44 protein-coding genes are annotated in these 44,504 nt (G+C 49.0%); 7 read left to right on the top strand and 37 right to left on the bottom strand.

Annotation, left to right across the window (positions count from 1 at the left end; all coding sequences use genetic code 11):
* Positions 1-103: 103 nt before the first annotated feature.
* Positions 104-748 carry a TonB-dependent receptor domain-containing protein gene (locus tag Q7Q81_RS07620; RefSeq protein WP_304275014.1) on the bottom strand — a complete coding sequence of 215 codons (645 nt, stop codon included), beginning with the start codon at positions 746-748 and terminating at the stop codon, positions 104-106.
* Positions 749-1,034: 286 nt separating this feature from the next.
* Here Q7Q81_RS07620 and Q7Q81_RS07615 point away from each other — a divergent pair, with 286 nt between their 5' ends.
* On the top strand, positions 1,035-1,874 hold the full coding sequence (locus Q7Q81_RS07615; RefSeq protein ID WP_304275011.1) for a MerR family transcriptional regulator: 840 nt from the start codon (positions 1,035-1,037) through the stop codon (positions 1,872-1,874).
* Positions 1,875-1,936: 62 nt separating this feature from the next.
* On the opposite strand, the gene Q7Q81_RS07610 is transcribed toward Q7Q81_RS07615, so the two are convergent.
* Positions 1,937-2,914 carry an ABC transporter substrate-binding protein gene (locus tag Q7Q81_RS07610; RefSeq protein ID WP_304275008.1) on the bottom strand — a complete coding sequence of 326 codons (978 nt, stop codon included), beginning with the start codon at positions 2,912-2,914 and terminating at the stop codon, positions 1,937-1,939.
* A 331-nt stretch (positions 2,915-3,245) separates the two neighbouring features.
* On the opposite strand from Q7Q81_RS07610, the gene Q7Q81_RS07605 reads away from it, so the two are divergent.
* A complete protein-coding gene (locus tag Q7Q81_RS07605) occupies positions 3,246-4,079 on the top strand; it encodes a PD-(D/E)XK nuclease family transposase (protein ID WP_304275004.1) in 834 nt (277 codons plus the stop codon).
* 125 nt (positions 4,080-4,204) lie between these two features.
* Here the strand turns inward: Q7Q81_RS07605 and Q7Q81_RS07600 are convergent, their stop codons facing one another.
* The 9 genes from Q7Q81_RS07600 to Q7Q81_RS07560 all read right to left on the bottom strand — a co-directional run bounded on the left by Q7Q81_RS07600 (position 4,205) and on the right by Q7Q81_RS07560 (position 17,464).
* Positions 4,205-6,145: a TonB-dependent receptor plug domain-containing protein gene (locus Q7Q81_RS07600; protein WP_304275002.1), complete on the bottom strand. Its 1,941-nt coding sequence runs from the start codon at positions 6,143-6,145 to the stop codon at positions 4,205-4,207.
* A 169-nt stretch (positions 6,146-6,314) separates the two neighbouring features.
* Positions 6,315-7,085: a carbon-nitrogen hydrolase family protein gene (locus Q7Q81_RS07595; protein ID WP_304274999.1), complete on the bottom strand. Its 771-nt coding sequence runs from the start codon at positions 7,083-7,085 to the stop codon at positions 6,315-6,317.
* Between the two features lie 222 nt (positions 7,086-7,307).
* Complete coding sequence (locus tag Q7Q81_RS07590) at positions 7,308-8,333, bottom strand: radical SAM/SPASM domain-containing protein (RefSeq protein WP_304274997.1); 1,026 nt, start codon at positions 8,331-8,333, stop codon at positions 7,308-7,310.
* Positions 8,323-12,042 (bottom strand): cobaltochelatase subunit CobN, encoded by a 3,720-nt coding sequence (gene cobN, locus Q7Q81_RS07585; RefSeq protein ID WP_304274995.1) that lies wholly within the window; start codon positions 12,040-12,042, stop codon positions 8,323-8,325. The genes Q7Q81_RS07590 and cobN overlap by 11 nt, the downstream gene beginning before the upstream one ends.
* 15 nt (positions 12,043-12,057) lie before the next feature.
* On the bottom strand, positions 12,058-13,095 hold the full coding sequence (locus Q7Q81_RS07580; protein ID WP_293809030.1) for a FecCD family ABC transporter permease: 1,038 nt from the start codon (positions 13,093-13,095) through the stop codon (positions 12,058-12,060).
* A 16-nt stretch (positions 13,096-13,111) separates the two neighbouring features.
* A complete protein-coding gene (locus tag Q7Q81_RS07575; RefSeq protein WP_304274992.1) occupies positions 13,112-14,083 on the bottom strand; it encodes an ABC transporter substrate-binding protein in 972 nt (323 codons plus the stop codon).
* 7 nt (positions 14,084-14,090) lie between these two features.
* A complete protein-coding gene (locus Q7Q81_RS07570; RefSeq protein ID WP_304274989.1) occupies positions 14,091-15,386 on the bottom strand; it encodes a nitrogenase component 1 in 1,296 nt (431 codons plus the stop codon).
* A complete protein-coding gene (locus Q7Q81_RS07565; RefSeq protein WP_304274985.1) occupies positions 15,379-16,668 on the bottom strand; it encodes a nitrogenase component 1 in 1,290 nt (429 codons plus the stop codon). Before Q7Q81_RS07565 ends, Q7Q81_RS07570 begins: the two co-directional genes overlap by 8 nt.
* Positions 16,658-17,464: an AAA family ATPase gene (locus tag Q7Q81_RS07560; RefSeq protein ID WP_009145970.1), complete on the bottom strand. Its 807-nt coding sequence runs from the start codon at positions 17,462-17,464 to the stop codon at positions 16,658-16,660. Before Q7Q81_RS07560 ends, Q7Q81_RS07565 begins: the two co-directional genes overlap by 11 nt.
* 148 nt (positions 17,465-17,612) lie before the next feature.
* On the opposite strand from Q7Q81_RS07560, the gene Q7Q81_RS07555 reads away from it, so the two are divergent.
* On the top strand, positions 17,613-18,473 hold the full coding sequence (locus Q7Q81_RS07555; protein WP_304274982.1) for a MerR family transcriptional regulator: 861 nt from the start codon (positions 17,613-17,615) through the stop codon (positions 18,471-18,473).
* Positions 18,474-18,645: 172 nt separating this feature from the next.
* Here the strand turns inward: Q7Q81_RS07555 and recO are convergent, their stop codons facing one another.
* The 25 genes from recO to mraZ all read right to left on the bottom strand — a co-directional run bounded on the left by recO (position 18,646) and on the right by mraZ (position 40,213).
* Positions 18,646-19,407 (bottom strand): DNA repair protein RecO, encoded by a 762-nt coding sequence (gene recO, locus Q7Q81_RS07550; protein WP_304274980.1) that lies wholly within the window; start codon positions 19,405-19,407, stop codon positions 18,646-18,648.
* Positions 19,400-20,164, bottom strand: a complete 765-nt coding sequence (locus Q7Q81_RS07545) for a hemolysin family protein (protein ID WP_304077475.1) — start codon at positions 20,162-20,164, stop codon at positions 19,400-19,402. Before Q7Q81_RS07545 ends, recO begins: the two co-directional genes overlap by 8 nt.
* A gap of 129 nt (positions 20,165-20,293) precedes the next feature.
* The gene (gene era, locus Q7Q81_RS07540; RefSeq protein WP_293690747.1) at positions 20,294-21,163 is read right to left on the bottom strand and encodes a GTPase Era; all 870 of its coding nucleotides are present in this window, start codon (positions 21,161-21,163) and stop codon (positions 20,294-20,296) included.
* 63 nt (positions 21,164-21,226) lie between these two features.
* On the bottom strand, positions 21,227-21,634 hold the full coding sequence (locus Q7Q81_RS07535) for a cytidine deaminase (protein WP_304255573.1): 408 nt from the start codon (positions 21,632-21,634) through the stop codon (positions 21,227-21,229).
* A 56-nt stretch (positions 21,635-21,690) separates the two neighbouring features.
* Positions 21,691-22,197, bottom strand: a complete 507-nt coding sequence (ybeY, locus tag Q7Q81_RS07530; protein ID WP_009145976.1) for an rRNA maturation RNase YbeY — start codon at positions 22,195-22,197, stop codon at positions 21,691-21,693.
* Positions 22,194-23,195 carry a PhoH family protein gene (locus tag Q7Q81_RS07525; RefSeq protein WP_304274976.1) on the bottom strand — a complete coding sequence of 334 codons (1,002 nt, stop codon included), beginning with the start codon at positions 23,193-23,195 and terminating at the stop codon, positions 22,194-22,196. Before Q7Q81_RS07525 ends, ybeY begins: the two co-directional genes overlap by 4 nt.
* 32 nt (positions 23,196-23,227) lie before the next feature.
* Positions 23,228-23,788, bottom strand: a complete 561-nt coding sequence (locus Q7Q81_RS07520) for a peptidylprolyl isomerase (RefSeq protein WP_021719795.1) — start codon at positions 23,786-23,788, stop codon at positions 23,228-23,230.
* Positions 23,789-23,838: 50 nt separating this feature from the next.
* Positions 23,839-24,585 carry an alpha/beta hydrolase gene (locus Q7Q81_RS07515; RefSeq protein ID WP_304274973.1) on the bottom strand — a complete coding sequence of 249 codons (747 nt, stop codon included), beginning with the start codon at positions 24,583-24,585 and terminating at the stop codon, positions 23,839-23,841.
* A gap of 136 nt (positions 24,586-24,721) precedes the next feature.
* On the bottom strand, positions 24,722-25,549 hold the full coding sequence (gene pgeF, locus Q7Q81_RS07510) for a peptidoglycan editing factor PgeF (RefSeq protein ID WP_304274970.1): 828 nt from the start codon (positions 25,547-25,549) through the stop codon (positions 24,722-24,724).
* Positions 25,550-25,634: 85 nt separating this feature from the next.
* A complete protein-coding gene (locus tag Q7Q81_RS07505) occupies positions 25,635-25,886 on the bottom strand; it encodes a hypothetical protein (RefSeq protein ID WP_009145981.1) in 252 nt (83 codons plus the stop codon).
* 11 nt (positions 25,887-25,897) lie between these two features.
* Complete coding sequence (nrdR, locus tag Q7Q81_RS07500) at positions 25,898-26,365, bottom strand: transcriptional regulator NrdR (RefSeq protein WP_210684309.1); 468 nt, start codon at positions 26,363-26,365, stop codon at positions 25,898-25,900.
* 19 nt (positions 26,366-26,384) lie between these two features.
* Positions 26,385-27,455, bottom strand: coding sequence for a cell division protein FtsZ (gene ftsZ / locus Q7Q81_RS07495; protein WP_303712254.1), 1,071 nt, complete (start codon positions 27,453-27,455; stop codon positions 26,385-26,387).
* A gap of 124 nt (positions 27,456-27,579) precedes the next feature.
* On the bottom strand, positions 27,580-27,912 hold the full coding sequence (locus Q7Q81_RS07490) for a small basic family protein (protein WP_210684307.1): 333 nt from the start codon (positions 27,910-27,912) through the stop codon (positions 27,580-27,582).
* Positions 27,909-28,607, bottom strand: coding sequence for a DUF881 domain-containing protein (locus Q7Q81_RS07485; protein ID WP_293809063.1), 699 nt, complete (start codon positions 28,605-28,607; stop codon positions 27,909-27,911). Before Q7Q81_RS07485 ends, Q7Q81_RS07490 begins: the two co-directional genes overlap by 4 nt.
* 63 nt (positions 28,608-28,670) lie before the next feature.
* Positions 28,671-29,447 (bottom strand): cell division protein FtsQ/DivIB, encoded by a 777-nt coding sequence (locus Q7Q81_RS07480; RefSeq protein ID WP_304274967.1) that lies wholly within the window; start codon positions 29,445-29,447, stop codon positions 28,671-28,673.
* Between the two features lie 33 nt (positions 29,448-29,480).
* The gene (locus Q7Q81_RS07475) at positions 29,481-30,428 is read right to left on the bottom strand and encodes a D-alanine--D-alanine ligase family protein (RefSeq protein WP_009145987.1); all 948 of its coding nucleotides are present in this window, start codon (positions 30,426-30,428) and stop codon (positions 29,481-29,483) included.
* Positions 30,418-31,812 (bottom strand): UDP-N-acetylmuramate--L-alanine ligase, encoded by a 1,395-nt coding sequence (gene murC / locus Q7Q81_RS07470; RefSeq protein ID WP_276633935.1) that lies wholly within the window; start codon positions 31,810-31,812, stop codon positions 30,418-30,420. The genes Q7Q81_RS07475 and murC overlap by 11 nt, the downstream gene beginning before the upstream one ends.
* Positions 31,813-31,825: 13 nt before the next feature.
* On the bottom strand, positions 31,826-32,929 hold the full coding sequence (murG, locus tag Q7Q81_RS07465; RefSeq protein ID WP_293809071.1) for an undecaprenyldiphospho-muramoylpentapeptide beta-N-acetylglucosaminyltransferase: 1,104 nt from the start codon (positions 32,927-32,929) through the stop codon (positions 31,826-31,828).
* Positions 32,926-34,299 carry a UDP-N-acetylmuramoyl-L-alanine--D-glutamate ligase gene (gene murD, locus Q7Q81_RS07460; RefSeq protein WP_304274963.1) on the bottom strand — a complete coding sequence of 458 codons (1,374 nt, stop codon included), beginning with the start codon at positions 34,297-34,299 and terminating at the stop codon, positions 32,926-32,928. Before murD ends, murG begins: the two co-directional genes overlap by 4 nt.
* A gap of 88 nt (positions 34,300-34,387) precedes the next feature.
* On the bottom strand, positions 34,388-35,350 hold the full coding sequence (gene mraY / locus Q7Q81_RS07455; RefSeq protein WP_304274960.1) for a phospho-N-acetylmuramoyl-pentapeptide-transferase: 963 nt from the start codon (positions 35,348-35,350) through the stop codon (positions 34,388-34,390).
* Between the two features lie 25 nt (positions 35,351-35,375).
* Positions 35,376-36,740, bottom strand: a complete 1,365-nt coding sequence (locus Q7Q81_RS07450) for a UDP-N-acetylmuramoyl-tripeptide--D-alanyl-D-alanine ligase (RefSeq protein ID WP_304274956.1) — start codon at positions 36,738-36,740, stop codon at positions 35,376-35,378.
* Complete coding sequence (locus Q7Q81_RS07445; protein WP_304274952.1) at positions 36,734-38,221, bottom strand: UDP-N-acetylmuramoyl-L-alanyl-D-glutamate--2,6-diaminopimelate ligase; 1,488 nt, start codon at positions 38,219-38,221, stop codon at positions 36,734-36,736. The genes Q7Q81_RS07450 and Q7Q81_RS07445 overlap by 7 nt, the downstream gene beginning before the upstream one ends.
* Before the next feature lie 160 nt (positions 38,222-38,381).
* Positions 38,382-38,783 (bottom strand): hypothetical protein, encoded by a 402-nt coding sequence (locus Q7Q81_RS07440; RefSeq protein ID WP_304274949.1) that lies wholly within the window; start codon positions 38,781-38,783, stop codon positions 38,382-38,384.
* 51 nt (positions 38,784-38,834) lie between these two features.
* Positions 38,835-39,767 (bottom strand): 16S rRNA (cytosine(1402)-N(4))-methyltransferase RsmH, encoded by a 933-nt coding sequence (rsmH, locus tag Q7Q81_RS07435; RefSeq protein ID WP_304274947.1) that lies wholly within the window; start codon positions 39,765-39,767, stop codon positions 38,835-38,837.
* 14 nt (positions 39,768-39,781) lie between these two features.
* Positions 39,782-40,213 (bottom strand): division/cell wall cluster transcriptional repressor MraZ, encoded by a 432-nt coding sequence (gene mraZ / locus Q7Q81_RS07430; RefSeq protein ID WP_304274945.1) that lies wholly within the window; start codon positions 40,211-40,213, stop codon positions 39,782-39,784.
* A 234-nt stretch (positions 40,214-40,447) separates the two neighbouring features.
* Here mraZ and Q7Q81_RS07425 point away from each other — a divergent pair, with 234 nt between their 5' ends.
* Together Q7Q81_RS07425 and Q7Q81_RS07420 are read left to right on the top strand one after the other, a co-directional pair.
* Positions 40,448-40,657, top strand: coding sequence for a DUF1858 domain-containing protein (locus tag Q7Q81_RS07425; RefSeq protein ID WP_040564637.1), 210 nt, complete (start codon positions 40,448-40,450; stop codon positions 40,655-40,657).
* 115 nt (positions 40,658-40,772) lie between these two features.
* The gene (locus tag Q7Q81_RS07420) at positions 40,773-41,729 is read left to right on the top strand and encodes an L-lactate dehydrogenase (protein WP_304274943.1); all 957 of its coding nucleotides are present in this window, start codon (positions 40,773-40,775) and stop codon (positions 41,727-41,729) included.
* Between the two features lie 310 nt (positions 41,730-42,039).
* Here the strand turns inward: Q7Q81_RS07420 and Q7Q81_RS07415 are convergent, their stop codons facing one another.
* Positions 42,040-43,521 (bottom strand): capsule assembly Wzi family protein, encoded by a 1,482-nt coding sequence (locus tag Q7Q81_RS07415; protein ID WP_304274940.1) that lies wholly within the window; start codon positions 43,519-43,521, stop codon positions 42,040-42,042.
* 396 nt (positions 43,522-43,917) lie between these two features.
* Here Q7Q81_RS07415 and Q7Q81_RS07410 point away from each other — a divergent pair, with 396 nt between their 5' ends.
* Positions 43,918-44,172 (top strand): DUF4160 domain-containing protein, encoded by a 255-nt coding sequence (locus tag Q7Q81_RS07410; protein ID WP_293391753.1) that lies wholly within the window; start codon positions 43,918-43,920, stop codon positions 44,170-44,172.
* A gap of 14 nt (positions 44,173-44,186) precedes the next feature.
* Positions 44,187-44,429: a DUF2442 domain-containing protein gene (locus Q7Q81_RS07405; protein ID WP_293723320.1), complete on the top strand. Its 243-nt coding sequence runs from the start codon at positions 44,187-44,189 to the stop codon at positions 44,427-44,429.
* The last annotated feature ends 75 nt before the right edge of the window (positions 44,430-44,504 follow it).

Below are 44,504 nucleotides of genomic sequence, written 5' to 3'. Positions count from 1 at the left end.
ACTAGGTCCACCCACACTCATGTAACAGCCCAACCCCAAAATTTGGACCAATGCCTTTATGTGCCTATGCCACCACTGGTGTATGAGAAAAAAGATTAAGCTCTTAGAATGTGTATTCTACACCTGCAACAAAGTTACGGCCCGGTTGTGAATACCAGCCAACTCCGCCAGGATTACGCATATCATATGTCATATCAGTATACATGCGGTCAAAGAGATTGTTTAACTTAAAGAACACATTCATACCCTTAACAGGCTTGTAGTTCAAAGCAAGATTTGCAGTCCAGATACTCTTATAGGTATCTAAAACCTGCGCCTCATTAGATTTACTGCCGGGACGGTCTACGATACCTTTAATATTCAGGCTGCCGTTAAATTTAGTATCGTCATAGTTAAATGTCAAATCATATTGACCTTTAGGAATGTAGCCATTGCGGTTAGGATTAACAGTTGCAGAGGCTGCCGGAATATATGTATGTGTATATGTAGCAGTAGCGCTGAAGTGATTATCAAAAGCTTTAGTCAGCTGAACATCCCAGCCCTTAATCGTTTCTGCGCCTGCATTGTAATACTTCCAGGTAACATTATTGAAGCCGATAAGATTATCGGAATCTGTACGGAAATAATGAGCAGAGAAGGTAGTCTTGTCATCAATACGTGTGTTAAGACCAATTTCTTTAGTTTCGCCTTCTTCAGGATTCAGCTTCTCACTGCCATAGAACGGATTGTACAGCATCTTCAAATCCAACGGAGCAGCTCTTGGCAAAAGCTATAATAAGCATTTTAATTATATATAAAACCTAAAGCCTAATTGCTCCGTTTATCATTAAGGAGAATTCTAAGGTATATACCTATAGTATAGTCAAGCGATTTTCCAAGAATAGGTGAAGTTATGAATAAATTAGCAGAAAAATATTTCTCCATAGGAAAGTTTGCCTCTCTTTTCTCCCCAACTTCACTATCTGACTAATAAATGTTATAATAAACATAACTATTACGCAACGTATTGTGTTAAAGAACCAAGGTGATACTTTATGAGCAAAAATTCTAAGCTTTACTATACAGCAGGCGAGCTGGCAGGCCTTTTTGAGCTACCTAAGCAGACCTTGCTCTACTACGATAAAATGGGAATTCTGTCGCCGGAATTCATTTCTGAAAACAACTACCGCCATTACTCTCTCAAACAGTATTTGATTTTAGAGGTCATTTTGAACATGCGCAAGCTGGGAATACCTATATCTAAAATCAAGGAATATCTGGAAGAACGCAGCATTGACAGCCTGCAGGCTCTCTTACAAGCTAAAGACCGTGAATGTGAAGAAATTATTGCACATAACGAAAAAATACGCAAAAATATTCACGTTGTTTTTCAGCAGTTGGATAAAATCCGCGAAAGCCGGCTTGATCAGATAACCGTCACCTTCCGCCGTAGCAAGCGATTCCTGCTAAGTCCTGTGCCGCCGGAATGCAGCGGCGACGAAAGTATTAAAATTCTTGCCAGACATAACTTGAATGTTTTTTCCAAAGAGCATTTCAAGGAAAAGGCTGTCGGCTGGCTGGCAGACAAAGATTGCTTTCTGGCAGGTGAATACAGCCGACCGCTGGCCTACTTTTCCAGTGTTAACCCCGATTACCATGGCAAAATGGAGTGCTACACCCGCCCTGCCGGACTCTATATGACACAACGCTTTCAGGGTACCTTCCGTGAGCATGTACAGGAGTTGGCGGAGTTTTTTAAAGCTTATATGCAGCGTAATAAGCTGCACGCCGTAGACAATCTTTATATTATGCCCCTTAAAAATCATTGGATGACACCGAAGCCAGAAGAATATATCTACCAGATTTCCCTACGGGTTGAGCCTGATGAAAATTAAAAGCTGCACTAGCCAGCATCTTATTTGATGCTGATTGGTGCAGTTTTTTAATCTTACACTATTTACTTCACCCTTAAATGCTGTGCCCCCTGCATAGCAAAGGCTTCGCCGTAGGCAGCATGGGCGATTTCCTGTACGCCGAAGACAACATCCTGCGAGCAGTTGTAAATATAACCCTCGTTGGGATAAAACAGCTGCTTGTTTTTGATTGCGCGCATGGTCTGCAGCGATGGATCCTCTAAAAATTCCTGATTATATTTTTTGATATCAAAATTGCCATGGTCGTTATACACCGGCATTATCAGTAAATCCGGATCAATCTTCACCAGCATTTCCTTAGTAATCTGCTGGCCGTTTTTGATTCCTGCAGCTGAAACGCCGTTGATAACACCTGCTTCCTTGCACATGTCGTCAAAAATGCAGCCTTTGCCGCCGTAGGAGCTCATCAGCGAAACAAGAACGATTTTCTTCGGCTGCTGCAGCTTGAGCGCCGCTACCTGCTGCTTAACCTGCGCCAGTCTGCTGTCCATCAGCTTCACCAGCTCTTCTCCCTTACTGTCGGCGTGCATGGCTTTGGCGATAGTGCGCACGTTTTGCCTGATATCCTCAATAGTTGCTGGTCCCTTCAAAACAATGACGTTCATGCCCAGATTGCGCAAATTTTCGACACGGTTCATGTCGCTCCAATCGTAGGCAAAGACTACGTCCGGCTTCAGCGCCAGCACCTCTTCTGCCGAAGGGTTTTTGATTTTGTGCTGAATTTTTTTAGCCTGCTCTACGATGTTGGAGCTTACCGGATCATCGGCCAGATAATTGACGGCAACCAATTTATCTTCCATGCCCAAGCCCATGACTATGCCATCACTGCTGAGCGCCAGCGTCAGTACCTTTTGCGGTGCCTGCTTAAACGTAGTCACTGTTCCATGCTCATCAGTTACAGTGTAGCTGCCGCCTGCGGCAGCGTCTTTTCCGCCGCTGCCTTGTCCGCAGCCTGTGACTAAAAGCAGCAGCAACAGCAGTAAACAAAAAATTTTCTTCATGCTTTATGCCTCTATTCTCATCATTTTACCTTTGCAGTATTGACATATATGCGACAATACAACAATTTATATTATAAAGTATATAGCACTATGATAGTCAAGAACAAAGAAAAGGAAACGCTTGTTTTTATTTTAACTGTATGTTATAATTATTTCAGTTGCATGGGTAGCCGTTTTCCAACGGAGGTCATGCCTGGTTGTGAGAACCAGTGGCGTTTGTCGAGCTTTCGGCAAACGCCTTTTTTTATATCTCTTCCTATTGCAAATTAAGCCAGTCCTACCATCTTATATATTTTTCATTACTTGTGTGTTATAATTAAAGGAGGAAAGTATGAGTTCCAAACAATACCCAGAAAGCCTCATCCGCAATCGCGAAAGGCTTATTGAAAAGGCCAAACAACTGAACCTATTCAGTGATGCAATGGCTAAAATGGTCTTTACTGATTCAGGTGCCTGCGAACATGTTTTACGTATCCTTTCCGGCATCGATTCACTGGTCATTAAGGAAAATCGTACTCAAATGGTCATTAACAAATTTGCATCCAAGGATATTATTATGGATGTTCTTGTAGAAGATGCAAACAATAAGCTCTACGAAATGGAAATTCAAAAAAGCGATGGTAAAATTGACCATGCTAGACGCATGCTGTACTATTCTTCGAGCATCATTGGTAGCTATTTGCCAAAGGGCAAGGACAAAAAATATAAAAGCGTTCCCGATTTATATATGTTTTACATAACCGAGCCTGATATTTGGCATTTAGGTTGTACCTGTTACAATGTAACCAAGCGCCTTAATAACTTACCAATGACATACGATGATGGTCTGCATATGTATTACGTTAACGCAGAAGTTAATGATGGCTCTTCGATTGCCAAACTAATGCAGTATTTTAAGACTGCGGAAGCAGATGACTTAAGTCAGGGAAAATTATCCAAACATGTCAATTATCTAAAGTCTACAAAGGAGGGAAAAGCCGCCATGTGTGAATTTACTGAAAAAATTTATAGTGAAGGTAAAGCTGAAGGCGAAGCTATTGCCAACTACGCTGCAGCAAAACGTATGCTTTTAAAAGGAAATAATTCGCTTCAAGATATTGCGGAATTTACTAACCTGCCTATGAGCAAGATTTTGGAACTGCAAGCAGAGCTTAATAATGCTTAAACATTAAATATACATTTACCTTCACTGCCGTGCGCTAAAGCGCACGGTTTTTTCTTTTGCATTCCCCTCCCACACGTCAAAAAGGCGGCGCCAAGCGCCGCCTTAAGGGTTAAACTGTTATGCTATTAGAATGTGTATTCTGCGCCGATGATGAAGGAACGTCCTGCCATCGGATATCTTGCTTCACCGTTTGTATACAAGCCGCCAAATTCAGCATAGCGTGCATTGGTAAGATTGTAGCCATTAATAAACAGCTTGGCATTATCATTAATCTTATACTGTGCACCAAGATCTAAGGTGAAATAACTGCTGTCTACAAAATTCTTTTCAGATTGTCCGGTAACAGCATTAGCATTCAGGGTAAACAGCCAATCAGCATTCTTATACTTCAAGCCTGCACGATAAATATTCGGCTTAGTAGTCAAATCTTTGGTAAATCCTTTACCTTTATCCTGCTTAACCTGAACATAGGTATAAGAAGCATACGCAGATAAGTTATCATCAAAATCATGATTCAGGCTTAATTCCAAACCACGACGTTTTTCTTTGTTAACGTTAACTGCTAAAGTATAATTTTGTACCGATGTATAATCCCAAGCTATAGCATCTGTTATCTTACTATAAAATACGTTAGCAGATAAACTTGTTTTTTCATTCAACTTGGTATTACCACCAAACGTCCAAACATAACCTTTTTCAGGTTTAAGATTAGGATCACCGTAAGTATAAAAAGTTCCCCACTCACTAGAATCTACCTGATGCCAGAACAGTTCATCTGTAGTAGGTGCATTAAACACACGTCCCCAAGATAAGTAAACATTGCTGTTCTCATCAAACTTTTTGTTTAAAGCAACCTTAGGAGTAACCTCACTGCCATACTTACTGTGATGATCATAACGCAGACCTGTATTTAATTGCCAGCTTGGAGCAAACTCCCATCTGTTTTCCGCAAAGATTGCTTTATTATTAATATCACGCTCACCAGTATATAATGCGTTATTATCAACCGTAGTCTTGTAATATTCCAAACCTGCAGTCATTTCATCAGTATCACTAAATTTAAAGTTCTGCTGCGCCTCTATACCGATTGTAGAATCGGTAAAATTAGATTGCCTACTTGCGACAGGAGATCTGAAATGAGCATGCTGGTAGTTTTTATATACCTGAACATAGCCTTTTTCATCACTGCTTTCGTTCCAGTCATAACGCAAGGCAACGTTATTGCTGATGCGTTTATGGCTGTCGGTTGTTCCAAAGCCGGAAGAATTGAACGGAGAACCGCCTTCGGCATTGATATGCTCAAAGTTAACGCCAATGCGGTTATCCTCGCCAACCTTCTGGTCCAGCTTAACAATAACACCGGTATCATCATAGCCGGAGTTCTTCAGCAGCTGAGATTTGCCGTTAGCATTTTTAAATTTATATTCGCCTCTGCGTTCTTTGGTCGCAGAAACAATAAGACCTAAGCCGCTGTTGTTACTGCCGCTGGCAGAAATTGCATACTGTTCGGCATTCCAGCTGCCGCCTGCAGCCTTAACAGTAACATGATTACCGATGTCACTGCCTTTTTTCATGATAACGTTGATAACACCGCCAACTGCATCGGTACCATACAGAGCAGAACCGCCGCCCTTAAGTACTTCGATACGTTCGATTGCATTAACAGGAGGCAGCCAATCGGCACTGCTGTTACCGCTGCTTCCCAGGTTCATTCTGCGTCCGTCAACCAATACCAAAACTCTTTCATCGCCATTGAGCAGAATCTTGTCCTGACCCATGGAGGAGCCTTTGGCACCGCTGCCTAACACGTTAACACCGGGAATTGCTCTTAAAGCATCAGAAGCACTGGCATAATTCTGATCAGCAATTTCTTCCTTGGTTATTACGCTGATATCAGCAGGTGTATCAACCTTCTGTGTCGGTACACGGCTTGCAGTTACCACCATATCCTCAAGCGCGAACTCCTGCAAATCCTCTGCTGCAAACACTGTGCCCCCCCATACTACAGTTGTACCTGCAAGTAAGGACACTATTACAGCATTACGTAAGCTTTGAACCTTTTTCATACTCTAAACCCACCTTTGAAATAATTTATAGCATACCATCCGCCTCTATACTTTCAAGACAGGCGTACAGCAAAACTAGCTTTCTCTCTCAGCTATCAGTTTATCTTCTTATCACTTACTCGTCAACGGCAAAAATAGGGGTATTATTTCGCCGCAAGCATTTATTTACTTACTTTATATAATGAACATCATAGACAAGCGACTGCACACACTTGGCATCTGCATCATAATCAAAAAGCAGTACCGCAGGCTCACCGCTGTACGCCAGCTTCAGCTCGCCACGGTCAATAACCACGCTCTGCCCCACATTCATATCCATCCACTGCTGGGAACCGGTCTGATTGCAGACAATCACTGTCACATCCGTTACCTTAGATGCATGCAGCCAAGCAGGCAGCGGATTGCCGCACACCTGCGTCGGCGGCCAGGCAGCAACGTCGACAATAATTTCGGCACCCTGCGCCTTCGTCCCCTCGTAATATTCCGGGAACCACAGGTCAGCGCACACCAACACTCCTGTCTGCAAACCGCTGCAGGGAAGCACGGTAAAACTGTCACCCTTGCGCGCCCAGGCCTCTGCTCCCAAGCACTCGCCAAACAACTTGCGGTGACGGCCGATGATTTCACCATCAGGCCCAAAAACAAAACAGCTGTTGAAGTTTTTATCACAGGCAGCATCATATTCACCGCAACCTAAAAAGATGGTAATGCCGTATTCACGGCATAAATTACGCAATGGCTCCAATTCAGGTGATGGTTGTGGCACTACCACAGCATTTTCATCTACGCGATAAAAATAATATCCTTGTACCGCTACCTCAGGTGTCAATACCCAGTCAGCGCCCTGCTCTGCAGCAATGCTCACTGCCTGCTCTAAGAGTTGCAGATTGCGCTCCTGCGGACCGCAGCTGAGCTCTAAATGACATAAAGCAATTTTCATTATATTGCCTCCGAATATTCTAAACAATCATTATTTTTATTTTATTCCATATACTAGGAATATAGTCAAGCTAAAGATGCTCTAAACAAGCTTTAATATATAAAAAAAGCATGTAGAAAAGCATAATTCCATGTCAAAACTAACATGAAGCATGTTAGTTTTAAGAAAAAGAAACGTCAGCAAATCGGATTTGATTGTTACGTACCCGATGCTGACGTTTTTTTACTTTTGTATTCGTTTTATCGCTTCACGCTTCATGCTGCATTCCGCGCCATAGTCAGACTTATCCTCGAAGCCATACCAACGCGCGAAGCAACCGCCGCCGCACAATTTAAAATCATCGCATTGGCGGCAAAAGTCCATAGACTCAGCAATCACCTGCTTAGTTTTTTCTACCAAAGCAGGCTCTAAGCCGTTATATACATTACCAAGGTAAAAATCCGCATTGCCTACCAGCGAAGAGCAGGCGTAAATATCACCCTTGGCATCTACAAAGGCTGCTTCGCCGTTCATAGCATAGCAATGGCCGAAGGTCAGACTGCAATCCTTACACAAAAGTTGCGCTCTCTCCTGCTGCGCAATCGCTATGCGCATTCCTGTGAGCTTCGCCAGCTCATCGCAGCGCGCAAAAACGCGCTGCATAGCCTGCTGCATCGCTGCAGGCGCAGGCGGCTGCAGATTGCGTCCACGTCCCTGCCCGCGCAGAATGTCAAAGCCGATTTTACGGATGTTGCCCAAAAAGTAGGCAAAATCCACAATGCCTTCCAGCGTATCTACGTTTTCCGACGTCACTACACAGGTTACGCCACAGGCAATGTTATTGCGGCGCAAAACCTCAATACCCTTGAGGATTTCGCCGGTCGCACCGTAGCCGTTCTTTTTCAGTCTCAGCTTGTCATTAACCGCCGGTCTGCCGTCAAGACTTACGCCGATGGCTACCTTATTTTTATAGAGGTACTTTGCAATCTTATCAGTAAGCAGAGAACCGTTAGTCTGCAGCTGTAGTACGGCAGGCAGCTTTTCCTTATGCACATAATCTACCACTGCCTTCAGGCAATCAAAGTTCAGCAGCGGCTCGCCGCCGCTGAACTGAATCACAAAGCGTTCACCGCCGTCCGCCGCCAGCTTAACTGCTGCCAACGCTGTTTCCGGTGACATCATACTGCGGTCATGCTCGGCAGCATAGCAGTAACGGCAGGCAAAGTTGCACTGGCCGGTCAGGCTCAGCACTAACATTTTAATGCTCATCTGCTCTGTCCTCCAACTCGCCTTCCATATCCAGATAAAGCTTTTGCAGCTCCTCCTTAGTTTCCGGCTTAGCCTGCCACAGTCCGCGCTGCTCTGCCTCCAGCAGAATTTCCGTCATTCGCTGCAAGGCCCAGGGGTTAACATCACGCAGCCATTCCTGTACTGCCGGGTCAAAGGTGTATTTTTCAGCATATTTTTCGTACATCCAGTCCTCCATAACGGCGCTCGTCGCATCCCATTGGAAGCTGTGCGCAATCATGTTGGCCATATCGGCAGCGCCCTTGTAACCATGCTGCATCATGCCCTTGATAAACTTGGGATTGATAGCTTCGCTACGGAACAGGCGCTTTGCCTCCTCCTGCACGCTGTGCATCGTAACACGCGTCCTGTCAGTGCTATCGCCGCAGTAGGAGCGCGGCGCGCTGCCCTTAATCGAACGCACTGCAGCAATCATGCCGCCATGGTAGGCGTTGTAGTCATCGCTGCTGAGCATATTGGTTTCGTGGTTATCCTCGTTTTTAATCGTAATATCCAAGCTGCCCATACGCTTGCGGAACTGCTGCGGCAGGAATTTGCCCTTGGTTTTGCCGCTGTAGGCATGACCGCCCCAACGTACATAAACATCGGCAATATCGTCAATGGTTTCCCAGTTCTTGCTTTCCAACAGCGCCGCAACGCCTGCGCCATATGTTCCTTGTGCATCGCCGAAGACGCGGAAGGCCGCCTGACGCCATGCAGCAGCGTGCTCCATGCCCTCCTGCTGCTCCAGCTCCCTGGTATCCTCCTGAATATGCTTGCGTACAAAGTTTAAATCATCAGGCTCATCCTGCTCCGCTGCCAACAGCACCGCCTTATCCATCACCTGCATTACTGCAGGCATAGTGTCACGGAAGAGGCCGCTGATACGCGCCGTAACATCAATACGCGGACGTTTGAGCTCCATCAGAGGAATGACCTCTAGGCCGTTGATACGCAGGCTGCCGCTTTGGTACTTGGGACGGATGCCCATGAGATAGAGGAATTCAGCAATGCACTGGCCATGACTGCGCATGTTTGCACCGGACCAGAAGACCATGCCGATATTTTCGGGATAATGGCCTTCCTCCGCAATGAAGCGCTCTACCACCTGGTCGCCCAGCGTCTGGCCAATCTCCCAAGCCGCCGGAGTTGGCAGACAGCGCGGGTCCACACCATAGAAGTTGCGTCCTGTCGGCAGCAAATCGGCACCGCCGCTGGAGGGAGCACCGCTCGGACCAGGCTCGATATATTCGCCTTCAAAGCCACGCAGCATATTGGTGATTTCCTGCTTTGTCAAAAGCAAGTTGGGATATAGCTTATCTACCACATAATTGCAGACAAGCTCCAGCTTTTCTCTGCTTTCCGCCGGTGCCTGCTGCACCCAGGGCAGCTGCAGAGCATCAGCAACCGCTTCCTTGACAAAGTCACGCTGCTGCAGGCAGCGAATCAGCTCGCGGCACTGATTGGCGATACGGTCGATTAGCATACCATAGGTGATATTCAGCGGTTCGTATATCAGGCTGCTGTTTTCCAGCAGATAGTAATAATCAAAGCCATACAGCGCTGCTATTGCTTGCGTCAGGCTGGGGATATTGCCGTTATCAAGACGCAGCAGCAGCCACAGATAATCCTCCAGCTGCTGGTCCTCCGGCGGCTGTCCCATAATATGCAGGCCTGTGTGCACCTCCATATTCTTCAAATCCGTAATGTAATTATGCAGATTCATCACGTATTCGTCGAAGGGCTTTTCTTCATCGTAAGTAACCTCGTCCTGTAGGTTGGCCTCGGCAACCTTCGCCAGCACCAGCTCCTGCAAGCGCGGCAGATTATCCGGCTGCGTGCTGCTGAAGTGTACGTATTCGTCCATGAGCTTTTCCAGCTCCTCCAGCTCGTCGTACACTCCCGCTTGTGTCTGCGGCGCCGGCAAATGCTCAATAAGGCAAGCAGCGCCGCGGCGCTTCGCCTGAATGCCCTCGCCGGTAATAGTAATGTTATAAGGATAAATGTTCGGCAAATCTCCCAGCGCCAAATCCGGGTAGCAGCTGCAATCAAGGCCGGCGTTCTTGCCCGGCAGCCATTCCAGGCTGCCATGCGTACCGATATGCGCAACAGCGTCTGCCTGCCACACATCGCGTACCCAACGGTAGAAGGCCAGATATTGATGCGTCGGTGCAACGTAAGGATCGTGGTAAATTTTCTCTGGGTCCTCGCCAAAGCCACGCGGCGGCTGCACGGTTACGAAAACATTGCCGTTCATCGTTCCAGGCACCAGGATATCGCCGTCATATTCCATGACAGAACCCGGCGCTTCGCCCCAGTCCTTCACCAGCTGCTCCTGCACCTTTTTGTCCATCAATGCAAAGAATTCTTTATATTCTGCTCCCTTCAGCTTATTGGCAGCATCAACCTGCTTTTCCGTCAGCATACTGCGGTCGTTGGTGGCATTGGCTGTCAGCTGTTTGATAAATTCCTTCGTATCCTCAGGAATCCAATCTACCTTATAGCCACGCTCACGCATAGCAGCAAGCACGCGACGGATGCTTTCGATTGTATCTAAGCCGATAGCACTGCCGATATTGGAATTACGCGGCGGATAGTTATGGAAGATAATAGCGATTTTTTTCTCGCTGTTGGCCTTGTGGCGCAGCATCGCCCACTTCTTCGCCTTGGAGGCCATGCGCTTTACACGCTCCATATTAGGCAGATAGCGTACATCGCCGTTTTCCAGAATCTTTTTATGCGCTATAGGCACGCCGTGGATAATGCCATCAAATTCCGGCAAGGAAACGCTGATGGAAACCTCCATGGCATTCATACCTTCAAAGCTGTCCTTCCATTCCTCAAAGGGCGCAATTGTCGTATAGGCAGCCAAAACAGGTACGTTAAGCTTTTTCAGATAATCAAGATTAATCGAACCGCCGGTAGTCATGGAAAATTTCATCACGTTCAGCAGCACGTCAATTGCCGGTACACCGTCCGCAGTGCAGAAAAAGCTGTTGAAAACCTGCGTCAGACTGGGCATGCCCATTTCCTCAAGCGGCATGCCGTTGCTGAAAACGCAGACAGCGTTGACGCCCTGTGCTTCCAGCTCTTCAACCATCGCAGTCTGGTAGGTCAAATCGCCCCACACCCATTCGTCGCGGTAAAAAAGAATGCCCGCTGTCGGACGGCCGCTGACGCAAAAATCACGCTGGTATTCCGCTAAATCGGTATATACCTTTTTCGCCCGCGGGTGATAAATACCGCACCAGTGAATCGGGTTAGGCTCATCGACTGTAATAGTCTCACCTTGCAACAGCTGCTGCAGATATAACCACAGATTGCTATAGTTGATTTCGCCGCCGAACATGCAATATTTTTTGATAACAGCAAGCTGCTCAGGTGTCAGTCCCTGCGCCAGCTCGCCCTCCTTGCTGCCGGCAGCATCAATATAAAAGGGCAGGCGCAGCTGCTTCAGCAGGCTGACGCAGCGCTGCAGAAACGGTGTATCCAGACCTGTACCCATCCATTTCATAATCACCAGCTTAGAGCTGGCAAGCTCCTTGTGCCATTTATCATCCCAAATCGTCGCATCGGTAATCCAACGGCAGGCGCAGGCATTATCCAGCTTGCCTTCCTGCTGCAGCTTTTCCATAGTCTGCTGCATCATACCCATGCGGCGGATAACATTCGTCAAGAAAATAACCTTCATAATTTCTACCTCATCTTAAAAGAACTGCTTCTGCATTCTGCGCAGCAGATACAGGAAATACGGCGTACCTAAGAACGCTGTCATAATACCTACACGCACCTCTGCCGGCGGCATAATAATGCGTCCCAGCGAATCGCAGAATACCAAAAAGGCTGCGCCGCCAAGTGCGCTGGCAGGCAAGAGTACACGATGGTCAGGACCAATCAGCATACGCATCATATGCGGAATAACCAGGCCGACAAACCCGATATTACCGCTGACGCAAACGGAGGTAGCAGTAGTCATAGCTGCTACGAAAAGCAGACCCATGCGGAATGCGGTAACAGGCATACCAACAGCTTTAGCTTCCGTTTCGCCCAGCACCAGAATGTTCAGGTGACGCGCCAGCATGCACATAATTACAATGCCGCACAGCACAGGTCCGACTGCCAGATATACGTGCTCCCAGCGACGGTAATCAAGACCGCCGACCATCCAGAAAAGATATTGCTGCAGCTTCTGCTCGTTCATAAATGTAAGCAGGCCGGAGGTAATAGCACCCAAAAGCATACCCACGGCAACGCCTGCCAAAAGCAGCGTCATAACAGGAATTTTTCCGTTACGCATCGCCAAAAACACTGTTAGGCACACAGCGCAGATACTGCCGCAAAAAGCGAAGGCCGGCATAGCGAACATACTGCCGGAGGCTGCACCCAAAGCAATAGAAAGCACCGCACCGGTAGCAGCACCGGAGGAGATACCGATAAGACCGGGATCTGCCAGCGGGTTGCTGAAGATGCCCTGCATTACAGCGCCGGAAATCCCCAGCGCCGCACCTACAAGCACACCTACCAGCATACGCGGCAGGCGGATATACCAGATAACGGCAAGCTGCTCCCTGCTGTAATCAGCCTCGGTAAAGCCTGGCAGATTCAGCTGAGCGCCAATAACTGCCAGCGCCTTGCCTACAGGCACATCTATCTGGCCGAAGGTCAGAGATACACAGGCAATAACAACTAAGAGAACTGCTAAAAGAATAATAGCCAATGGACTCCGTTCACGTTTAATAATCATCTATAAACACACTTCCTCAAAAAATTTCCGGATATACAGCATGCGCAATGTTTTCAATAGCATCGACAATATGCTGGCTGGCAACATAGCGATATTTGTCCGAAACAAACTTAATCTGCTTGTTGCGTACAGCCTTAACATCGCGATAAGCGGGGTCATTCATTACGGCATAAGCATAACCCTGTACATTCTGTTTATTGTTATAATTCCAAGTCGGCAGCATAAAAATATCAGGATTTATGCGTACCACCTGTTCCTTGCTGATAGCAGGCATACCATGCTCACTCTTGTTTTCATTGGCAACAATAGCCGCGCCGTTGATAACATGCGCCATCGTCAGCATGCTGTCGAGCAAATCGCCCTTCCGCCCCATGGCAGAGGTAAAATTAAAGGCTACAGCAACGCGCCTTTCGCTTGACGGAATCTGACGCAAGCGTTTTTGCAGCTGCTGCAGGTGCGTGTCCATCTTCTGCACCATCAGCTCCCCCTGCTGCTTTTCGCCTACCGCTGCAGCTATACCGCGGATTTTGTCGCACATCTCCTTGTAATTATGCGGACTGCGCGCAATATATACAGGCACGCCCAACCCCTCCAGACTGCGTACCAAGTCGCTGGATGTGGCCGTTGAGGCAACAACAAGATCAGGCTGCAATGCGTAAACAGCTTCCGTATTTTCCGGCACCTTGCGTCCCACAGTATAGGCCTGCTCCTTGGTGATAAAGCTTATTTCGCTATCACCCGCCCAACGGCTGTAGGCCATAATACGTTTTATGTCAACTAAATCGGTAAGGATTTCATCCGTACCATATGTAAGCGAAACAATCCGCTGCGGCTTATGCTCAAAGTGCAGCGTCCTTCCGGCATCGTCCGTAACGCTGTAGGCCACATCCGCCGCCGGCGAAGCAGGAACATCGGCAGCCTGCTGCTTACTGCATCCAGCAGTAAATACCAAAAGCAACAGGCTTATAATCATCAATAGCTTTTTCATAGACCACCTACTCTACTTTATTCTTTTTCCTGCGGATAAAGCAATTCCACAGTCGCTCCAGCATGTAAGCACTGCCCTGCAGGCCTACCATCGGCTGCTTGGTAATAAACACCTCATCATTCGTAGGATAGCAGATATTGCAGGCATCAAAGCTGCACTGCTTTCTGCGATAAAGAACCGAGCTTTCGCTGCTGCTCGTCAGCAGCAGTACATTGTCACAGGTTTTAAAATATTCGCTGATGGCAGCATCGTCCACGCCAACAGTGTAAATAGCCTCTGCCGTGTCGCAGGCAGGCGCATCCTTAAGCTGCTGCTGGCAGATAACAGTCAGCCTGCCGATGTCAGTCCATTCGGTGCGCAGCGTCTGTGCAAGGCACAGCGCCTGCGTCGCAGGCGCGCTGACGAGCACGTTATCAAACCACATGCTGCCCCAAAGCGCAATGGCTTCATTATTACGGCTCAGCAGATAATTATCCTGCGCCTGAGCTTCCGCCGTCACCTTGTCCAACGCAGGAGCAGGCAACTGCGCATTTATCTGCTGCAGCCAGCGCAGCGTTCCCTGTACACCATAAGGCAGGCCGGCAAAAATATACGGCGTGCCGTATTGCTTTTGCAGATATTCCGCCAGCGGCAAACCCAGCTCCGCATTCGTAACAATGTTCAGCGAAGCCTCCGGAAGCTTCTGCAGCTCCTCCAGCGTGCATTCGCAGCCGGGAGTGCACAGCACCTCATAGCCTGCCAGCTGCAGTAAGCGTTTTAATTCCTGCGTATCGGCAGCACCCTGCAGATAAAATTCCGATTGTCCTAAAATATTGACAGCCAAAGGCTTTGCTGTCACAGTCTGCGGCAACAGCTGCGCAAACAGCTTCTTGGCAGCCTTGGCATAGCCTTCAGCAAAACCGCCGACCATACCGCCGCTGTCCAATGTAACCACTGGGAACGGCAGCTCCAGCTTGCGTGCCATGCCTGCCAAATCATCACCGATTAAGCTCAGCGAGCAGCTGCTTTCCAAAAGCAATACCGAAGGCTTATGACCATCCTCCAGCATGCGCCGCAGCTCCTGCGTCACATATTCCTCGGAGCCGTAAATAACAGCGTTATTATCAGGCTGTGAGCCGTAAAAGCGCGTATACATATCGGGACGTGCCTTTTCCAGATGACGCAAAGCATAAAAATAACACCACAGCGGTCCGTTAATCAAAACCTCACTCTGTGCAATAGCAGCAAAAAAGGCACCTGCACCTGTCAGCGCACAGGTATCCACTCGCTCGCAGATATTGCCCCAGCCTTGCTTTTCAGACATAGCGCACGCCTCCCTTCAGCCTGCTGCACAGGCTCTGATAGATTCCCTGCATCATCTTGACCTCACCGGCAACGGCAACCTGCGGCAGCATCGGCAGGAAAATCTGGCGCGCCTCCTTATTCTGCAGTTCGTGCGTTGTCAGCACAATGTCTGCATCTGCTACCAGCTTTTCACCCTCCGCCGTAGTATAAACAGGCACATCGCTGTTTTCCTGCACAACCTTCAGCATCGCTTCGCGCTCATCACCATCATAGGAATCCAGTAAAATAATGCCGGTAAGATTCAAGCGCAAAAGCCTGATGGTCTGCAGGATATTCCCCGGATGAAAATATCTTAGGATACGGCCGATGCACAGCACTGTTTTCTTGCCTTCTGTTACCGGCAGAAAATGCTGCAGCTGTTCACTTAAGCGTTGCTGCTCCAGCTTCAGCACCTGCTGTGCCAACTGCTCACGCCCCAGCATACGGCCGATGCTGATAATCCAGTCCTGCGTTTCCTGCCAGCCGACAGGATAAATATCGGCCAGATAATGTGTGCCGTATTTTTCCTGCAGCTGCTCTGCAACCTTACGCAAGCCGATATGCGTCTGCCCGCGGCCGCCAAGCACAACCGCATATTCGGCGGCTGCCACCTTTTCCAGCTCATCCATAGCCATATAGCCGGGGAACTGACCGATGACCTCTACGCCGAATTCCTGCAGAATACGGGTAACCTCTTTCGCATAATGGCCCCACGGGCCGCCGTTATCACCTAAAAGCAATACACTGTCCTTTTGCTTGGCGCAAGGCTTCACAAAGCGTTCCAACAGCTTCTGCGTAATTTCAAAATAGCCGTCATAATATTCCGCACCCAAAAAGCCGCAGCATTCCACAGTAAGGATAGGAACATCGTATTCCTCCTCTACCTCGCGTGCCACCGATTCCACATCGTCACCGATAACACCGGCCACGCAGGAATTGGCAATCATCAGGCACTTGGGTTTATATGTTTCAATAGCAAAGCGCAGGCATTTTTCCAAACGTGTCACTCCGCCGAAAATTGCGTCCTTTTCCTGCAGCTGGCTGCTGAGCAGCGGCACGGAGCCCCACTGCTCGCGCTCATTTTCGGACAAAGTACGGTATTGCGAGTTAATATCCATCGTGCGTGCTACATGAGCGCAGGCACGCGGGCTGTGAAAAACTACCACAGCTCCGTTCATATAGGCAACGGCGCGCCACACGCCAGGCATGCTGCAGCTGCAGCTTTTGCGTGCACTGTAAAAGCGTCTTGTTTTAATTGCCATATTCGGCCACCAGCTTTTCAAGCTCCTCAAAGCTCATCGGCGTAGGAATAGCCATGTTTTCATTATGCCAGATATCATGCGCCAGCTTGCGGTAAACACCGGCCTGAGCGCTTTCCGGTGCATATTGCAGCACTGTCTGGCGATTGTTTTCCGCCTTATTGACAATAACGTCACGCGGAATAAAGGCAATCAGCTGAGTGTGCAGGCGTTTGGCGAATTCCTGCAGCAGCTGCTGCTCGTTAGGTGTATTACGACCGTTGCCGATGATACCGCCCAAACGCACACCGCCGCGCATAGCAAAGCGTTTAACGCCCTTGGCGATATTGTTGGCAGCATACAGGCTCATCAGCTCGCCGGAAGAAACAATATATATATCGGTTGCATAGCCCTCGCGGATAGGCACGGCGAAACCGCCGCAGACAACGTCACCTAAAACGTCATACATAATCAAATCCTCGTCCGTCAGCACCTCCAGTGAACGCAGCTTTTCCAAAGCTACGATAATGCCGCGGCCCGCACAGCCTACGCCCGGCTCAGGACCGCCAGCTTCCACACATTTGATGCCGTTATAGCCTGTATGAACAATATCCTCTGCCGCAACCTCATCATTATCGCGCACCATATCAAGCACAGTCTGACTGCAGATACGTCCCAGCAAAAGTCTGGTAGAATCATTTTTCGGATCGCAGCCTATCTGGCAAACCTTAAGACCATCCTCACTGAATGCAGCCGACAGATTTGATGTTGTTGTAGATTTGCCGATACCGCCCTTACCATAAATCGCAATTTTTTTCATTAGATATTGACCTCCATCCTATACTAAAAAACTCCTATTCAAATAGCAAGAAAATATGATATAATTTACTAGATAAAAAGGAGTGATATTACTCCTTTTAATATTAAACTATATACTAGTATTATAGTCAAGCTTATGAGGAATAATTATGATTAATAAAGACAAGCGAAAGTACTTTACTGCCGGCGAATTGGCTGCAATTTTTAATATATCTAAGCAATCATTGCTCTACTATGACAAGGTTAACCTGCTTTCACCGGACTTTGTCAGTGAAAATGGCTACCGCAATTATTCTATCCAGCAATTTCTGGATTTGGAGATAATCGTCAACCTGCGTGCGCTGGATATCAGCATCGCCAATATCAAAAAATATCTGGAGGACCGCAGCAAGGAGCATTTTCTGCAGCTGCTGCAGGAAAAAACAGCGGAATGTCAGGCAATCATCCACAACAATCAGGAAATCTGCGACACCATCGAGCGCATTAAGGAGGATATGCACGTCAAGGAGCTTAATCCTTGCCGTCATCTGACGCTCAGCTGGCAAAATGACCGTCTGCTGCGCCTTACACCGCTTGCGGAAAGTGATGACGGCAAAAGCCGTATTACCAAATTTGCCCGCCATGGGCAAAGGCGCGCGCATCACAAGGGAGCTCTGCCTAATCATGCCGGTTGGGTTTTGGATCAGGAGAGCTTTTTTAAAACGCATGATTTTCTGCATTCGCAGGCATATTTTTCCTGCGTCACCAGCGCCACCAAGCATCGGCAGTCCATCAAAATGACGCTTCCGGCAGGTCTGTATCTGGAAATCATTTTTTCCGGTACCTTCTGCGAAAACGCTGCCAAGCTGTCCAAACGTATAGAACACTTTCTGCAGATCAATGATTTGGAGCCTGTCGGCAATATTTATATCCTTCCTTTGGAAAATCATTGGTTCTCCTGTGACTGTGAGCAGTATGTCAACAAAATCTTTTTGAAGGTTGTGGACAAGGATACTTCCTCTCTGACGTAAAAATTCTCCCGCGTTTTGCTTCAAGCGAAGCATTCGCGTAAATATCCAAGATAGCCTTTACTCCGTCCGCTCCATGTGAGCGGACTTTTTGCATGCAAAAAACGCTAAAGACTTTCGCATGCCTTTAGCGTTTTTTGTTTACGTTCTTCAATTAAGCGTCTCCGCCGCAGCCTCACATCTGCAGCTGACTCAAAAAGTTTAAGCTGTTCAACGGCTTATCTGTCTGAAAGAAGATAAACTTGAAGAGAATTTTTTCCAGCTCCATGAGCGCGCCGCCTCGCACCCTAAAGGGCGCCGGCTGCTCGTAATCGAGCTGCGCCAGCCACTGCCACAGCTCGCGTGTTTCCGCACTGCACGGCTCCAGCCCGTCACCGTTATAGCTGCTTTTGCAGCTGCTGCAGATAAGCCCGCCCTGCAGCGGACTGAACCACGCATCCTCCTGCGCCGTCACAGCCTCACCGCAATGCACGCAATGCGCAAGCTGCGGCGCAAAGCCCGTAGCCGCCAGCAATTTTATAGCGTAGGACAAAACAACAAGACGCGGATTGCGCTGCATCAGCGCCGCCAGGGCAGCGCCCAGCATTTCATAAAGCTCCGGCTGCGGCACTCTGTCCTCCGTCAGCACGGCAGTCAGCTCCGACGCCACCGCAGCATAAGCCATCTGCTGCATATCCATAGACTTGGGCAGCTGCAAAAGCTCACAGCTGCGCAGCTTGTCTATCTTCTGCCCCTGCTGCACCTCAATATGCAGATTGGCAAAGGGCTGCAGCAATCTGCCATGTATATTTTTTTCATAGCGGGCACCATAGGCGATAAAGCGCAGCTTGCCATGCTCCTTCGTAAAGCAGACCGCATATTTATCAGCCGTCTGCCAGTTTTTTACATGTAAAACAAGCGCATCATCTGCCAAAAGCTCCCTTTGCAACTCACTCATCCTGCTGTTCTTCCTTCTGCTTTTGCTCCTGCGGCAGCTTCGTAGCCAGCACGCGCACTACACGGAAGCCCTCTGTGCGCAGTACCTTGAAGCTGTAGCCGGAAATTTCCACAGCATCACCAATCTCAGGCTTGCGCCCAAGCAAACCGAATACATAACCGCCGATGGTATCCTCCTCAGGATCATCAAATACAATCGGCAGCTGCTCTGCCACATCGTCCAGCAGCACCATGCCGTCAAATTCAATCCTGCCATCGGGAAGCTGCAACACGTCCGGCGGCTCCTGCGCTTCATGCTCGTCCTGAATATCACCGACGATTTCCTCCACGAGGTCCTCCATCGTAATCAGGCCTGCAGTACCACCGTACTCATCTGCCACAAGCACCATCTGCACATGACGTTGCTGCATCAGGTGCAAGGCCTTCGGCACCGGCATAGCCTCAGGAATAACAACAATCGGACGCATCAGACGGCGCAGGTCAAAGGTAGTCTGCCCCGGCTTAATCTTCAGCAGGTCGCGCACATGCAGCGTACCCACCACCTGATCCTTGTCCTCCATGCAGAGCGGATAGCGCGTATGATGACTGCTGCGCACAACAGCCATATTTTCTGCCAGCGTATCATCCAAAAACAGGCATACCATATCCTGTCTTGGCACCATGACCTCGCGCGCCACACGGTCGGCAAAGTCAAAAACATTGCCGATCATGCTGCCCTCGACATGGTCAATCTGGCCGTGGCGTTCGCTGGCACTCACCAGCTGGCGCAGCTCGTCCTCACTGCTGGCGCTGCCCTCCTTGTGCCAGGTACCGGTTTTCAGGTAATACCAGGCAATCGGCAGCCTATGCCAGAAATCAATCAGTTTCCGAAAAAAGTTGATAAGTCCTCACTCCTTGTAGCCAAGCTGCTTCAAGGCTTTATCCTTGTTACGCCAGTCAGCCTTAACCTTAACCCATAAATCCAAAAAGACCTTGCAGTACAGCAGATTTTCGATATCAGCACGCGCCTGTTGGCCGATTTTCTTCAGCAGGCTGCCCTTAGCGCCGATAACAATGCCCTTTTGCGATTCACGCTCTACAAAAATTGTTGCTCTGATATAAACGTTTTCTTCGTCGCGCTCCTTGAATTCATCCACCTCAACCGCTACGGAATGGGGAATTTCATCACGCGTCAGGCGCAATACCTTCTCACGGATCATTTCAGCGGCAATCACGCGCTCCGGCTGGTCGGTAATCATATCCTCCGGGAAGTACGCCGGTCCCTCCGGCAGATGCTTAGTGATTTCCTGCACCAGTCCGGGGAATTCACTGTCATTCAATGCGGAAACAGGTACAATCGCCGCAAATTTATACAGCTTGCTATAGCCTTCCATAATTTGGAACAGCTTTTGCTTATCTGCCAGCTTGTCAATTTTATTTACTACCAAAATTACCGGTGTTTTTACCTTCTGCAGCAGGTTCAGGATATAATCCTCGCCTGCGCCGCGTTTTTCGGTTGCATCTACTACGAAGAGGACAACGTCAACCTCCTGCAGGGTGCTTTCAGCCGTGCGTACCATGTATTCGCCCAGCTTGTGCTGCGGCTTATGAATGCCCGGTGTATCAAGAAACATAATCTGCGCATTATCAGTATTCATAATGCACATAATCTTATTGCGTGTAGTCTGCGGTCTGTCGGACATGATAGCGATTTTCTCACCGATCAGACTGTTTGTCAGAGTGGATTTGCCTACGTTCGGGCGGCCCACCATAGCCACAAAGCCGGCATAATGTTTAGCTTCTTCGTTGTTTACCTTCTTTATCTTAATCAGCTCCTGTTATTATAATTCAAAACCATACGGCAGCAGTTCTTCTACCATGGTAATTTTAAAGTCACCCTTCATATTCGCTAAAATCACGGTCTGGATACCAAACTCGCGCATTACCTGTCTGCAGGCACCGCAGGGAGAAACGGGGCCGGAGGTATCTGCAACTACGCACAGCTCTACCATTTCGCGCTCACCGGCGCAGGCAGCGTGGAAAATAGCGTTACGCTCACCGCAGACACAAAGTCCGTAGGAAGCGTTTTCCACGTTACAGCCACCGTAGATTTTTCCGTTGGCACAGCGTACTGCCGCACCTACAGCAAAGTTGGAATAAGGAATGTAAGCATTCTTACGGGCAGCAACCGCTGCATCGTACAATTCGCGCCAAGCCGGGGATAATTCATTCAGTTTTACGTCTTTCATGGAAAGCACCTCCTATGTTTTTTACAGGTTAGTTATAAATAATTGTGCATTAAGCATCAATGAATGCCTGTGGGATGGTCAAAATATTCTTCGGAAAGGTTAATCGCACGCAAAGCTTCCTCCTCTTTCGCACGCATTTCAGCCTTATCCTCCTCCGTCATATGGTCATAGCCCAACAGATGGAACATACCATGCACTGCCAAATACGTCATTTCGCGCTCCAGGCCGTGCCCGTATTCCTCTGCCTGACGCAGTGCTGTTTCCGCCGAAATGATGATATCACCGAAAAGATGCTCCTCCGGTCCGCCAATCAGCTCCGGCTCGTCTTCATCCTCGCAGTCCTCATCCAGCGCAAAGCTCAAAACGTCGGTAGGCTTATCCATACCGCGATACTCACGGTTCAGCGCATGGATTTCCTCATCGTCGACAATAGTTACATCAACTTCGGACTCCTCCGGCAGCTCATTCAAGCGTGCTACTGCCTGCAAGCCCTCCTGGAGGCGCTCCAGCACCTGCGCGGAAAGCTCTAGCTTCTGCTGGTCATTTTCCAAATTAATTATCATGCTTGTTTTTCTCCGTTATATTTTTCTTTTTGTTTTTCAAAGCGTTCATAAGCCTTGATGATGGAACCGACGATTTCGTGGCGCACAACATCCTGCTCGCTGAACTTTATCACGCCGATTCCCGGAACATTTCCCAGAATACGCGCAGCGTCCTTCAGGCCGCTGTTCTTGCCGCCCGGCAAATCTATTTGCGTGATATCGCCGGTAATAACCATCTTACTGCCAAAGCCAAAGCGCGTCAGGAACATTTTCATTTGCTCCGGTGTAGTGTTCTGCGCTTCATCCAAAATAATGAAGGCGTCATTCAGCGTGCGTCCGCGCATGTATGCCAGCGGTGCAACCTCAATCGTACCCTTGGTAAGATACTTTTGGAAGGTTTCCGTGCCCAGCATATCATACAGGCCGTCATAAAGAGGACGCAGATACGGGTCTACCTTATCCTGCATATCACCCGGCAAAAAGCCCAGCTTTTCGCCTGCTTCTACCGCAGGACGCGTCAAGATAATACGCTCTACCTCTTTTTTTTTCAGCGCCGCTACTGCCAGCGCCACTGCCAGGTAGGTTTTGCCTGTGCCTGCAGGTCCGATGCCCAAGGTTATATAGTTATGGCGGATGGTTTCCACATACTGCCACTGTCCCAAGGTTTTAGCCTTTACCTGACGACCGCGGTTGTTGACGATAATCGTGTCAGCGTACATGCGATGCAGACTTTCCAAATTTCCTGCCTTCACCATATACATGCTGTAACGCACATCATGCGTTGTCAGCGGCAATCCCTGACGGTACAAAAACAGCAGCTCCTGCAGCAGCTGTTCCAGCTGCGCCACCTCTTCAGCGCGTCCGCTCATGGTAATTTGATTGCCGCGCGCTACAATTGTACAGTCAAAAGCACTGCGGATTAAACGCAGAAACTCGTCATTACGTCCGCAAATACCAACCATTTCCTGCTGGTCAACGGTTTCCAGTATACCTTGCATTTTTTCTTCTTCACTAGCCAAGCAATTTCCTCCTACCTGTTTTAAAAGGGGTGTTAACGTTTTTCTATCGTAACCTTCTTAATGATTACAGGCTCCAACGGTTTATCATTGGAATCTGTTGCTGTTTTGCCGATTTTATAGACAACATCCATGCCCTTGCTTACCTTGCCGAAAACAGCATGCTTGCCGTCCAACCATTTAGTTTCACGCAGGGTGATAAAGAACTGGCTGCCGCCGGTGTTCGGGCCGCGGTTTGCCATGGAAATTACACCGGGGCCGTCATGCAGCAGCTTACTGCTGAACTCATCCTTAATAGTATAGCCGGGACCACCGGTACCGTTGCCGGCAGGGTCACCGCCTTGAATCATAAAGTTATCGATTACACGGTGAAAGGTAAGGCCATTATAAAAGCCCTTTTCGGCCAGCGTAATAAAATTCTTCGACGTTTCCGGTGCATAGTCTGTTGCCAGCTTCACCTCAAAATCGCCCATGCTTGTGTTAAAAACCGCTGTCGCAGGCTCTGCCTTCGGCGCCTGCTCCTGTTTTTCCTGACCGCAGGCTGTAAGTACCAGCGCGCACACCAGCATCAAGCAGATTATTAACAATTTCTTCATGCTCTTTCCTCCCATAGAAAAGGATATAATTTCTCAAGTATATTATACAACTAACAAGCGCCGCATTTCAAGCGTTTGCCCAGCCAATCACTCAGCAGTGCGCCTGCCTGCTCACTGTACTGCGTAAAGCTGTGGTCACCGCCCTCAAAGATATGCAGCTCTGCCGCCTCGCCGATGGCTGCGGCGTTGCGCTGCGCCTGCTCTGCCAGCACCACCTCATCCGCACTGCAGTGCAGCAAAAGTACAGGTAATGGCTGCGCCTTCTGCAGCAGCGCAGGCAAATCGTATTGGTCAAAGTCCGTCAGAAAATCCGGCGTCAGGGCGCATTCGCCGCGTTCATCGTTAAAGTGCAGCGTTTCGCCGCTATCCAGACGACGATATTCGTCCTCCGTCATCACGTAGCGGAAGGTAAAGCGCAGATTATTCGGCGTTGCCCACAGAATCAGGCCGGCAAGAGCTCCGTCCTGCGCCGCCGTTATGATGGAAGCTGCACCGCCCAAGCTACGTCCCAAAAGAAACAGCCTGCAGCCGGGCTGTCTGCGGCGTACCTCTGCCAGTACGGCGTGCAGCTCCTCTACTTGACGCGAAATTATCTGCGTACCCGTAAAGTTAAAGCGCACTACGGCAGCATGCGCCGCAGCCTGCTGCGCCACGCCCGCAGCACGTCCGCCGCTGTCGCGGCTGCCGCGGAAGCCATGCGCCATAACAAGTACAGCATTATTCTCACTCCGATTCGGTTCTACAACACACTCTATTTCACCTAACGGTCCTTGAAATGTAAAGGTATCCTTCAGCATCTTCACTCACTCTTTTCGTAAAATTTTAACGCGTTACCTGAAGCATTCAGCGACTCGCTGCATAACGCATTTTTTAACGTATCACCTTAAGCTTCTAAGTTCACGTTCAATCCTAAGTCTTTTTCACGCGCAGCACTTAAGCGTTTTTATTGTCAGACATTCTATACAGGCACACGCCCATGCGTCCTGTTTTGCCCTGCTCAGCACGATAGGAGCAAAACATTTCATGGTTATGCTCCGTGCAGACGCCGGCAGTAAGAATATTTTCCGCCTTTAATCCTGCGTCCAGCAGCACTTGACGGTTATAGCCCCACAAATCCAGCAGATACTTGCCCGGCTTTTCCGCTCTGGGCGCAAAGAATTGCTCGTAGCCTGCGGCCTTGCTACGTACAAAGTCGTCCACCTCGTAGCAGCATTGGCCGATAGAAGGACCGATAGCAGCAACGATATCTTCGGGGCGGGAGCGGAAGGATTGCTGCATAGCTTCTACTGTTTTACGGCCGATTTGTGCTACCGTACCGCGCCAGCCTGCGTGCGCCACAGCGCACACGCCTTGGCGCTCGTCGGCAAAAAGCAGCGGCACGCAGTCTGCAAAAAATAGCAGCAGCGGTACATTCGCCAGATTCGTAACCAAAGCATCCGTATCCTTAATCGTATCTGCAAGCGCTGTCGCACCGGCGCCGACCAACGCTTCATCTACCACCGCAACATTGCTGCCATGTACCTGCTCGCAGGTAGTAAATTTTGACGCGTCCAAGCCTAAAGCCTGTGCAAACAGGCGACGGTTCTGCAGTACCAGATCTGCATCGTCACCAACATGCAAAGCCAGATTCAGCGTTCCCGGCACCAGGGAGCTTTCCCCATGTAGACGGCAGCTGCAGGCATTACCGAAGCCGGCCTGCGTCAAACGCGGGAACATTCCCCACCAGATATTATTTTTTTGCGTAATGATAAAATCCTGCATCAAAACCGCTCCTTTTATCTCTAATACCAAAAGAGACGGCTATTGCCGTCTCCTTTTGCAAGTGCCTGCGGCACCCTTTTGCTATTTACTTTTGATATGCTGGCACACCTTCCGGTATATCCAGCACTACGGTGATAATCACCGTGCTGTCGGTAGCCTTGGCTGCTGTATCCATAAACACAACCTTGGCACCATTATCCAGATAATAATTAACCTCTTTCACAGCTCCGTTATTGTTATTGGAAAACGTAAAGAGTCTTTCCTTAGCCAGTGCCGAGCCGCTGAAGCCGGCCACCAGCATAAGAGCCGTTAAAGTAAGCAGTAAATACTTTTTCATATTCCGCACCTCTATTTTGCGTCTTTAGATTTCTGCATAATGCGTTCCAGCTCCTGCATAAAATTGCGCACGTCGGCAAACTGACGATATACGGAAGCAAAGCGTACATAAGCAATCTGATCTGTCTGCTCCAAATACTTCATAACCAGCTCACCGATCTGGGCGCTGGGAATTTCCGCATCCGCACTCATCCGCAGCTCACGCTCGATGCTGTCGGCAATCTCTTTAATCTTTTCATAAGGAACCGGGCGTTTTTCGCAAGCCTTCAAAAGACCTGCCAGCAGCTTTTTACCGTCAAAAAGCTCGCGACGACCATCCTTCTTGCTGACAACAAGCGGAGTTTCCTCATATTTTTCATATGTAGTAAAGCGTTTGCCGCAATTAGGGCATTCACGTCTGCGACGGATAGAACAGCCTTCCTCTACAGCACGGCTGTCGATAACACGGCTGTCTCTGTGGGAGCAAAACGGGCACTTCATATTACTGCCTTCCTTTCAATCAGTGACGCAGCCATGGCGGAATTTCGTTCGGATCGGAGAAATTCTTGATAATACCGCTGTTGTTGCGGTTGATAGATGCCGGACCGCCAACTGTATTTTTGGTAACAGGAGATTTTTTCTCAAAGCCTGTTGCGATAACCGTAACACGGATTTCGTCGTTGAGGCTTTCATCAATAACAGCACCGAAAATAACCACTGCATTGGGATCAGCTGCTTCATTGACAATATTGGCAGCTTCGTTAACGTCAAACAGGGACAGCTCCTTGCCGCCGATAACGTTAATCAGTACGCCGCGGGCACCGTCGATAGATGCCTCCAGCAACGGACTCTTGATTGCAGCTTCGGCTGCAGCCTTGCCGCCGCCTTCACCCTTAGCGGTACCAACGCCCATCAGAGCGCTGCCTGCATTGGACATAACAGTCTTGACATCGGCGAAGTCAACGTTAATCAGACCGGGAACAGCAATCAGGTTGGAAATGCCCTGAACGCCCTGACGCAATACGTCATCGGCCTTTTTGAATGCTTCCAGCATGGAAGTACGTTTTTCGATAATCTGCAGCAAACGGTCGTTAGGAATAGTTACCAGGGTATCAACCTTTTCCTTCAGGTTGACAATGCCTGCCTCAGCCTGCTTCATGCGGCGAGGACCTTCAAAGCCAAAGGGTTTGGTTACAACGCCGACAGTCAGCGCACCGATTTCTTTGGCACATTCCGCAACAACGTGCGCAGCACCGGTACCGGTACCACCGCCCATACCTGCGGTAACAAATACCATATCTGCACCCTTCAGGGATTCCAGAATCTGGTCACGGGATTCTTCGGCAGCTTTTTCGCCGATTTCAGGGTTTGCGCCTGCACCCAGACCTTTAGTCAGCTTTTCGCCGATTTGGATGCGTTTTTCTGCCTTGGAAAGCATCAGGCACTGCTTATCGCAGTTCACTGCAATGAATTCTACGCCGCTCACGCCGGCGTCGATCATACGGTTTACGGCGTTATTGCCGCCACCGCCTACACCAATTACTTTAATATTGGCCAACGGTTCAAAGGTTGTCTCTACGTCATCAAACATATTCTACGTCCCCCTTAGCTTTGGGTAGCTTATTTATAAAAAAATCATTTTTATATTGTTCAACATGAAAGTGCTATTTTCCTGCTTATTAATGAATTTTTTTCTTCATCTTCCGACAGGACACTTATTTGCCCATATAAAGGCGACGGATAATTCCCAAATTCTGGAAAATACGCATACCGAAAATCAGTACCGCTACCAGATATAAATCGATACCGATCAGATTACCTGCATAGCACAAAAAGGCAGCCAGAATACCATTGATAAAGAATCCGGAAATGAATACCTGAGTATCATAATTGCCTTCAAGTGAAGCACGTACACCGCCCAGCACTGCATCCATACCTGCCATAACAGCTACGGCAAGCAGACGTGCGTATTCGGGTGGCACTCTGAAAGGACAGTAAACACCAAGTATAAGACCAAGCAAAAGGCCGGCAAATGCAAATCCAATCATTTCGCTGCCTCCTTGCTTTCCACTGTCTTAGCGTATTCAAAGCTGCGCGGTGCCTTCAGCGCCGGAATATGCAGCTTTTCAACAGTCTTGATTTTTACCTGAATGCCCCAGAACTCAAAGGTTTCTACAACACCGCCACGCAGACGCAGAGCACTGCTCAGAGTTTTAGGAGCGCCTATAGCCTTGATAACATAAGGCGGAGCACTGCGGACATTGTTTACCGAAATAGTAGGTCCTGCACAACGAATCTCGCTCATAGCCACAATGCGCTGATCGTTGACAGAAATTGCTTCCGCACCGGCAGCGCGCAGCTCGTTGAGCACACGCAGCAAATCTTCATCATGAATGATGTACAAATTAGGATTTTCGCCGGACTTTTTGGCAATATTGCTGTCATCCAGCAATATCTCAATGCCTTCGCCCTCTACGTCAGTCGTGCCTGCCATCAGCTTCATACGATCATCAGCAGGATCCTTGGCAGCACCTGCACGCAAGGTTTCCAGCTCTGTCAGCAGCTGCTTGTTCTCGGCTTCCATAACCTTCAGGCGTTCCGACAAATCCTCTACGCGGTCCATACGCACATTACGCTGAAGCTCTGTAGTTTTATACTGTACCGAAAGCATAAATCCCAACACCATGAATACCACGGCAATCAACAGCTTGCCCTTTAAATCCATAGTAAAAATTTCTTTCATTATCTCACCCTCACTGTGACATCAGCTGCAACAGCATTGCAGCTATAACAAGTTAACAGCAATTTATTTTGGCAAAAGCTTGATATATGGCTTACCGAAGGTCAAATCAATATATTCAGCCTTAATATTTTTATCTTTAATCTCGTTGAACACAGTCATAAACACAGAAGCCTTCTGTGATACCTCCTGTACCCTGCCCAAACGCACCGGAAAGCTGCCGCTCAGCTGCAGCTTAACATCCTGCTTATCATCAACGGCAATTTCACCGATACGCTGCAGTGCTTCCGGCGTCAGCTGCTGCAAAAATTGCAGAATCTGCAGCACACCGGCATTGGCAACCTTATCGCCCAGATAAAGATTACCGCATTTTATGCCGGCCAGCACAGGAGCCTTAGCATCCGGAATAGTAGTTGTCACACTAAGAACAACGCCGTTATAATCCACCTTCAGATAGCTGTGATAGGAATTGGCAACATAAAGTGCCGGTTGCCGTTCCTCTACGCTCACCTGCAAGGTTGCCGGAAAGCGGTAAGCCACCTCTGCATTCTTAAAGCGGACATCATGCAGCAAAGCCTCCCGCAGACGGCCGGAGCTGGCATTGAAAAGATTCAATGGTCCCTGCCCGCAGCCTGCAAGCGAGATAACCTCCGCCTCCATCAGCTGACTGCTTCCGTGAATGCTGACGTTGCCAAAGGCAAACGCAGGATTATGCACATAGCGCCAGACATATGTACAGGTTACAGCAAGTATAGCCGTGGATACCAGTAGGCGCACCATGTGCCAGAATTTCCGGCGTCTGCGTTTGCGCAGTTGTTCGCGTATAGTCTGCGATGAATCCATGCTGCACCTCCTTTGGCTCCTTGTAAAACATTTTTATTTAGCGCTCAGTAAAATTTTCTCGCAGAGCTCCGGGAAGCTGATGCCTACAGCAGCAGCAGCCTTCGGAACCAGGCTGGTTGCCGTCATACCGGGAACAGTGTTTGCTTCCAGTACATAAGCAACACCATCCTCATCACCCAGCATAGCATCTACACGCGCTACACCGGAAAGGCCCAGCAGCTTGTAGGTTTCTACGGCAATTTTTTGGATATAGGCAGTAGTTTTCTCATCAAACGGTGCCGGGCAGTGGTAATCCGTAGCACCCTTGGTGTATTTAGAATGGAAGTCATAGGCTCCGGAATGCGGTGCAATCCAGATAACCGGCAACGGCTTAGGCTCGCCGTTCTCTTCCATAATAGAAATCGTCAGCTCCTTGCCCTTGATGCACTTTTCTGCCAGCACATTTTCGGAATACTTGAAGGCTTCCTCCAGTGCAGGCACAACCTCTTGTGCAGTCTTGGGAATTACAACGCCGATGCTGGAGCCCTGAGTTGCTGCCTTAATAACTACGGGCAGACCGAACTCGGAAATAATTTTTTCTGCCAGCGTCTGCAAATCACCTGCATCACGCTTGTTGATAATCATGCAGGGTGCGGTAGGAATGCCTGCAGACTGCAGATAACGCTTCGTAGCGGATTTATCCATAGAAACAGCGCTTGCCAGTACGCCGCAGCCGGTATAAGGAATACCTGCTGCCTCCAGAATACTCTGCAAACGGCCATCCTCACCGTACATACCATGAACGGCGTTAAATACTACCTTAGCGTTCATATCACGCAGCTCGTTAATCAGATTAGACGGATTCAGCTCAACTTCCTTGGCATTATAGCCCTTTTCGCGCAGTGCGTTCGCAATAGCGCCGCCGGTAACACGCGAAATTTCGGCCTCAGAGGAAGGCCCGCCTAAAACAACAGCAACAACATCCTGCTTATTAATCTGCATTTCTTTCCAACTCCCTAACTAATTCTTCTCCAATTTTAAACACATCACCGGCACCGATGGTCATCACCAGATCGCCGGGACGTACAACGCGCTCCAGGTATTCCTCAGCCTTGGTCAGCTTGCCGATATACAGCACCTCCTGACCGGTCGCTGCTTTGATACCCTCTGCCAAATGCATGCTGCTCACGCCGGGAATTGCTTCCTCGCTGGCTGCATAAATGTCAGTCAGAATCAGCTCATCGCAATCCTTAAAGCATTCGCAGAACTCGGAGAACAGCAGCTTGGTACGGGTGTAGCGATGCGGCTGGAACACGCACAGCAGGCGCTCAGGCTTTGTCTGTCTGGCAGCCTTCAGCGTTACGCCGATTTCTGTCGGATGATGCGCATAATCATCAACAACCCAGACACCGTTAACCTTACCCTTGGTTTCAAAACGACGTTTGGCACCGCCGAACTTTTTCAAGGATGCAAGAATCTTGTCGGTAGCGATACCCATCTCATGTGCAGCAGCAAACGCGCCCATAGAATTCAGCACATTATGTCTGCCGGGAACAATCAGATGAACCTCTGTCACAAATTCTCCCTTGTAGTACAGCTTGTAGCTGGTGCCGTCAACACCATAGGAAATGTCACGGGCAATGTAGTCAGCCCCCTCGCCTTCTACGCCGTAGGTAATTACCTCTTTATCGGTTTCGGCAGCCAGCCGGCGTACCTTGGCATTATCAAAGCAAAGGACTGCCTTGCCGCCTTCCTTGATGTTGCCTACAAACTGTTTAAAAGCCTGATATATATTTTCTTCTGTACCGTAATGATCCAGATGGTCATCTTCAATATTAGTTACTACAGCAAGATACGGATACAGCTTGAGGAAGGAGCCGTCGCTTTCATCCGCCTCCGCTACCACAAAGCGACCTGCGCCGTTGCGCGCATTACCGCCAAGGCTGCTTACCTCGCCGCCGATGATAACAGTCGGGTCAATACCGCTTTCTGCCGCAATGCAGGAAATCATCGCACTGGTAGTAGTTTTGCCGTGAGCGCCTGCAACAGCAACGCCGTCGGCAGCATTCATTACCGCAGCCAGCACATCGCTGCGGTGCAGCACGGGAATACCGCGCTTTCTGGCCTCCATCAGCTCCGGATTGTTGGGATGAATCGCTGTAGAAATAACTACAGCCTCGGCATCCTCCACCTGGCTGGCAGCATGGCCCATATAAACCATAGCGCCTTCTTCCGCCAGATGTGCCGACATATGACCGGCATTTAAATCGGAACCGCTTACATCATAGCCGCGCTTAATCAATACATAAGCAATCGCGCTCATGCCGGCGCCGCCGATACCGATAAAATGTATATTATGCAGGTTTGCTAATTTGTTTTCAGCCACTCGAGGCCCTCCCTTATTGTTTAGTCAAGGCCACAGCCTCTTTGGCTATAACCTCTGCAGCCTGCGGTCTGCCAAGTTTTTGGGCCGCCGCATGCATCTGCTGCAATTCCTCTTCATGTACTAATAAATGCTCGATGAACTCCAAAACGGTGTCGCCCGTCAGGTCCTTATCAAGAATAACCTTGGCAGCACCCTGAGCCTCTACCGCTCTGGCATTAAACTCCTGGTGATTTGCCGTAGCATACGGATATGGTACCAGAAGCGACGGCACTCCCTTAGCCATCAGCTCTGCCAGGCCGATTGCACCGGCACGGAATACTGCCAGATCGGCCGCAGCCAACGCTACCGGCATATTATGCAGATAAGGCTTGATAATAATGTTATCTGCCACACCGCCGCGCTTTTTGATTTCCGCCATATAGGCGTCATAATTCACGTCACCGGTCGCATGCAGCACCTGTACCTCGGCTCTACCGGAAAGCGCCAGCTCTGCTTCGAGCATAGCGTTGTTGATGGTGCGTGCACCGCGACTGCCGCCGGAAACGAGAATCGTTTTCTTCGCCGGGTCCAGCCCCAGCTCCTTAACAGCTTCCTCACGCGTATGCTGCAGAATTTCACTGCGGATAGGATTGCCGGTATATTCCAGCTCTGCCTTGCCGTGAAAATATTTGCCGCCCTCTTTATAACCTAAAAATACTTTGCGCACATAACGTGACAAAATTTTATTGGTTACACCTGGCATCGCGTTCTGCTCCTGAATGCAGCAGGGAATTCCCTTTAACGCTGCCATGAAAACAATCGGTCCGCAGACATAACCGCCGGTACCGATTACCAGATCCGGCTTTTCGTTGCTGATAATCTTGTAGGCATCATATAAGCCAGCAAAAAGCTTTGCCGCACTGCGCAGGGTATCCAGGCTCAGGCTGCGCTTAAAGCCTGCTACCTCAATAAACTGCAGCTTGTAGCCGTAGCGGGGAATGATATCCTTCTCCAATCCCTGCCTGGTGCCTACGAAGCTTACCTCCGCCTCAGGCTGCAGCTTTTTTATCTGGTCCGCAATGGTCAGGGCCGGATAAATGTGTCCGCCCGTACCGCCGCCGGAAAGAATTACCTTCACTTAACGTTACCTCCCTCCAGCTCGTGTACCAGCTTTTTAAAATAATTTCCGCGTTCGGGATAATTTTTGAACATATCAAAGGATGAGCAGGCCGGGGAAAGCAGCACTACCTGCGGCTTATGTGCCAGCGCATGTGCCTTGCTCACTGCATTCTCAAAGCTGTCGGCCAGCACAATGTTTGGCACACCGCAGGCAACAGCAGCCTTGTGGAAGCGCTCCTTGGCAGCGCCCAACAGAATCAGGGCGTCCGTCTTTTCCTTCACCAGCTCCATCATCGGCTCCAACGGTGTCAGCTTATCGTGACCGCCTGCCAGCAAAATGATGTGACCGTCCTTAAAGGCCTCCAGCGCTTTAATCGTAGAATCGGTGTTAGTAGCCTTGGAATCATTGTAATACGGTACGCCGTCAATCGTAGCAACGTATTCAATGCGGTGCTCAATGCTGCGGAAGTTACGCAGCACATCAGCCATATCGCTGATGCTCACACCGGCGAAAAAGCCGCAGGCAATGGCTGCCAGCACGTTTTCTTCGTTGTGACCGCCGAACAGATGCAGCTCGCTGATATTGCAGACAGTTTTCTGCTTGCCGTCCCAGCTGATGATAAAATTACCATCCTGCATATAGATGCCCTGCTGCAGTTTTTCCTTACGGCTGAAGTAACACAGGCGGCCTTTAGTTTCCGCACCCCAGGTACGCACGATAGGATCATCGTAATTAAGCACCGTAACCTGCGCCTCACCCTGCTGACGGAAAATATTTTTCTTCGCCTCGCCGTAGGCCTCCATCGTATGATGGCGCTCCAGATGATCCGGAGTCAGGTTCAGCACTACTGCGATATCAGGGCAGAAGTTGCTGACTTTTTCCAGCTGAAAGCTGGAAAGCTCGGCAGCAAGCCAACCATCCTGAGGCAGGCTTTCTACCTCCTTGGACAGTGCCAAACCGATGTTGCCGCCTACTGCAGAAGGCACCGGCAAACGCTTGAGCATCTCACCCACGATAGTGGTGGTAGTGGTTTTGCCGTTAGTACCGGTGATAGCAGCAATGTGACCGCCATACAGCCTGTAGCCAAGCTCAACCTCGCTGATGACCTCCAGTCCGCGCTGCTCTGCGAGCAGCACATTTGCGTTATCGCAGGCAATACCCGGAGAAAGCACCAACACCCCTGCAATATCAAGCAGGCTTTCAAATGCAGCCTGACCGATGGCCAGCCCACCGCGAACGCTCTGCAAAAGCTGCAGCAGCTGCGGCTCTAAAGTGCAGTCCATATCATTATACAAATATACCTGCTGCTTTTTATCTGCCAGCACCTGCGCTGCTCCACGGCCGCTGATGCCTGCGCCGTAAACGATTACAGCATCCTTTTTAGTCATCAAGAAACACCCTCTATTCATAAACATACATAGGCTATAGCCCTTTCACCGCAAAATTTGCGACAAAACGGTTATAGCCGAAGATTTTTTATACAAATGCATTAAGCCACAGGCATAAGCCAACGACAGACAATACGCAGCTTACTGCTGTAAACACACGCACAACCTTAACCTCAGGCCAGCCGCCCAGCTCAAAATGATGATGCAGCGGAGACATGCGGAAAATACGCTTACCGCCGCTGAAGCGGAAATAGGTAACTTGAATAATTACCGACAATGCTTCCGCTACATAGATGCCGCCGACAATAACCAGCAGCAGCTCTGTACGTGTCAAAAGCGCTAAAGCGGCAATAGCACCGCCCAAAGCCAAGGAACCGGTATCACCCATAAATACTCTGGCAGGATGACGGTTAAACAGCAAAAAGCCAAGGCAGGCACCGGTCAGGCCCAGAGCGAAGCCGCTCAGATCCAACATACCCTGCATGTAAGCAATAAAAGCGAAAACCATGGTAACAGGCAGACTGACAAAGGAAACCAGTCCGTCCAGACCATCTGTCAGATTTACGGCATTGGTTGTGCCAACCAAAAGCAAGAAGGCCAGCACATAATAACCCCAGCCTAAATCAATGACAGCATTGATGCCGGGAACCCACAGCTCCGTATTGCGGATATGCGTTTCGGCGAAATATACATAGGCACCGGCCAGCATGAACTGCAGTAAGAATTTCTGCTTGGCAGTCAGGCCCAGATTACGCTTCATTACAACCTTGATGTAATCATCTATAAAGCCTATGACCGCATGGCCTACTGTCAGCACCAGAGCAATAATTACATGGGGAGTAAAGTTGCCCCACAGCAAAGCAACCAGCAACGCTGCCAGCATCATAAGTCCGCCCATCGTCGGTGTGCCGCTTTTCGCCATATGGCTTGCCGGTCCGCACTCGCGGATAGACTGGCCGAACTTCAGCTTATGCAGATAAGGAATCAGCACCGGGCCGATTAAAGCACACACGATAAACGCAGTCACAGGAATTCCGATTAATTTTAACATCTACTAAAATCTCACTCTCTTAAGTTTACTTGAACAGCTCCAGCATTTTGTCAACCTGCATGGAATGACTGCCCTTAAGCAGGATAATATCACCTGCGGAAGCCATCAGACGCAAAGCATCCGCTGCCTCCTGACGGTCAGCGCAATGCTTGCTCTTGCCGCCAAGCTTTGCAGCCTCATCTGCAATATAAGCAGCCTGCGGACCATAGGTCAGTACAAAATCCACACCATTTTCTACAGCCCAGCGGCCCACACGACGATGCGCATCCTCGCTGATATCTCCCAGCTCCAGCATATCTGCCAGCACAGCAATAGTGCGGGCCTGGCCATGCGCTGCCTTCTTGGCCTCCGCCAAGGTTTTCAGTGCCGCTTCCATAGAAGCAGGACTTGCATTATAAGCATCGTTGATAAAGGTGATATCGCCGATATAAACGATTTCCTGACGGCTGCCTGTCAGACGGGCAGTTGCCAGTGCCTGTGCGCTTGCTGCCATCGGCACACCGTAGCAGAAGGCCCCGGCGATAGCGCTCAGTGCGTTATAAACGTTATGCTCGCAAATCAGCTGCAGGCTTACCTTGACAGCTTCGCCCGTAGCCTTATGGGTACAGGTAAAGGTGGTGCCTGCACCGGAGGTCACAATATCACTGCCGCGGAAGTCGCAGTTTTCGCCCAAGCCAAAGTAAACAACCTGTGCCTTGGTCTTGCCTGCTGCCGGCAGTACGTATTCGTTATCGCCGTTGAGCACAGCAAAGCCATCCTCCGGCAGATTAAGTACGATTTCGCTTTTGGCCTTGCCGATGTTTTCCATGCTGCCCAAAAGCTCCATGTGGGTTTCGCCCACGTTGGTAATCAGACCGCTGTCAGGCTCGGCAATGCGGCACAGCTCGGCAATCTGGCCCAGACCGCGCATGCCCATCTCCACAACGGCAATATCGGTATCAGGCTGAATGCTCAACAATGTTTTCGGCAGACCGATTTCATTATTGAAGTTGCCCTGAGTTTTGACAACGTTATATTTGCAGCTCAGGCAGGCAGCCAGCAAATCCTTCGTAGAGGTTTTGCCGTTAGAGCCTGTGATAGCAAAAACCTTCAGTCCCTGCTTACGCTGACGGTAGGCATGCGCAAGCTGCTGATAAGCAAGCAGCGTATCCTCTACCATGAACACAGCAACGCCTGCAGGCAGGCCGCTAACCTCATGGGATACAACAACGCCCGCAGCACCCAGCTCCACAGCCTTGGCGCAATAGTCATGGCCGTCAAAATTATCGCCCTTCAGCGCTACGAATAATTCTCCCGGCTTTACCGCACGGGAATCGGTGGTTACGCCGGTAAACTCAAAATCTGCACAAACAGCCTTAGTGGCTGCTAAAACTTCACTGGCCTTCAGCATTTTTTATCACTCCAGTATTCCATTACAACTTCTTTATCATCAAAGTGAATAGTTCTGTCCTTCAAAATCTGGTAATTTTCATGGCCCTTGCCGGCAATCAGAATAACATCATCGGCAGCAGCCTCTGCCAAAGCATAGCAGATTGCCTCACGTCTGTCGCTCAGACGGGTAACGTGCTTGCCCTCGGGCACATTTTGCAGTGCCGTAAAGATTTCGTCGATAATCAGCTCCGGATCCTCAGTACGCGGATTATCGGAGGTAACAACGATGTTGTCAGCCAGCTCCAATGCCAGCGCACCCATCAGCGGACGCTTTTTGTTGTCACGGTCACCGCCGCAGCCAAACACAACCCACAGCTTACCGCGGGTAATGGAGCGTGCGGTTTTCAGCACGTTCTCCAAGCCGTCGGGAGTATGTGCGTAGTCTACAATAACAGTATAAGGCTGTCCTGCCTCAACGAGCTGGAAGCGTCCGGGGACGCCATCAAAGCCATCAAGTACGGAGCAGATAATATCCTTGTCAATCTTTTCAGCCAGCATTGCACCGATAACACCCATAACATTATAAACATTGAACTCACCAGTAATCTTCAGCTCCAGGTCCATTTCGCCCACCGGAGTGTGCAGCAGCAGCTGCATATGCTTAGGTTCTACCGTAAAGCTCAGCGGATAGATATCATTATCATGGCCTTCACCATAGGTCAGTACATTAGCCTTGGTACGCTCACGGATAATTGCGGAGCTCGGGTCATCCATGTTGAATACAGCGTTTTTATTCGGCTTGCTGCCGTCGGTAAGATGCTCAAAGAGCAGGCTCTTGGCATCGCGGTAATTCTCCATAGTTTTATGGAAGTCCAGGTGATCCTGGGTAATATTCGTCAGCACAGCGCAGTCATATTCAATGCCTGCCACACGCTTCAGCGCCAAAGCATGGCTGGAAACCTCCATTACGCAGTAGTCACAGCCGGCACAGCACATAGCATACAGTGTCTTCTGCAGGTCAACTACATCCGGAGTAGTATTATGAGATTCGGTAATCTCATCGTTAATCATAATATTGATAGTGCCAATCAGGCCAACCTTGTAGCCTGCCTTGCGCAGAATCAGACGGATAATATTAGTTGAAGTTGTTTTGCCGTTAGTACCGGTCACGCCGATCATTCTCAGCTTACGTCCCGGATAATCGTAAAAATACGGCGTTACCAGCTCCATAGCCTCACGCGTATCGGCAACCTTAATAAGAGTAACGCCCTGCGGTACTTCAGCGGGAACATCCTCTACCAGCGCAGCAACAGCGCCCTTTTCGGCAGCCATTGCCAAAAATTTATGTCCGTCTACAGTTGCACCCTTCAGGCAGATAAAAAGACTGCCGGCTACCACCGCACGGGAATCGGCAGTTACATCAGTAATAACTTTATCAGCACTGCCAATGACCTCAGCCTTCGGCAATAAGGCAAGGAGTGAAGCTAATTGCTTTTCCATTTATTAACCCCCCTGTTTTACGTTCCGCCCCTCATGGAGCAAAGCCGTAAATTACTTCTAGTTTAATTATAGTATAGAATTTAAATTGAAACGGCAGCCAAAAGGCTGCCTCCCAAAAACCCATTCAAATTATATCACAATATAAACTGAATGGCTATGTTTATTTGTTATGCACAGCCAAAGAATTGCTGCTTCCGCCAGCCTTAACATAAATATTGCTGCGGGCAACACTCATCCCCAAATACTGTTCTGCCAAACCGATAATACGGTCCGGTCCCTTCAGCTGTTCAACCTCTATTTTCAGCTCGTTGTTTTTTGTGATAAGCTGAGCCTCCTGCTGCTGCAGGCTCACCAGCTCATTACCGTACTGCACCATAGTGTTACTGCGTAAAACAACAATAAAATAAGCTGCCATAATAAGTAAAAATGCTTTAAGAATTCTGTTGCGCAGCACTCTTCTCGGATCAGGTCTATGTACTTTTCTGCGGGCAGGCTGCTGCACCTCATATTGCTCGGCAGGCTGCTCCTGCCAAGCATAATTATCATATTTTCTGGCAAGCATCAAAATCACCCTTCATCAAAACATCAAAATTTATCTCTCAGCTATTATCTGTCAAATTTTAATTGCATAACGCAGGCGCGCACTGCGGCTACGCGGATTTTCTTCTACCTCTGCTTTTGAGGGAACAATATTTCCAGTTTTGCGCAGTAAAGGCTTTTTACCGCATACGCACACCGGCAGCTGCGGCGGGCAAGTACAGCCCTTGGCAAGCGTGGCAAAGGTCTGTTTAATAATTCTGTCCTCCAGCGAATGGAAGGTAATAACACCGATACGGCCGCCGCTCTTTAAGCGGTTCACAGCTCTTTCCATCGTATCTGCCAAAATTCCCAGCTCGTTGTTTACCTCGATGCGGATAGCCTGAAAGGTACGCTTCGCCGGATGCGGACCATCAAGTCTTGCTCCCTTGGGAATAGCCTTCTTGATGACATCCACCAGCTCAAAAGTAGTAGTCAACGGCTTTTCCTTGCGTGCCGCCACAATAAACTGCGCGATACGCTTGGCCCAGCGTTCCTCACCGTAACGGTGAATAATATCCGCCAGCTCTTCTTCCTTGTAGTGGTTGACGATGTACTCTGCATCCAGACTTGCTTCTTTATTCATGCGCATATCCAAAGGTCCGTCATGCATATATGAGAAACCACGCTCCGGTGTGTCCAGCTGATAGCTCGAAACACCAAGGTCAAAAAAGATACCGTCAATTTCATCGATTCCCATGGAATCCAATACCTGGGAAAAATTTTCAAAATTAGACTTGGCAACTGCGGTTTTGCAGGTAAATTTGTTCAGCAAGCGCTCGGAACCAGCAGCAATAGCATCATCATCCTGATCAATGCCAATCAAAAGACCGCCTGCCTCCAGCTGTGCGGCAAACGCACTGCTGTGCCCCGCACCGCCCATAGTGCAGTCCACGTAAATACCGTTTTTATCTGTTATCAGAAAGTCCACGCTCTCAGCGAGCAGAATACTTGTATGCTTAAATTCCATAGCCAACACCAATCTTATATTCCTAAGTCAGCAAGCTGCTCTGCAAGCTCGCTCACATCCTCGGCATTTTCTTCGTTATATTCGTTCCAACGGCCTGCATCCCAAATTTCGGCTCTGCTGCCTACGCCCACAATCACAGCATCCTTTTCCAGACCGGCATGACGACGCAGGTTTGCCGGCAGCAATACTCTGCCCTGCTTGTCGCATTCGCCTTCGCAGGCACCGCCAAAGAGGAAACGGGTAAAATCACGCGCTGTTTTGCGGCTCATCGGCAAGGCTGCCAGTTTCTGTTCCAGCTGATGCCATTGCTCCATGTCGTAAACAAAAAGACAGCCGTCCAGACCTTTGGTAATAATAAACTTACTGCCCAAACTTTCACGCAACTTAGCAGGCACAGCAAGACGACCTTTTGCATCCAGAGTGTGTTCGTATTCACCTAAAAGCATTTTGTCGCCCCCTTTTCACCCACATTACACCACTTTTCTCCATTATATCGTTTATTAGCCGTAAACGCAAGTATTTCACGGCTTAATGTGAAAAAATAATCAAAAAAACGTGAACTCTGTCAAGCTTATTTCGCAAAAAATTTTCAGTAATAAATTTGGCTTTTAGAAGCACAGATGATATAATGAATGAGTACGGATTATGTGTACAATTTTTATAAAAAGGAGACTTATACAATGGTTACTAAAGATACCGGCATTATTGAAGCCGTTCAAAACCATCCTGAAATCATGGAGGTTTTCGCTGAATATGGTCTGGGCTGCATCGGCTGCATGGCTGCTCATTTCGAAACCATCGGTCAGGGCGCAGGCGCTCACGGCATTGATGTTGATGCTCTTATCGAAGATATCAATAAGGTTATTGCCGAAGCAGAAGCAAACAAATAATATAGCGAAGCATGATAAATATTGCACAGGCATATTTATCACCGCATAAAAAATGAGGGAACTATCTCCAGCACAAGTGGGGACAGTTCCCTGTTTTCATAAGGAGGTCTCTGTTATGTTAAAAACTCGTAAGGTTGTAATCGTCGGAGCAGGCCATGTCGGCTCCCATGTTGCTTTAGCGCTCATCCAGTCCGGTGAAGCAGATGATATTGTATTGATTGATATTCTCAAGGAAAAGGCTGCCGCACAGGCGCTGGACTTAGATGACGGCGTCAGCGGCGCACTTTGCGGCCGTGATGCCATCATCCGCGCCGGTGAATACAGCGAGCTGAACGATGCGGATATTCTGGTAATGGCCTTCGGCCGCAGCCGTCGTCCTGGCGAAACACGCCTTGATATGTTTGACGATTCCATTAAAATGGCCAACGAGGTTATCAGCCACCTGAAGCAGGTTGACTTCAAGAAGGGTATTATGATCAGCATTTCTAATCCGGCAGACATTATCTGCGAGCATATCCGCCGCAAGATGAACTGGGAGCCGAATCGTTGCTTCTGCACCGGCACCAGCCTTGAAAGCTACCGCCTGCTGCGCGTGCTCAGCGCCGCTACAGGCTACAGCCGCAAATCTATTCAGGCCTTCTGCATGGGCGAGCATGGTAATTCCAGCTTCGTTGTCTGGTCTGCCATCCGCATCGGCAGCAAGAGCTTTGCCCAACTGCGCGCTGAACGTCCGGAGTTGGCTGCCCTCAGTCTGGACGATTTGCAGCTGCAGGTTAAAAGAGCCGGCGATATTGAAGTCGACGGCAAGGGCTGCACGGAATTTGGCATTGCCAACGCTGCCTGCATGCTGATTAAAGCTATCTTCCATGACGAAAAGCTGATTTGGCCCTGCTCCACCGTACTTAGCGGCGAATATGGCCAGAAGGACGTAGCTGCCGGTGTTCCCTGCGTAATCGGCAAAAACGGTATTGAAGAGATTTTAGAGCTGCCGCTGACGGAAGAAGAGCAGGCTAAGTTCACCGCTTCCTGCGACATTCTGCGCGGATTCCTGGAGAGAGCAGCAAGCCTGTAAGCTTCTACCACCTTCCCAGAGGGGCACAACCCTCAGTCATCGCCTGCGGCGATGCCAGTTCCCTGTCAGGGAGCATATAGAAGTTAAACAGATTTGCGAATATTAGCCTTCCGCAGGTCTGATATATCTTCCCTGAAAGGGAAGGTGGCTGCGAGCTTTGCGAGCAGACGGAAGGGTTGCAGCGCGATATTTAATTGCGCCACTTACATGTAAATAAGCAAAAAAACACCGGCATCCGCCGTACCACAAGTACGGCAGACGTCGGTGTTTTCATGTTTTAGCATATATTAAACTCTTGCAGACTTTAGGCTTAATACTCCCAGCTCAGACCAACAGCCACCAGCTTGCTGGCGTCATCCCCCAGCTTGCCATAGCCAACAGCAGTATGCAGCAGCAAATCCTTCTGCAGGCTCTTGCTGTAGCTCAGCTCCACCTCCTGCAGCCTGCCATCATGCTGCGCCGTCGGCTGCATATCAGCCCAGGTATAGCTAAGTCCCAGCTTGCCGCCATCAGCCAGATAATGGTTAACCTCCGCATAAACGCGTTTCGCATCTGCACCCAGCCAGTCTCCCAAAATAGCATCCTTATATGTCCAGCCATTCTTCAGCACCCAATGGCCATACCAGGCGTCATTAGTTTTGGCAGCCTCCACGCGCAAATCCCAGCTGCCGTCCGGCACCAGCTGCGGAAAGTACATGCCAACATTATAAGCATTTTCACAGGGGAAGGCATGCGCCTGGTCCTCGCCATACAGCGAAGCATAAACCTGCACGCCTGGGAAGCGGTATTTAAAATCAAGGCCCGCAATATCGTTCCAATTATCCTTTTCAGCATCATCTGCATTATCGCCCAGCAGCCAATGCTTGTTGAACTTCTTGAGCATCGACATACGCTCCAGACCAATCGTAAACGCATCCGTCGGCATAATATCTACGCGCACACCCACAAGAGCTGCATGGTCCTTTTCCAGCGCCGAACCGGAACTTGCAACTCTGTTGCCCTCCAGCCTGCTGGCGAAGACGTTGACATTCGCCTTACCCAGGAATTTCAACGCACCGTTGTCAAAGGTGTGCGGCTCCAGCAAATTCAGTTTAATTGCTGTCTGCGGTGTTGCATTGCTGCCAAAGGCCAGCTGTCCTGCACGCCCTACGCCCCAGGACATCGGCTGCCTGCCGGCAGTAATCCCCCACACGCCCAGATGCGTTTTGGCATAGCCCTCAACAAGGCTGGCATCGCCATGCTCGTCCTTGTCCCAGCTGAAGCGTGGCGTAATGCCCACAGCCAGGTCCTTGCTCAGGCTGCCGCTGATGTGCAGCGTGCCCACAGCGTTAAAGCCATCGCCATAAAGATAGCCATTATTATTGTGGTTCAACATCTGCCAATGTGCCTTGGCGTTATTATACTTATACGCAGCACTGTCCTGCTGCAGATAGGAAAGGTCAACGCTCGCACCACGCAGCTTCACATTATTGATTTTCCCTGCACCCTGCAAGTAAGCAATCTCCTCTGACAGTCCCTCTCGCATTGCATCCAGCCTGTTCTGCAGGTATGGCGGCAGCGGTTTGCTCTGGGCAATTGCTTCAGCCTGCAGCACCCATTTGGCCATGTCCAGGCGGCTATAAGGCTTGGTATTGGCAGGCATATCCTGGATATAGCCCATGCCCTCCAGCTTATCAAGATAACCGTAATAGCTGCTGTCCAGCGGCACGTCAGCAGTAACCAGCGGGCTGGCGGCGGCACAGCTGCAGCCCAAGGCTGCAGCAATTGCTATAGCACTAAGTAGTTTCTTCATCAGTTAGCATCTCCTATGCTTATAAATTTGTTCATTGCAAGTGTATATTATATCGCTTGCTTATCGAAAACAGTCTACAGTAATATATTGTAGCAAACTATATTCTATGTTTCAAGATTATTTTATATGCTGATGGCTAAACCTGTATATCGCAGTATTATCTCGTTTGTACGATTTTTCAGAATTTTCGCTTGACTTTTGTTGCCCTCTTATTTATACTTAGCTTAGCTTCACATTTACAACAAAATAAGCAGGGCCTACCGGCTCATGTCGGTAGTATTTAGCAGTACCCACGGTATCCGGAACTTCCGGATGCTATGTGTACTGCTTTTTTTCTTAAGCACCTCATGTTGTATTTTGCTGAAGCAAATATTATAATTAAAGGAGGAAAACAGTATGCCGTTAATATCTTCTTTTTACGGTATGTACATCAAGATGTATTTTCAAAGAAAAGAACACAACCCACCACATTTTCACGTCATATACGGTGAATACACAGGCGAAATCGAAATCAAATCATTAAAAATGTTAGAAGGGGATTTACCACCTAAAGCACTGGAGCTTGTCAAAGAGTGGGCTGCATTGCACCAAACTGCGCTGATGCATATTTGGGAAACACAGGAATTTATTAAACTACCACCATTAAAATAACAGGAGGTGCTACCATGTTTCATAAAGTTCAAGATGTAAAAGCAATGCCAGATTTTATTTTAAAGGTTGACTTTATCAATGGTATTTGCAAGTATTATGATGTAAAACCGCTTTGGAAAATATGGCAGCCCTTTAGAGCTTTAGAATATACCAATGGTCTTTTTAACTTGGTTAAGGTTGATGTTGGTGGTTATGGTATCAGTTGGAATGATGAGCTTGATTTGAGCTGTGAGGAACTTTGGGAAAACGGCTACTGACCAAGCCATGGATATTTTAAAAACACCGCCCGAAGAGCACCAGTACTTCAAGGACCTGTTAGCTAAGGAGCAGTA

Source organism: Phascolarctobacterium succinatutens (assembly GCF_958453765.1).
Lineage (GTDB): Bacteria > Bacillota > Negativicutes > Acidaminococcales > Acidaminococcaceae > Phascolarctobacterium_A > Phascolarctobacterium_A succinatutens_B.
Note: the sequence above shows the minus strand (reverse complement) of the source record. Positions and strands in the feature narration are given on the sequence as shown.

What these genes read in the sequence shown, in the direction of transcription:
- Q7Q81_RS07615 (WP_304275011.1), top strand. Translation starts at nt 1,035, where the DNA reads ATGAGCAAAAATTCTAAGCTTTACTATACAGCAGGCGAGCTGGCAGGC.
- Q7Q81_RS07610 (WP_304275008.1), bottom strand. Translation starts at nt 2,914, where the DNA reads ATGAAGAAAATTTTTTGTTTACTGCTGTTGCTGCTGCTTTTAGTCACA.
- Q7Q81_RS07605 (WP_304275004.1), top strand. Translation starts at nt 3,246, where the DNA reads ATGAGTTCCAAACAATACCCAGAAAGCCTCATCCGCAATCGCGAAAGG.
- Q7Q81_RS07600 (WP_304275002.1), bottom strand. Translation starts at nt 6,145, where the DNA reads ATGAAAAAGGTTCAAAGCTTACGTAATGCTGTAATAGTGTCCTTACTT.
- Q7Q81_RS07595 (WP_304274999.1), bottom strand. Translation starts at nt 7,085, where the DNA reads ATGAAAATTGCTTTATGTCATTTAGAGCTCAGCTGCGGTCCGCAGGAG.
- Q7Q81_RS07590 (WP_304274997.1), bottom strand. Translation starts at nt 8,333, where the DNA reads ATGAGCATTAAAATGTTAGTGCTGAGCCTGACCGGCCAGTGCAACTTT.
- cobN (WP_304274995.1), bottom strand. Translation starts at nt 12,042, where the DNA reads ATGAAGGTTATTTTCTTGACGAATGTTATCCGCCGCATGGGTATGATG.
- Q7Q81_RS07580 (WP_293809030.1), bottom strand. Translation starts at nt 13,095, where the DNA reads ATGATTATTAAACGTGAACGGAGTCCATTGGCTATTATTCTTTTAGCA.
- Q7Q81_RS07575 (WP_304274992.1), bottom strand. Translation starts at nt 14,083, where the DNA reads ATGAAAAAGCTATTGATGATTATAAGCCTGTTGCTTTTGGTATTTACT.
- Q7Q81_RS07570 (WP_304274989.1), bottom strand. Translation starts at nt 15,386, where the DNA reads ATGTCTGAAAAGCAAGGCTGGGGCAATATCTGCGAGCGAGTGGATACC.
- Q7Q81_RS07565 (WP_304274985.1), bottom strand. Translation starts at nt 16,668, where the DNA reads ATGGCAATTAAAACAAGACGCTTTTACAGTGCACGCAAAAGCTGCAGC.
- Q7Q81_RS07560 (WP_009145970.1), bottom strand. Translation starts at nt 17,464, where the DNA reads ATGAAAAAAATTGCGATTTATGGTAAGGGCGGTATCGGCAAATCTACA.
- Q7Q81_RS07555 (WP_304274982.1), top strand. Translation starts at nt 17,613, where the DNA reads ATGATTAATAAAGACAAGCGAAAGTACTTTACTGCCGGCGAATTGGCT.
- recO (WP_304274980.1), bottom strand. Translation starts at nt 19,407, where the DNA reads ATGAGTGAGTTGCAAAGGGAGCTTTTGGCAGATGATGCGCTTGTTTTA.
- Q7Q81_RS07535 (WP_304255573.1), bottom strand. Translation starts at nt 21,634, where the DNA reads ATGAAAGACGTAAAACTGAATGAATTATCCCCGGCTTGGCGCGAATTG.
- ybeY (WP_009145976.1), bottom strand. Translation starts at nt 22,197, where the DNA reads ATGATAATTAATTTGGAAAATGACCAGCAGAAGCTAGAGCTTTCCGCG.
- Q7Q81_RS07520 (WP_021719795.1), bottom strand. Translation starts at nt 23,788, where the DNA reads ATGAAGAAATTGTTAATAATCTGCTTGATGCTGGTGTGCGCGCTGGTA.
- Q7Q81_RS07515 (WP_304274973.1), bottom strand. Translation starts at nt 24,585, where the DNA reads ATGCTGAAGGATACCTTTACATTTCAAGGACCGTTAGGTGAAATAGAG.
- pgeF (WP_304274970.1), bottom strand. Translation starts at nt 25,549, where the DNA reads ATGCAGGATTTTATCATTACGCAAAAAAATAATATCTGGTGGGGAATG.
- Q7Q81_RS07505 (WP_009145981.1), bottom strand. Translation starts at nt 25,886, where the DNA reads ATGAAAAAGTATTTACTGCTTACTTTAACGGCTCTTATGCTGGTGGCC.
- nrdR (WP_210684309.1), bottom strand. Translation starts at nt 26,365, where the DNA reads ATGAAGTGCCCGTTTTGCTCCCACAGAGACAGCCGTGTTATCGACAGC.
- ftsZ (WP_303712254.1), bottom strand. Translation starts at nt 27,455, where the DNA reads ATGTTTGATGACGTAGAGACAACCTTTGAACCGTTGGCCAATATTAAA.
- Q7Q81_RS07490 (WP_210684307.1), bottom strand. Translation starts at nt 27,912, where the DNA reads ATGATTGGATTTGCATTTGCCGGCCTTTTGCTTGGTCTTATACTTGGT.
- Q7Q81_RS07485 (WP_293809063.1), bottom strand. Translation starts at nt 28,607, where the DNA reads ATGAAAGAAATTTTTACTATGGATTTAAAGGGCAAGCTGTTGATTGCC.
- Q7Q81_RS07480 (WP_304274967.1), bottom strand. Translation starts at nt 29,447, where the DNA reads ATGGATTCATCGCAGACTATACGCGAACAACTGCGCAAACGCAGACGC.
- Q7Q81_RS07475 (WP_009145987.1), bottom strand. Translation starts at nt 30,428, where the DNA reads ATGCAGATTAATAAGCAGGATGTTGTTGCTGTTGTTTTAGGCGGGCCT.
- murD (WP_304274963.1), bottom strand. Translation starts at nt 34,299, where the DNA reads ATGACTAAAAAGGATGCTGTAATCGTTTACGGCGCAGGCATCAGCGGC.
- mraY (WP_304274960.1), bottom strand. Translation starts at nt 35,350, where the DNA reads ATGTTAAAATTAATCGGAATTCCTGTGACTGCGTTTATCGTGTGTGCT.
- Q7Q81_RS07450 (WP_304274956.1), bottom strand. Translation starts at nt 36,740, where the DNA reads ATGCTGAAGGCCAGTGAAGTTTTAGCAGCCACTAAGGCTGTTTGTGCA.
- Q7Q81_RS07445 (WP_304274952.1), bottom strand. Translation starts at nt 38,221, where the DNA reads ATGGAAAAGCAATTAGCTTCACTCCTTGCCTTATTGCCGAAGGCTGAG.
- Q7Q81_RS07440 (WP_304274949.1), bottom strand. Translation starts at nt 38,783, where the DNA reads ATGCTTGCCAGAAAATATGATAATTATGCTTGGCAGGAGCAGCCTGCC.
- rsmH (WP_304274947.1), bottom strand. Translation starts at nt 39,767, where the DNA reads ATGGAATTTAAGCATACAAGTATTCTGCTCGCTGAGAGCGTGGACTTT.
- mraZ (WP_304274945.1), bottom strand. Translation starts at nt 40,213, where the DNA reads ATGCTTTTAGGTGAATACGAACACACTCTGGATGCAAAAGGTCGTCTT.
- Q7Q81_RS07425 (WP_040564637.1), top strand. Translation starts at nt 40,448, where the DNA reads ATGGTTACTAAAGATACCGGCATTATTGAAGCCGTTCAAAACCATCCT.
- Q7Q81_RS07420 (WP_304274943.1), top strand. Translation starts at nt 40,773, where the DNA reads ATGTTAAAAACTCGTAAGGTTGTAATCGTCGGAGCAGGCCATGTCGGC.
- Q7Q81_RS07415 (WP_304274940.1), bottom strand. Translation starts at nt 43,521, where the DNA reads ATGAAGAAACTACTTAGTGCTATAGCAATTGCTGCAGCCTTGGGCTGC.
- Q7Q81_RS07410 (WP_293391753.1), top strand. Translation starts at nt 43,918, where the DNA reads ATGCCGTTAATATCTTCTTTTTACGGTATGTACATCAAGATGTATTTT.
- Q7Q81_RS07405 (WP_293723320.1), top strand. Translation starts at nt 44,187, where the DNA reads ATGTTTCATAAAGTTCAAGATGTAAAAGCAATGCCAGATTTTATTTTA.